This is a genomic window from Streptomyces sp. T39, from assembly GCF_008042045.1.
Taxonomy (GTDB): domain Bacteria; phylum Actinomycetota; class Actinomycetes; order Streptomycetales; family Streptomycetaceae; genus Streptomyces.
On the sequence record NZ_RDBP01000012.1, the window covers coordinates 1,235,047 to 1,288,237 of the forward strand.

General features: G+C 73.3%; 37 protein-coding genes, 8 tRNA genes, 1 other RNA gene and 2 pseudogenes. 28 read left to right on the forward strand and 20 right to left on the reverse strand.

The genetic code is table 11. From position 1 onward, the window contains the following. Positions 1–14 precede the first annotated feature (14 nt). From EAO77_RS06480 to EAO77_RS06490, 3 genes are all read left to right on the forward strand, one after another. A tRNA-Glu gene (locus tag EAO77_RS06480) sits at positions 15–87 on the forward strand. A gap of 38 nt (positions 88–125) precedes the next feature. Beyond that, positions 126–200: transfer RNA gene (locus EAO77_RS06485), tRNA-Asp, on the forward strand. Positions 201–222: 22 nt separating this feature from the next. Next, positions 223–296 (forward strand) — tRNA-Phe (locus tag EAO77_RS06490). Between the two features lie 101 nt (positions 297–397). On the opposite strand, the gene EAO77_RS06495 is transcribed toward EAO77_RS06490, so the two are convergent. The 3 genes from EAO77_RS06495 to EAO77_RS06505 form a co-directional block, all read right to left on the reverse strand. Further along, positions 398–1,228, reverse strand: coding sequence for a cytochrome c biogenesis CcdA family protein (locus EAO77_RS06495; protein WP_147987115.1), 831 nt, complete (start codon positions 1,226–1,228; stop codon positions 398–400). Further along, positions 1,225–2,013: a DsbA family protein gene (locus tag EAO77_RS06500; RefSeq protein WP_147987116.1), complete on the reverse strand. Its 789-nt coding sequence runs from the start codon at positions 2,011–2,013 to the stop codon at positions 1,225–1,227. The genes EAO77_RS06495 and EAO77_RS06500 overlap by 4 nt, the downstream gene beginning before the upstream one ends. Positions 2,014–2,105: 92 nt before the next feature. Beyond that, entirely contained in the window at positions 2,106–2,498 is a 393-nt protein-coding gene (locus EAO77_RS06505) for a hypothetical protein (RefSeq protein WP_147987117.1), read from the reverse strand. Positions 2,499–2,661: 163 nt separating this feature from the next. Here EAO77_RS06505 and hrpA point away from each other — a divergent pair, with 163 nt between their 5' ends. From hrpA to EAO77_RS39420, 3 genes are all read left to right on the forward strand, one after another. Continuing rightward, on the forward strand, positions 2,662–6,612 hold the full coding sequence (gene hrpA / locus EAO77_RS06510; protein ID WP_187283135.1) for an ATP-dependent RNA helicase HrpA: 3,951 nt from the start codon (positions 2,662–2,664) through the stop codon (positions 6,610–6,612). Positions 6,613–6,717: 105 nt separating this feature from the next. Then, positions 6,718–6,792 (forward strand) — tRNA-Asp (locus EAO77_RS06515). Positions 6,793–6,976: 184 nt separating this feature from the next. Then, positions 6,977–7,213, forward strand: coding sequence for a DUF6274 family protein (locus tag EAO77_RS39420; RefSeq protein WP_147987119.1), 237 nt, complete (start codon positions 6,977–6,979; stop codon positions 7,211–7,213). Between the two features lie 376 nt (positions 7,214–7,589). Here the strand turns inward: EAO77_RS39420 and bldC are convergent, their stop codons facing one another. Then, positions 7,590–7,796 carry a developmental transcriptional regulator BldC gene (gene bldC / locus EAO77_RS06525; protein ID WP_003949541.1) on the reverse strand — a complete coding sequence of 69 codons (207 nt, stop codon included), beginning with the start codon at positions 7,794–7,796 and terminating at the stop codon, positions 7,590–7,592. A 477-nt stretch (positions 7,797–8,273) separates the two neighbouring features. Next, positions 8,274–9,104: a hypothetical protein gene (locus tag EAO77_RS06530; RefSeq protein WP_147987120.1), complete on the reverse strand. Its 831-nt coding sequence runs from the start codon at positions 9,102–9,104 to the stop codon at positions 8,274–8,276. Positions 9,105–9,259: 155 nt separating this feature from the next. Here EAO77_RS06530 and EAO77_RS06535 point away from each other — a divergent pair, with 155 nt between their 5' ends. Both EAO77_RS06535 and EAO77_RS06540 read left to right on the forward strand, forming a co-directional pair. Continuing rightward, positions 9,260–10,351, forward strand: a complete 1,092-nt coding sequence (locus EAO77_RS06535; protein ID WP_147987121.1) for a Leu/Phe/Val dehydrogenase — start codon at positions 9,260–9,262, stop codon at positions 10,349–10,351. A 278-nt stretch (positions 10,352–10,629) separates the two neighbouring features. Further along, positions 10,630–10,893, forward strand: a complete 264-nt coding sequence (locus EAO77_RS06540) for a DUF3073 domain-containing protein (protein WP_147987122.1) — start codon at positions 10,630–10,632, stop codon at positions 10,891–10,893. Positions 10,894–11,201: 308 nt separating this feature from the next. Here EAO77_RS06540 and purM read toward each other — a convergent pair whose 3' ends face one another. Together purM and purF are read right to left on the reverse strand one after the other, a co-directional pair. Beyond that, positions 11,202–12,287, reverse strand: coding sequence for a phosphoribosylformylglycinamidine cyclo-ligase (purM, locus tag EAO77_RS06545; protein WP_147987123.1), 1,086 nt, complete (start codon positions 12,285–12,287; stop codon positions 11,202–11,204). Positions 12,288–12,321: 34 nt separating this feature from the next. Further along, positions 12,322–13,848, reverse strand: coding sequence for an amidophosphoribosyltransferase (purF, locus tag EAO77_RS06550; protein WP_147987124.1), 1,527 nt, complete (start codon positions 13,846–13,848; stop codon positions 12,322–12,324). A 227-nt stretch (positions 13,849–14,075) separates the two neighbouring features. Between purF and EAO77_RS41255 the strand changes: the two genes are divergently transcribed. Beyond that, positions 14,076–14,171 (forward strand): putative leader peptide, encoded by a 96-nt coding sequence (locus EAO77_RS41255; protein ID WP_355649107.1) that lies wholly within the window; start codon positions 14,076–14,078, stop codon positions 14,169–14,171. A gap of 134 nt (positions 14,172–14,305) precedes the next feature. Beyond that, positions 14,306–15,721 (forward strand): sulfatase-like hydrolase/transferase, encoded by a 1,416-nt coding sequence (locus EAO77_RS06555; RefSeq protein WP_147987125.1) that lies wholly within the window; start codon positions 14,306–14,308, stop codon positions 15,719–15,721. A gap of 52 nt (positions 15,722–15,773) precedes the next feature. Here EAO77_RS06555 and EAO77_RS06560 read toward each other — a convergent pair whose 3' ends face one another. From EAO77_RS06560 to purS, 5 genes are all read right to left on the reverse strand, one after another. After that, positions 15,774–16,580, reverse strand: coding sequence for an META domain-containing protein (locus tag EAO77_RS06560; protein ID WP_147987126.1), 807 nt, complete (start codon positions 16,578–16,580; stop codon positions 15,774–15,776). Positions 16,581–16,628: 48 nt separating this feature from the next. Further along, entirely contained in the window at positions 16,629–17,420 is a 792-nt protein-coding gene (locus EAO77_RS06565; RefSeq protein WP_147987127.1) for a maleylpyruvate isomerase family mycothiol-dependent enzyme, read from the reverse strand. Positions 17,421–17,609: 189 nt separating this feature from the next. Beyond that, entirely contained in the window at positions 17,610–19,883 is a 2,274-nt protein-coding gene (gene purL, locus EAO77_RS06570) for a phosphoribosylformylglycinamidine synthase subunit PurL (protein ID WP_147987128.1), read from the reverse strand. Further along, positions 19,880–20,560, reverse strand: coding sequence for a phosphoribosylformylglycinamidine synthase subunit PurQ (gene purQ, locus EAO77_RS06575; RefSeq protein WP_147987129.1), 681 nt, complete (start codon positions 20,558–20,560; stop codon positions 19,880–19,882). Before purQ ends, purL begins: the two co-directional genes overlap by 4 nt. Further along, positions 20,557–20,802, reverse strand: coding sequence for a phosphoribosylformylglycinamidine synthase subunit PurS (gene purS / locus EAO77_RS06580; RefSeq protein WP_147987130.1), 246 nt, complete (start codon positions 20,800–20,802; stop codon positions 20,557–20,559). The genes purQ and purS overlap by 4 nt, the downstream gene beginning before the upstream one ends. 279 nt (positions 20,803–21,081) lie before the next feature. Between purS and EAO77_RS06585 the strand changes: the two genes are divergently transcribed. The 8 genes from EAO77_RS06585 to EAO77_RS06620 all read left to right on the forward strand — a co-directional run bounded on the left by EAO77_RS06585 (position 21,082) and on the right by EAO77_RS06620 (position 25,652). Further along, a complete protein-coding gene (locus EAO77_RS06585; RefSeq protein ID WP_261993820.1) occupies positions 21,082–21,417 on the forward strand; it encodes a histone-like nucleoid-structuring protein Lsr2 in 336 nt (111 codons plus the stop codon). A 120-nt stretch (positions 21,418–21,537) separates the two neighbouring features. After that, positions 21,538–21,609 (forward strand) — tRNA-Gly (locus EAO77_RS06590). A 79-nt stretch (positions 21,610–21,688) separates the two neighbouring features. After that, positions 21,689–21,761, forward strand: a tRNA-Gly gene (locus tag EAO77_RS06595). Between the two features lie 148 nt (positions 21,762–21,909). Next, on the forward strand, positions 21,910–22,848 hold the full coding sequence (locus EAO77_RS06600) for an ABC transporter ATP-binding protein (protein ID WP_147987131.1): 939 nt from the start codon (positions 21,910–21,912) through the stop codon (positions 22,846–22,848). Continuing rightward, complete coding sequence (locus tag EAO77_RS06605) at positions 22,845–23,618, forward strand: ABC transporter permease (RefSeq protein ID WP_147987132.1); 774 nt, start codon at positions 22,845–22,847, stop codon at positions 23,616–23,618. The genes EAO77_RS06600 and EAO77_RS06605 overlap by 4 nt, the downstream gene beginning before the upstream one ends. A gap of 83 nt (positions 23,619–23,701) precedes the next feature. Further along, entirely contained in the window at positions 23,702–24,952 is a 1,251-nt protein-coding gene (locus EAO77_RS06610; protein WP_147987133.1) for a sensor histidine kinase, read from the forward strand. Beyond that, on the forward strand, positions 24,949–25,557 hold the full coding sequence (locus EAO77_RS06615) for a DNA-binding response regulator (protein WP_147987134.1): 609 nt from the start codon (positions 24,949–24,951) through the stop codon (positions 25,555–25,557). Before EAO77_RS06610 ends, EAO77_RS06615 begins: the two co-directional genes overlap by 4 nt. A 22-nt stretch (positions 25,558–25,579) precedes the next feature. Continuing rightward, positions 25,580–25,652: transfer RNA gene (locus EAO77_RS06620), tRNA-Gly, on the forward strand. A 107-nt stretch (positions 25,653–25,759) separates the two neighbouring features. Here the strand turns inward: EAO77_RS06620 and EAO77_RS06625 are convergent. From EAO77_RS06625 to ffs, 6 genes and pseudogenes are all read right to left on the reverse strand, one after another. Beyond that, entirely contained in the window at positions 25,760–26,665 is a 906-nt protein-coding gene (locus EAO77_RS06625; RefSeq protein WP_147987135.1) for a phosphoribosylaminoimidazolesuccinocarboxamide synthase, read from the reverse strand. A 99-nt stretch (positions 26,666–26,764) separates the two neighbouring features. Further along, positions 26,765–28,225: a N,N-dimethylformamidase beta subunit family domain-containing protein gene (locus EAO77_RS06630; RefSeq protein WP_147987136.1), complete on the reverse strand. Its 1,461-nt coding sequence runs from the start codon at positions 28,223–28,225 to the stop codon at positions 26,765–26,767. Positions 28,226–28,407: 182 nt separating this feature from the next. Beyond that, a complete protein-coding gene (locus EAO77_RS06635) occupies positions 28,408–30,126 on the reverse strand; it encodes a hypothetical protein (RefSeq protein ID WP_147987137.1) in 1,719 nt (572 codons plus the stop codon). A gap of 413 nt (positions 30,127–30,539) precedes the next feature. Continuing rightward, positions 30,540–31,790, reverse strand: coding sequence for a phosphoribosylamine--glycine ligase (gene purD, locus EAO77_RS06640; RefSeq protein ID WP_147987138.1), 1,251 nt, complete (start codon positions 31,788–31,790; stop codon positions 30,540–30,542). A gap of 190 nt (positions 31,791–31,980) precedes the next feature. Beyond that, positions 31,981–33,279: pseudogene (locus EAO77_RS06645) on the reverse strand (DNA polymerase III subunit gamma and tau); the annotation flags it as partial. 49 nt (positions 33,280–33,328) lie between these two features. Continuing rightward, an RNA gene (gene ffs, locus EAO77_RS06650) (signal recognition particle sRNA small type) lies at positions 33,329–33,427 on the reverse strand. Positions 33,428–33,524: 97 nt separating this feature from the next. Here ffs and EAO77_RS06655 point away from each other — a divergent pair. Both EAO77_RS06655 and EAO77_RS06660 read left to right on the forward strand, forming a co-directional pair. Beyond that, positions 33,525–33,612 (forward strand) — tRNA-Ser (locus tag EAO77_RS06655). A gap of 220 nt (positions 33,613–33,832) precedes the next feature. Then, the gene (locus tag EAO77_RS06660; RefSeq protein WP_147987139.1) at positions 33,833–36,055 is read left to right on the forward strand and encodes an FG-GAP-like repeat-containing protein; all 2,223 of its coding nucleotides are present in this window, start codon (positions 33,833–33,835) and stop codon (positions 36,053–36,055) included. Between the two features lie 61 nt (positions 36,056–36,116). Here the strand turns inward: EAO77_RS06660 and EAO77_RS06665 are convergent, their stop codons facing one another. Both EAO77_RS06665 and EAO77_RS06670 read right to left on the reverse strand, forming a co-directional pair. Further along, positions 36,117–37,526: a hypothetical protein gene (locus EAO77_RS06665; RefSeq protein ID WP_261993821.1), complete on the reverse strand. Its 1,410-nt coding sequence runs from the start codon at positions 37,524–37,526 to the stop codon at positions 36,117–36,119. Between the two features lie 118 nt (positions 37,527–37,644). Continuing rightward, positions 37,645–38,211 carry a hypothetical protein gene (locus tag EAO77_RS06670; protein WP_187283136.1) on the reverse strand — a complete coding sequence of 189 codons (567 nt, stop codon included), beginning with the start codon at positions 38,209–38,211 and terminating at the stop codon, positions 37,645–37,647. Between the two features lie 447 nt (positions 38,212–38,658). On the opposite strand from EAO77_RS06670, the gene EAO77_RS06675 reads away from it, so the two are divergent. The 8 genes and pseudogenes from EAO77_RS06675 to EAO77_RS38465 all read left to right on the forward strand — a co-directional run. Further along, positions 38,659–39,396 carry a Crp/Fnr family transcriptional regulator gene (locus EAO77_RS06675; RefSeq protein ID WP_147988993.1) on the forward strand — a complete coding sequence of 246 codons (738 nt, stop codon included), beginning with the start codon at positions 38,659–38,661 and terminating at the stop codon, positions 39,394–39,396. 93 nt (positions 39,397–39,489) lie between these two features. After that, positions 39,490–40,401 (forward strand): hypothetical protein, encoded by a 912-nt coding sequence (locus tag EAO77_RS06680; RefSeq protein WP_147987140.1) that lies wholly within the window; start codon positions 39,490–39,492, stop codon positions 40,399–40,401. A 5-nt stretch (positions 40,402–40,406) separates the two neighbouring features. After that, positions 40,407–42,899 carry a hypothetical protein gene (locus EAO77_RS06685; RefSeq protein WP_147987141.1) on the forward strand — a complete coding sequence of 831 codons (2,493 nt, stop codon included), beginning with the start codon at positions 40,407–40,409 and terminating at the stop codon, positions 42,897–42,899. After that, complete coding sequence (locus tag EAO77_RS06690) at positions 42,892–43,986, forward strand: hypothetical protein (protein WP_147987142.1); 1,095 nt, start codon at positions 42,892–42,894, stop codon at positions 43,984–43,986. The genes EAO77_RS06685 and EAO77_RS06690 overlap by 8 nt, the downstream gene beginning before the upstream one ends. Then, positions 43,986–44,588: a Pycsar system effector family protein gene (locus tag EAO77_RS06695; protein ID WP_147987143.1), complete on the forward strand. Its 603-nt coding sequence runs from the start codon at positions 43,986–43,988 to the stop codon at positions 44,586–44,588. The genes EAO77_RS06690 and EAO77_RS06695 overlap by 1 nt, the downstream gene beginning before the upstream one ends. A gap of 110 nt (positions 44,589–44,698) precedes the next feature. Further along, the gene (locus tag EAO77_RS06700; protein WP_261993822.1) at positions 44,699–47,023 is read left to right on the forward strand and encodes a vWA domain-containing protein; all 2,325 of its coding nucleotides are present in this window, start codon (positions 44,699–44,701) and stop codon (positions 47,021–47,023) included. Between the two features lie 120 nt (positions 47,024–47,143). Beyond that, positions 47,144–51,298 carry a tubulin-like doman-containing protein gene (locus tag EAO77_RS06705; RefSeq protein WP_147987144.1) on the forward strand — a complete coding sequence of 1,385 codons (4,155 nt, stop codon included), beginning with the start codon at positions 47,144–47,146 and terminating at the stop codon, positions 51,296–51,298. Continuing rightward, positions 51,295–53,191, forward strand: a pseudogene (locus tag EAO77_RS38465) (hypothetical protein); the annotation flags it as partial. The gene EAO77_RS06705 and the pseudogene EAO77_RS38465, both read left to right, overlap by 4 nt.

Here is a 53,191-nt window from a genome sequence, read left to right on the forward strand (position 1 = left end):
ACGGCGGGCCTTTAGCCCTCATCGTCTAGTGGCCCAGGACGCCGCCCTTTCAAGGCGGTAGCACGGGTTCGAATCCCGTTGGGGGCACGCACAACCGTGTGCGAGACTTGTCTCGCACCATGCTTGGTCCTGTGGAGCAGTTTGGAGTGCTCGCCACCCTGTCAAGGTGGAGGCCGCGGGTTCAAATCCCGTCAGGACCGCTGAAGCCCGCAAGGGCTTCGTGGCTGGGTAGCTCAGTTGGTACGAGCGATCGCCTGAAAAGCGATAGGTCGCCGGTTCGACCCCGGCCCCAGCCACAACCGAGGGCCCCGATCGTGAGATCGGGGCCTTCTTCGTGTCCGCGTCCCCTCTTCCCCGTGCCCGGGGCGCGGTCCGSCGGACCGCGCCCCACACGGTGTCAGACCTCCTCGCCGGCCGGCCGGCGCCGGCCGCGCACCGCGAGGACCACCGCGACGACGACCACCACCGCGGCCAGCAACGCCCAGTCCGGGACCGCCCGCCCGATCCCCGAGGCCCACTCCTCCACCGCGAAGGAGTCGTCCACCGACAGCAGCCCCGGCAGCGCGGTGGTGCCGTCGAAGACCAGGAACACCGTGCCCAGGAGCACGAAGAAGAGACCGGACAGCAGCGACGTCGTGTGCAGACGGAAACGCCCCACCCCGAACTCCCTTCCCCGCAGCCACCGGCGGCGCCCGAGTCCGAACCGCTCCCAGAGCAGCGCCAGCACGAAGAGCGGGACCGCCATGCCCAGCGCGTACACGGCGAGCAGCAGCCCGCCGTAGACCGGGCTGCCGGAGATCGCGGCCACCGTGAGCACGCTGCCGAGGATCGGCCCCGCGCAGAAGCCGGCCAGTCCGTAGACGAGACCGAGGGCGTAGACCGAGAGCGCGGTCGTCGGCCGGATGCGGCCCGACACCTCGGCGAGCCGGCGCGGGGCGAAGCCGGTCCCGAGGATCTGGGCCACCCCGAGCGCCACGATCAGCCAGCCGCCGGCCGCGACCAGCAGATCGCGGTTGCCGTGGAAGAGGCGCCCGGCGAAGGACCCGGCCGCCCCCAGGGGGACGAGCGTGGTGGCGAGCCCGGCGAAGAAGACACAGGTCCGGGCGGTCAGCCGCCCGGTGGTGTCGACCGAGTACGCGAAGAACGCCGGCAGCAGCAGGGCGCTGCACGGGCTGAGCAGCGCGAGCAGACCGCCGATGAGGGCGGCGAGATAGCCGATGTCGCTCATCGCGGGCCCCGGCCGCCCTGCTCCGAGGCGCCGGACCCGGCGGCGCGGCCCGCCCCGGCCTCGGCGGCGGCCGCCTCGATGGCCTCGGTGAACGTCTCCATCGGTTGCGCGCCGGCGATCGGCCGCCCGTTCACCAGGAACGACGGCGTGGAGGCGGCGCCCAGACCGTGGCCCTCCTCCTGGTCGCGGGCGACGGCGTCCCGCGCCGCTCCGCTCCGTGTGTCCCGGTCGAACCGGTCGAGGTCGGCGACGCCCGCCTCGCGTGCGAGCTCCCGCAGCCGGGCCGCACCGAACCCCTTCTCCTTCGCGCCGTCCGCGTAGGCCGCCGCGTGGAACTGCCAGAACCGGCCCTGGCGGCCGGCCGCCCAGGAGGCCCGCGCGGCCGCCTCTGACTCGGCGCCGAAGATGGGGAAGTTGCGCCACTCGATGCGCAGCGTGCCGTTCTCGACGTACTTCCTCATGAGCTCCGGCTCGGTGTCGCGGGCGAACTTCCCGCAGTAGCCGCACTGGAAGTCCGCGTACTCGACCATCACGACGGGGGCGTCGGCACGGCCGGCCGCCAGCGGGTCGCCGGCGTCCCGGCGGGCGAGCTTCAACAGCTCCGGGTGGGTGTTCCCGCCGGGAGCGGCGGAGCTCTCGGCGACGGCCGGCGCGCCGCCGGGACCCGCGGCGGAGGGCTTGGTCGCGGAGTAGGAGGCGTAGCCGAGCAGCAGCGCGGCGACGAGCACACCCGCGCCGACGGCGATCGGCCTGCGGGGCGAGGAGGGCGGGGCGGACGAGGGCATGGTGGTGCTCCTGTGCGTGTAGACGTGCGGAAGGGACGGCGGGCCGGCAGGAGGACGCCGGGCGGAGGCCCGGTCGCTGACGGCGGCCGGGCCTATACGCGCAGCACGGACAGGGCGACCGGGGACGGCGGGCAGAGCGGCGGCGGGCCGCGCAGCACCGCCCCGGTGAGGTGTACGCCGTCCCCGGCGGGCAGCGCCCCGGCACAACCGGCGGGGAGCTGCTGTGTCGCGGGCAGCGGCTCGTGCGCCGCCGAACCGCGCGGCGGCATGCCGGGCCGGGCGCCGTCGTCCCCGTCGGGAAGCCCGCAGCCCGGCACCGGCACGGTGCCGGCGTCCGCGGCGACCACCGCCGCGCCGGGGGCGTACCCGGCCTCCGCGGCGGGCGCCGCGGCCGCCCAGCCGCAGCCGGCGAGCACCAGCAGCGTCCCGAGCAGCACGCCCACCGCGGCCGGCAGCCGGTGCCTGCGGTCGCGGCCGGTCGGCATGGCGGGCGGTCCCTTCGGGGTCGGGCGGCGGGGCGGCGGGCCCCGCGGCGTGCGGGTTCCGCACAGGGCGTGAACGATCCGCTCCATACTGCACCACCCGTGTCCGCGAACCGTCGAAATGGGTTCGCCACCGCTTCGGCGGGGGTGCGATCCTGGACTCCGTATGTCTACTTCCTTCGCCGACCTCCAGACCGCGCTGAGCGGGGCGTCGCTGCGCGACGCCCACCGGCTCGGCCGCCGTCTCGAGGGCGCCCGCCGCATCCGCAAGCCCGAGGCCCGGCAGGCCGTGCTGGACGAGATCGCCGCGGAGGCGGAGAAGTCCGCGGCCCGCACGGCGCGCCGCGCCGCACGCGTGCCCGCGATCACGTATCCCGAGCAGCTGCCGGTCAGCCAGAAGAAGGACGAGATCCTGGAGGCGATACGCGACCACCAGGTCGTGATCGTCGCCGGTGAGACGGGGTCGGGCAAGACGACCCAGATCCCCAAGATCTGCATGGAGCTCGGCCGGGGCGTGCGGGGCATGATCGGCCATACGCAGCCGCGCCGCATCGCCGCCCGCACCGTCGCGGAACGCGTGGCGGAGGAACTGCGCACCCCGCTCGGCGAGGCGGTCGGCTGGAAGGTCCGCTTCACCGACCAGGTGGACCAGGACGCCACGTTCGTGAAGCTGATGACGGACGGCATCCTGCTCGCGGAGATCCAGACGGACCGCGAGCTGCGCGCCTACGACACGATCATCATCGACGAGGCCCACGAGCGGTCCCTGAACATCGACTTCCTGCTCGGCTATCTCGCGCAGCTGCTGCCCCGCAGACCCGACCTCAAGGTCGTGATCACCTCCGCGACGATCGACCCCGAGCGTTTCTCCCGCCACTTCGGGGACGCGCCGATCGTCGAGGTCAGCGGGCGCACCTATCCGGTCGAGGTCCGCTACCGTCCGCTGCTGGAGGCGGAGTCCGACGACGCCGACCGCGACCAGATCACCGCGATCACGGACGCCGTCGAGGAGCTGATGGGCGAGGGCAAGGGCGACATCCTCGTCTTCCTCTCCGGCGAGCGCGAGATCCGCGACACCGCCGACGCGCTCGACAAGAAGCGGTACCGCTTCACCGAGGTGCTGCCGCTGTACGCCCGGCTCTCCCACGCCGAGCAGCACCGCGTCTTCCAGCCGCACACCGGCCGGCGGATCGTCCTCGCGACCAACGTGGCCGAGACGTCGCTGACCGTCCCCGGCATCAAGTACGTCATCGACCCGGGCACCGCCCGCATCTCGCGCTACAGCCATCGCACCAAGGTCCAGCGACTGCCCATCGAGGCGGTCAGCCAGGCCAGCGCCAACCAGCGCAAGGGCCGCTGCGGGCGTACGTCCGACGGGATCTGCATCCGGCTGTACTCCGAGGACGACTTCCTCTCGCGACCGGAGTTCACCGACGCCGAGATCCTGCGCACCAACCTGGCCTCGGTCATCCTGCAGATGACCGCCGCCGGGCTCGGCGACATCGAGAAGTTCCCGTTCATCGATCCGCCGGACCACCGCAACATCCGCGACGGTGTGCAGCTCCTCCAGGAACTGGGCGCGATCGACCCCGCCGAGAAGGACCCGAAGAAGCGCCTCACCCAGCTCGGCCGCAAGCTCGCCCAGCTTCCCGTCGACCCGCGCCTCGCACGGATGGTCGTCGAGGCGGACAAGAACAACTGCGTCCGCGAGGTCATGGTGATCGCGGCCGCGCTCTCCATCCAGGACCCGCGCGAGCGGCCGGCCGAGAAGCAGACGCAGGCCGATCAGCAGCACGCCCGGTTCAAGGACGAAACCAGCGACTTCCTCGCCTACCTCAACCTCTGGCGCTACGTCCGGGAGCAGCAGAAGGAGCGCGGCTCCTCCAGCTTCCGCCGCATGTGCAAGCAGGAGTACCTGAACTTCCTGCGCATCCGCGAATGGCAGGACATCTACTCCCAGCTGCGCACGGTCGCGAAGCAGATGGGCTTCCACATCGACGAGGGCGACGCCCCCGAGCAGTCGGTGCACGTCTCGCTGCTGGCCGGCCTGCTGTCGCACGTGGGCATGAAGGACGTGAAGGAGACCGGCGGCGAGAGCGGGCGGGGCTCGGGCAGGAACGAGTACCTGGGCGCCCGCAACGCCAAGTTCGCGATCTTCCCCGGCTCGGCGCTCTTCAAGAAGCCCCCGCGGTTCGTCATGTCGGCGGAACTCGTCGAGACCTCGCGGCTGTGGGCGCGGGTCAACGCGCGGATCGAGCCGGAGTGGATCGAACCGCTCGCCCAGCACCTGCTCAAGCGCACCTACAGCGAGCCGCACTGGGAGAAGGACGCGGCGGCGGTCATGGCCTACGAGAAGGTCACGCTCTACGGCGTGCCGATCGTGGTGCAGCGGAAGGTGAACTACGGGCGCATCGACCCGGAGACCTCCCGGGACCTGTTCATCCGCAACGCGCTCGTCGAGGGCGACTGGCGCACCCACCACAAGTTCTTCTCCGACAACCGCCGGCTGCTGACCGAGGTCGAGGAGCTGGAGCACCGGGCCCGGCGCCGCGACATCCTGGTGGACGACGAGACGCTGTTCGACTTCTACGACCAGCGGGTGCCCGAGCACGTCGTCTCCGGCGCCCACTTCGACTCCTGGTGGAAGCACAAGCGCCAGGAGCAGCCCGACCTGCTCGACTTCGAGCGCGAGATGCTCATCAACGAGAAGGCCGGCGCGGTCACCAAGGACGACTACCCGGACTCCTGGCGCCAGGGCCGGCTGAAGTTCCGGGTGACGTACCAGTTCGAGCCCGGCGCGGACGCCGACGGCGTGACCGTCCACGTCCCGCTCCAGGTGCTCAACCAGGTCACGTCCGAGGGCTTCGACTGGCAGATCCCGGGCCTGCGGGAGGAGGTCGTCACGGAGCTGATCCGTTCCCTCCCCAAGCCGATCCGCCGGCACTACGTGCCGGCGCCCAACTTCGCGGGCCGCTTCCTGGCCACGGCCGTCCCGCTCCAGGAGCCGCTGACGGTCACGCTGGCGCGCGAACTCCGGCGGATGGTCGGTGTCCCCGTCTCCGCGGACGACTTCGACCTGTCCCGGATCCCCGACCATCTCAGGATCACCTTCCGGATCGTCGACGAGCGGCGCAGGAACCTGGCCGAGGACAAGGACCTGGAGACGCTGCGGCTGCGGCTGAAGCCGAAGGCCCGCCAGGCCCTGTCCGCGGCGGCCGCCTCCTCCGGCCCGTCCGGCGGCTCCCTGGAGCGCACCGGCCTCACGGACTGGACGATCGGCTCCCTGACGAAGGTCTTCGAGACCCGCCGCGCCGGCCAGCCGGTGAAGGCCTACCCGGCTCTCGTCGACGAGGGCGCCTCGGTCGGGGTGCGCCTCTTCGACAGCGAGGCGGAACAGGCCCGGGCCATGTGGCAGGGCACCCGCCGTCTGATCATGCTGGGCATCCCGGTCAACCCGGCGAAGTTCGCCTCGGACCGGCTGACGAACCAGCAGAAGCTCGCGCTGTCCCGCAATCCGCACGGTTCGGTGCAGGCCCTCTTCGAGGACTGCGCCACGGCCGCCGCCGACCGGCTGATCGCGGACCACGGCGGGCCCGCGTGGGACGAGGAGTCGTTCCGGAAGCTGTTCGACAAGGTCCGCGCCGACCTGGTGGACCTGACCGTGCGCACCATCGACCGCGTGCAGCAGATCCTCGCCGCCTGGCAGGCCTGTGAGCGCCGTCTGAAGGCCACGAACAGCCCGACGCTGCTCCGTAACGTCCAGGACGTACGGGAGCAGCTGGCGGCGCTGATGCCCGCCGGTTTCGTGACCCGGACGGGGCTGGGCCGGCTGCCCGACCTGATGCGGTATCTGGTCGCCGCGGACCGCAGGCTCCAGCAGATGCCCACCTCCGTCCAGCGCGACACCACGCGCATGGAGAAGGTCCACGAGATGCAGGACGAGTACGCCTGGCTGCTGGAACAGCTGCCGCAGGGCCGCCCGGTGCCGCAGCAGGTGCTGGACGTCCGGTGGATGATCGAGGAGCTGCGGGTGAGCTACTTCGCCCATGCGCTGGGCACCGCCCACCCGGTCTCGGACAAGCGGATCGTGAAGGCGATCGACGCTCTGGCACCGTGACCGGGCGGTGGCCCTGGGTGAGTTCGACCAGACCAGCGGTCTCCTGTACAGTCTCTCTCGCAGCCGGGGAAAGCGACGAAGTCGCCGGACAAGGCCGCAAATCCTGGTCCTGTGGAGCAGTTTGGAGTGCTCGCCACCCTGTCAAGGTGGAGGCCGCGGGTTCAAATCCCGTCAGGACCGCGCCAGTGCACGAAAGGCCCGCATCGTCTCGATGCGGGCCTTCGTCGTGTCCGGGCTCCCTCCGGCCCCTGTGCGGGACGCCTTGACGCGGACCGCCCCCGCGAGTACTCCGGTGTTCCCAGGCTCCTTCCGGGGCCCCCTGGAACTCCCCGGGGGCGGCGCACACGCCACGGAGGTGACGTGCATGACGGCCACGGCAGGACAGCACGAGACACGCGCACTGCTGCGCGCCCATCTGGCGGCCGCGACGGGCTACCGGCACATCACGCGGACCTGTCCCGTCTGCCACCGCCTCCTGCGCCTCGCGATGGAGCGCCCGGACCCGCCTGCGGACCCCTCCGACCCGCCGCAGGCGTCACAGGCGTCACAGGCGTCGGAACGGACACGCTCGGAGGGGGACCAACGTCCCCCCGAGGAGTGACCAATGCCCGGCGCGGCGCGGCGTGTTCAGTGGCAGGCTTGATTTTGGCAAGAGGCGCGTACTGTGACGGGTGTCACCGAACTGGTTCTCGTACAACGGGAACTTAACCCCTCCCTACAATGCCCCCATTTAATATGTGCCATTGCACTGTCCCCCGAGGGCTGCCCGCTCCGACACCGATGTCAGGCCCGGGGGCACCGGAGAGCCGGCCGTCGGGCCGCCCGGCCGGGTCCGGGACAGAAAAAATCGCGCTGGACCCGGCGGAGTCCAGCGCGATCGACGACGGAAGCCTGTTGGGGCAGGCGCACGTCAGGTGAAGCTAGAAGTGGGCGGATCCAGGGTGGGGGCCCCGGACAAGCCCGGTCATACGGGGTGTTCAGGCCTCGCTGCGCTGCTGCGGAATACCCGCAAGCAGTGCGCGGACCTCTGCCTCGCGATAGCGGCGGTGTCCTCCGAGCGTGCGGATGGACGTGAGCTTGCCCGCCTTAGCCCAGCGGGTGACCGTCTTCGGGTCCACGCGGAACATCGTGGCAACCTCAGCCGGGGTCAGCAGCGGCTCGGCATCAGGGGTGCGAGCGGTCATGAGCGGCCTCCTCGGGAGAACCGAACCATCTCGGTTCTTTCCTCTAAATTCTGCACCTTGACCCGCGTTGCCCGAAATGGCGGACGCGGGCCGAGTCGGTTATAGGACGAACGGCTTGTCCTCGGCACTACAACTACACCATCTGTCCAGCCACGTCGGCCAAACCGATGGAATTGCCCTCTGAGGTGTCCATCAGCGGCCGAAGCCCGATGGACCATGCCATAACGGACAGTCACGTCACAGTAACGATCAGTCACAGAGCGATCAGGAGTCACCAGACCCCCCATAGCGTGCAATGCAGAGCAATCCGCCCATAAGCAGGCGGAAGGAACCCTCCCCGGACTCCTTGTCCTATTTTGACACGAGGGGAGGTGATGGGCGCAAGGGCGCGGTTAGTGCCGTCCATCACGCTTGGGGCAATAGCCCGGATCGGGACCTACGTCCCCTCTGCGGCGAAGAGGGTCTCCAGCGCCCCGCTCAGTTGGCGAACTGACGGTCCCTCACGGCCCGCCAACGCTCCGTCAGGCGTCCGTACGCCGCCACCGCCGCGTCGCCGTCCCCGGCCCGCAGCGCCGCGAGCCCCTCCGCCGCGTCCGCGGCCGAGCGGTCACCCGCCAGCTGGTCGCCGGGCAGCGCGTGGACGAGCCCCCCGTAGTCGAGCTCGACCAGCGACCGCGGATGGAACTCCTCCAGCCAGCGGCCCACGTCCACCAGGCTCTCGGTCAGCGGCCCCTCGTCGATCGTCTCCCGCAGCGTGCGCAGCCCGCGCGCGAGCCGGCGGCGGGCCTCGACCATCGGCGTCCGGTAGCGCAGTGCGGGCACCGCCTCCTCGTAGGCGCGCTCCTCGTCCGTGAAGAGGACGAACCAGCCGACCGGGACGCCCCACACCGAGGTCCTGATCCAGGGGCGGGCGTCCGGGTTGCGCTCCCGCCACTGCTCGTAGTCCGCGGCGGCCTGCCCCCGCACCACCGGCGGCAGCACCACGTCGAGCAGCGGCGCGGGCAGCCGGCCCGGCAGCTCCTCCAGCGCCAGCCACCCCCGCAGCCGGGTCCGCCAGGGGCAGACGCACACGACCCCGTCGACCTCGGCGACGAAGGCGTCCGCGCTCTCGTGGACCGGGACGGCGACCGGCGGCGTGGGCAGCAAGTCGGCCAGCGAGCGGCGCAGTTCGTCCTGCGCGGTGGGCGCCCGGCCGGCCCGGGCGTAGCGCGCCCAGTGGGCGCGTTCCGGCTCGGGGAAGGCCGCCAGCGGCTCGTAGATCCGCAGATAGGCCGCGTACGGGACAAGAACCGAGGACAGCGCTGGCATGACGCGAATCCTTCCACGCCCGTACTCCTGTGGAGGGTCATCCCGGGCACCGGACCTGATCTACGCACGCGTAGGCCGTACCCTCTTGCCCAACCGGACCTTCCCCACCCGCAGGAAGGCCCCATTCCGCCGTCTCGTACTTGGGAGTCACCACCGTGACCGATGTGACCGGCGCCCGTGTCGACGTACTGAACACCCTGTTCCGCTCGGAGCAGGGAGGACACGAGCAAGTCGTGCTGTGCCAGGACCGCGCCACCGGCCTCAAGGCCGTCATCGCCATCCACTCCACCGCCCTGGGCCCCGCCCTCGGCGGCACCCGCTTCTACCCGTACGCCTCCGAGGAGGAAGCCGTCGCCGACGCGCTGAACCTCGCCCGGGGCATGTCGTACAAGAACGCCATGGCCGGCCTGGACCACGGCGGCGGCAAGGCCGTGATCATCGGCGACCCCGAGCTGATCAAGACCGACGAGCTGCTGCGCGCCTACGGCCGCTTCGTGGACTCCCTCGGCGGCCGCTACGTCACCGCCTGCGACGTCGGCACCTACGTGGCCGACATGGACGTGGTGGCACGCGAGAGCCGCTGGGTCACCGGCCGCTCCCCCGCCAACGGCGGCGCGGGCGACTCCTCCGTCCTCACCGCGTACGGCGTCTTCCAGGGCATGCGCGCCTCGGCCCAGCACCTGTGGGGCGACCCCACGCTGCGCGGCCGCAAGGTCGGCGTCGTCGGCGTCGGCAAGGTGGGCCACTACCTGGTCGAGCACCTGCTGGAGGACGGCGCCGAGGTCGTGATCACCGATGTGCGCGAGGAGTCGGTCCGCCGGATCACCGACAGGCACCCGCAGGTCACCGCCGTCGCCGACACCGACGCCCTGATCCGCACCGAGGGCCTGGACGTCTACGCGCCCTGCGCGCTCGGCGGCGCGCTCGACGACGACACCGTCCCGGTCCTCACCGCGACCGTGGTCTGCGGCGCGGCCAACAACCAGCTCGCCCACCCCGGCGTGGAGAAGGACCTCGCGGACCGCGGGATCCTCTACGCCCCCGACTACGTCGTCAACGCCGGCGGTGTCATCCAGGTCGCCGACGAGCTCCACGGCTTCGACTTCGACCGGTGCAAGACCAAGGCCGCGAAGATCTTCGACACCACCCTGGCAATATTCGCACGTGCGAAGGAAGACGGTATTCCGCCGGCCGCCGCAGCCGACCGGATCGCCGAGCAGCGCATGGCGGAGGCCCGCCGGAGCTGACCCGTGGACGCGTCCGCACGCCGGTCGGGGAGACAAGACTCACCCCGGTCGGCGGGTCGGGGCCGAAGAAGAGGTTAAAATCGCAGTTGACCAGCGAGGACAACGCGCCTCGAGGGTCCTGTGAAGTGGCACCTCATGCGGGCGGCGTACCGTATGGCCGCGGAAGCAGGTACCGTTGAAACCCACGGACCGAGCTCTTCGAGGAGAGCCCGTTCCGCATCATGAACGCGTGTCAAGACTCTGGGGCCGTCGAGCCCCGTCACCGAGGGGGTCGAGCCATGGGGCGCGGCCGGGCCAAGGCCAAGCAGACAAAGGTCGCCCGCCAGCTGAAGTACAACAGCGGCGGGACTGATCTGTCGCGTCTGGCCAACGAGCTGGGCGCATCTACGTCGAATCCGATCTCGAGCCAGCCGCCGAACGGCGAGCCTTTCGAGGACGACGACGAAGAGGACGACCCGTACGCGCGGTACGCGGACATGTACAACGACGACGAGGACGAGGACGACGAGTCCGGTTCCTCGTCGCAGCGCCGCGGCGCTTGACGCTTGACTCACCGACCCGGTCCGGGCTTGCCCCGGACCGGGTTCTGTGTGCTCAGCGTCAGGCGTCCGGGCGTCGTACGGACCGGTACCGCGAGTCCGCCGGGCGGCTGTCCACGGGCAGCCGCCTCGTCGGTGTGCCCGGATCCGGTCTTGCGACCCGGGCGGGCCTTCGGTAGGGCCGACGGCCGCACCCGCAACCCTCCGGAGCAACGGCCCGCCGTCGTCGGCGGCCGGCCCCCGGGCCACGTGTCGGATCCTGCCGGGTCGCACGGGTGTGCGCACGAGCCCGGCAGGTCCCGGCTCGCGACCTAGCGGGCGTACCCGCCGGTGAGCTCCGCTCCGGTCGTCCGGTCGCCGCGGGCGACGATCCGGCCGGCGACCCAGGCGTCGACACCGCGGTCGGCCAGAGTGGTGAGCGCCACGTCGACCGAGGTCTCCGGGACCACGGCCATCATGCCCACGCCCATGTTCAGCGTCTTCTCCAGCTCCAGCCGCTCGACCTTGCCGGCGGTGCCGACGAGGTCGAACACGGCGCCCGGCGTCCACGTGGCACGGTCGACCGTGGCGTGCAGACCGTCCGGGATCACCCGGGCCAGGTTGGCCGCGAGGCCGCCGCCGGTGATGTGGCTGAAAGCGTGCACCTCGGTCGTCCGGGTGACCGCGAGGCAGTCCAGCGAGTAGATCCTGGTCGGCTCCAGCAGTTCCTCGCCGAGCGTCCTGCCGAGCTCCTCCACGTGCGCGTCCAGCGACATGCCCGCGCGGTCGAAGAGCACGTGCCGGACGAGCGAGTACCCGTTCGAGTGAAGACCGGAGGACGCCATGGCGATGACCACGTCGCCCTCGCGGATGCGGTCGGGGCCCAGCAGCCGGTCCGCCTCGACCACGCCCGTGCCCGCGCCGGCGACGTCGAAGTCGTCGGGGCCGAGCAGGCCGGGGTGCTCGGCGGTCTCGCCGCCGACCAGGGCCGTGCCGGCGAGCACGCAGCCCTCGGCGATGCCCTTGACGATCCCGGCGACCCGCTCGGGGTGCACCTTGCCGACGCAGATGTAGTCGGTCATGAACAGGGGCTCGGCACCGCACACGACGATGTCGTCCATGACCATGGCGACCAGGTCGTGGCCGATCGTGTCGTAGACACCCATCTGGCGGGCGATGTCGACCTTGGTGCCGACGCCGTCGGTGGCCGAGGCGAGCAGCGGACGCTCGTAGCGCTTGAGGGCGGAGGCGTCGAAGAGGCCGGCGAATCCGCCGAGACCGCCGAGGCCGGCGACCTCGGGGCGCTGCGTCTTCTTCACCCACTCCTTCATCAGCTCGACGGCGCGGTCGCCCGCTTCGATGTCGACGCCCGCACCTGCGTAGCTGGCGCCGCCTTCGGCAGGATGTGCCTGGGACATGGCTTTATGAGCTTTCGTGTCGTACTGCGCGGTCTTACGGACGACGGAGGGCGTCGGCGGCCGCGGTCGCGGCGGGGCCGGCGGCCAGCTCGGTCTCCAGCAGCTGCTTGCCGAGCAGCTCGGGATCGGGGAGCTCCATCGGGTACTCGCCGTCGAAGCATGCGCGGCACAGGTTCGGCTTGGCGATGGTGGTCGCCTCGATCATGCCGTCGATGGAGATGTACGCCAGCGAGTCGGCGCCGAGCGAGGTGCCGATCTCGTCGATCGTCATGCCGTTGGCGATGAGCTCGGCGCGGGTGGCGAAGTCGATGCCGAAGAAGCAGGGCCACTTCACCGGCGGGGAGGAGATCCGGATGTGGACCTCGGCGGCACCCGCCTCGCGGAGCATCTTGACCAGCGCGCGCTGGGTGTTCCCGCGGACGATCGAGTCGTCGACGACGACGAGCCGCTTGCCCCGGATGACTTCCTTCAGCGGGTTGAGCTTCAGGCGGATGCCCAGCTGGCGGATGGTCTGCGAGGGCTGGATGAAGGTGCGGCCCACGTAGGCGTTCTTCACCAGGCCGGAGCCGTACGGGATGCCGCTCGCCTCGGCGTAGCCGATGGCGGCGGGCGTGCCGGACTCCGGCGTCGCTATGACCAGATCCGCCTCGACGGGCGCTTCCTTGGCCAGTTTCCGGCCCATTTCGACACGCGAGAGGTACACGTTCCGACCGGCGATGTCCGTGTCCGGACGGGCCAGGTAGACGTACTCGAAGACACAGCCCTTCGGCTTCGCTTCTGCGAATCGAGAGGTGCGGATGCCGTTCTCGTCGATGGCGATCATCTCGCCCGCCTCGACCTCGCGCACGAAGCTCGCGCCGCAGATGTCGAGGGCGGCGGACTCGGAGGCGACGACCCAGCCACGCTCCAGGCGGCCGAGGACCAGCGGGCGGATGCCCTGCGGGTCGCGGGCCGCGTAGAGGGTCCCCTCGTCCATGAAGACGAGCGAGAAGGCTCCCCGGACCTCGGGGAGGATCTTGGCGGCGGCCTCCTCGACGGTCAGCGGCTTGCCGTCGTCGTCGACCTGTCCGGCCAGCAGGGCGGTGACCAGGTCGGTGTCGTTGGTCGCCGCGACCTGGGTGGCCCGGCCGTTCTCCTTGGGGAGCTCGGCGACCATCTCGGCCAGCTGGGCCGTGTTCACCAGGTTCCCGTTGTGGCCGAGCGCGATCGACCCGTGGGCCGTGGCCCGGAAGGTCGGCTGCGCGTTCTCCCACACGGAGGCGCCGGTGGTCGAGTAGCGGGCGTGTCCGACCGCGATATGACCGCTCAGGGAGCCGAGGGAGGTCTCGTCGAAGACCTGGGACACCAGCCCCATGTCCTTGAAGACGAGGATCTGCGAGCCGTTGCTGACCGCGATACCCGCGGATTCCTGGCCTCGATGTTGGAGGGCGTAGAGCCCGAAGTAAGTGAGCTTCGCGACCTCTTCACCCGGAGCCCAGACACCGAAGACGCCGCAAGCGTCCTGGGGGCCCTTCTCACCGGGGAGCAGGTCGTGGTTGAGTCGTCCGTCACCACGTGGCACGGCACCGAGTGTAGGCGAGATCGACCACTGGTCCGAATTGGGGATGCCCGCGGACCCCTCTCCGGGACCTCCACACGCCCTCGCGAGCTCCTCCGGAACCACGTGTTCCGACGCTCCTCCGGGCCTTCCGGCGGGACCCCCGAAGATCATCGAGGTGTCCATTTCCGCGTCCACATGCCGGGACGATCGTTGACACACCTGGTCGGGCTCGGCCAGGCTCCCGGGTCATGCAGCTTCCCGGTGACCGGACGGTCACACTCGTGGAGCGCCGCCACGTCGACCTGGTCCGTGTCGCGAGCGCCATCTGTCGCTGCGTGCGCTAGTTCACACTCCGCCCCGCCGCCGACGCGGGTCGTTCCTCGCATGTCCGGGCCCCGCCCGGTCTCCTCCCCGCCCTCCCGCGCGCCCCCGTGTGCCCCTTCCGGGAGGGTCTGCACCCCTGTGTCTGGAGACACCTGTGAACGCGTACGAGCCCTCCCTGTCCCGGCGTGCCTTCGCCGGAGCCACCGTCGCCGGCGCCGCCGCGGCGGCCGTCGGACTCCCCGCGTCGGAAGCCGCCGCGACCCCGGGACCGGCGGAGCGCCCCTTCCGTGCCTCACGTTCCCTCGGCCGGCACTCCCGGCGGCCCAACATCCTGTTCATCCTCGGCGACGACCTCGGCTGGGCCGACCTGTCCTCGTACGGCTCGACCCACATACGCACCCCGCACCTGGACCGCCTCGCCCGGCAGGGCGTGCGGTTCACCGACGCCTACTCGGGGTCCGCGACCTGCTCCCCCACCCGCTTCAGCCTCTACACCGGCCGCTTCCCGGGCCGGACGAAGGGCGGCCTCGCCGAACCGATCGCGGACCGCTCGGTGGGCCTGGAGCCCACCCACCCCACGCTCGCCTCGCTGCTGCGCGACGCCGGCTACGCCACCGCGCTGATCGGCAAGTGGCACTGCGGCTATCTGCCGGACCACAGCCCCACCCGGTCCGGCTGGGACGAGTTCTTCGGCAACTTCGGCGGCGCCCTCGAGTACTACTCCAAGCTGGGGCTGGGCGGCGAGTACGACCTCTACGAGGGCGACGCCGAGTACCAGGACCTGCGCTACTACACCCGCATCCTGACCGAGCGGGCGAGCGAGTACGTCGGGCGCGACCACGACAGGCCGTGGCTGCTCAACCTCAACTTCACCACCCCGCACTGGCCCTGGATCGCCGACGGCGACACCGAGGAGAGCGCCGCGGTCACCGCGCGGATCAAGGCGGGGGACGGGCGGGCGCTCTTCCACAACGACGGCGGCTCGCTCGACAAGTACCGGGAGATGGTCGAGGACCTCGACCGCTCCGTCGGCAAGGTGCTGGACGCCCTCAGGCGGTCCGGGCAGGAGAAGGACACCCTCGTCGTCTTCGCCAGCGACAACGGCGGCGAGCGCTTCTCCTACAACTGGCCGCTGTCGGGCAACAAGTCCTCGCTCCAGGAGGGCGGCATCCGCGTCCCGACGATCCTGCGCTGGCCGGCCCGGATCGAAGGGCAGCAGGTCAGCGACCTTCCGGTGTACACGCCGGACTGGACGGCGACCCTGCTGGAGATCGGCGGCGCACGCCCCCACCCGGCGTACCCGCTGGACGGCACCTCGCTCGCGGGCCATCTGCTGCGCGGCTCCGACGTGCCCGGGCGGGATCTGTTCTGGCGGGTGCGGGGCGAGCGCGCGCTGCGGCGCGGCGACTGGAAGTACTACCGCGGCAGGACCGGCCGCGACCAGCTCTTCCGGCTCTCCGAGGACGTCCGCGAGCAGGCCGACCGGGCCGCGGCGGAGCCGGCCCGGCTGGCGGAGCTGCGGACCGCCTGGGAGGCCGTGGACGGCACGCTGCTGCCCTACCCGTCCTGACCGGGCCGCCTGCCGTCCGTGCCCCCGCGGGGGTACGGACGGCGGATCCGGGTCAGCGGGCGGCGGCGACCGCGCCGACGCCCTCGCCGTCCGGCGCGGTGAGGGTCAGGGCGCGGTGCCTCACCTCGTAGGCGAGCGTCCCCTTCGCCAGGAGCGCGGTGAGCTTGCGCTCCAGCTCCATCTCGGGGCCCGGGCACAGCTTGCGGGTGGCGGAGACGGCGCCGAAGGTGATCGTGTCGTCCGCGATCCTCGCCGTGGCGGAGAAGCGGTTGCAGCCGAGGCTGCCGCCCACCTTCCCGTCCTCGGTGAACTTCCATTCGGCCTTCTCCTCGGTCCCCGCGGGCAGCGAGGCGGCGGTCTCCCCCGTGACCAGGGAGTCCACCGTCCAGGTGGTGCCCACCAGCGGGGCGGGCTTCTCGGCGCTCAGGGCGACGGTGTCGCCGTCGGCGGTGGTGAGGGTGAGCCGTCCGTCGGACAGCCCCGCCTTCAGCTTGCCGGTGAGTGCGGCCCGCAGGGCGTCCTCGAAGCCCTGGATCCGCTGTTCGCAGCCCATCTCGGTCATCTCGCCGGGACCGACGGTGACGGTGTCGCCCTCGACGCGCACATCGGCGCCGAAGCGGTTGCAGCCGTAGTTGCCCTCGGCCCGGCCCTTCTCGGTGATCTCGACGTACGCGCCGTCCGGGGCGGCGGTCCGCCGGCCGTCGACGGTGACGCTGTCGACGGACCAGCGCGTGCCCGTCAGCGGCACCTCGGGCGCCACGGACGCTCCGCCGTCGGAGGAGGACCCCGTCTGAGTGCCGCACGCGGCAAGGGCGAACAGGGCCATCGCGGTGACAGGAATGCTCAGCTGGTAGCGCATGTCCCTGGGACGGGACGGCACGCGTCCCGGTTCCACCGCGGCGCCGGATCAGCCGAGGATCGGCAGCAGCGGACCCAGGTCGGCCCGCTCCCCGCCGGCCCGTACCGTCGCCTCCGCCAGCTCGTCCGCCCAGGTCGTCCGCCCGGTGGCGAGCCTGATCCAGGTCAGCGGGTCGGTCTCGACGACGTTGGGCGGCGTCCCCCTGGTGTGCCGGGGCCCCTCGACGCACTGCACCACGGCGTACGGCGGGATCCGCACCTCCGTGGAGGCCCCGGGCGCCTTCACCGCGAGCGCGTCCGCCAGCAGCCGGGTGCAGGCGGCGAGCGCCTGCCGGTCGTACGGGATGTCCAGGCCGGTCGCGTCGGCGAGGTCGTCGGTGTGGACGACCATCTCGACCGTGCGGGTGACGAGGAAGTCGCCGAGCCGCATGCCCCCGAAGCGCATCGGCACGATCCGGGTCGGCGGGACGCCCGGCAGCACGGCGTCCAGGTCTCGCCCGGTCCGCGCGAAGAGTTCCGTGATCTCCGCGCCGGCGGCGAACGCGCGGGTGTCCTCGTCGACCTTCGCCTGCGCCGTCACCGTCGCGAACGGCCAGTCCAGCAGGGCGAGATCCACCGCCGCGGGCTCGGGGCGCTCCAGGTACCCGACGACCAGCGAGGCGACCATGGCGATGTGCGCGGACAGCTCGCGCACCGTCCAGTCGCCGAGCCGGGTGGGCCGGTCGAACTGATCGGGTGTCAGCGTGTCCACCACCGCGTGCACATGCCCGAACTGGGCCCGTACGGCGGCCACGACCTTGTCGTGGTCGTAGCTGCGCAGTCGCTTCCTGGCCGGTGGCATGGGTAGACCTTACGGCGCGGACGGACGGCCCCGCACCGGTTCGGGCACGCGGACGCCCCCGCCGTTCCGCCGGCACCGGTGAGCGCACGGGAGCCGTGCCGCCGTCCGGGGGCGGGCGGGCCGGCACGACGTGCCGGTGGAACGGCGGAGCCCCCGCCCGGGACGGACGGGGGCTCCGTGAACCGCGGATCAGACGAGCAGACCGGGAATGGTCTCCTCGTGCGCCGTGCGCAGCTCGCTCAGCGGAATGGCGAACTGCCCCTGCACCTCGACCGTGTCGCCCTCGACGACACCGATCCGGGTGGCGGGAAGCCCGCGCGCGCCGCACATGTCGGTGAAGCGCAGTTCCTCGCTGCGCGGCACCGCCACGACCGCACGGCCGGCCGACTCGCTGAGCAGGAAGGTGAACGCGTCACCGGTCGCCGAACCGCCGTCGGACAGACCCTCCGGCACGACCAGCCGGGCACCCTTGCCGCCCCGCAGGCAGGACTCGGTGACCGCCTGGATCAGACCGCCGTCGGACAGGTCGTGCGCCGCGTCGATCATGCCGTCGCGGGAGGCCGCGATCAGGATCTCCGCCAGCAGCTTCTCCCGGTCGAGGTCGACCTTCGGCGGCAGGCCGCCGAGGTGGTCGTGGACGACCTGGGACCACGCCGAGCCGCCGAACTCCTCGCGGGTGTCGCCGAGCAGGTAGAGCAGCTGCCCCTCCTCGGCGAACGCGATCGGGGTGCGGCGCGTGACGTCGTCGATCACACCGAGCACGGCCACGACCGGCGTCGGATGGATCGCCACGTCACCGGTCTGGTTGTAGAGCGAGACGTTGCCGCCGGTGACCGGGGTGCCCAGCTGCAGACAGCCGTCCGCGAGACCACGGGTGGCCTCGGCGAACTGCCACATCACGTCCGGGTCCTCGGGCGAACCGAAGTTCAGGCAGTCCGAGATCGCCAGCGGCTTCGCGCCGGAGGCGGCCACGTTGCGGTACGCCTCGGCCAGCGCCAGCTGCGCCCCGGTGTACGGGTCGAGCTTGGCGTAGCGGCCGTTCCCGTCCGTCGCCATGGCGACACCGAGATTGGTCTCCTCGTCGATCCGGACCATGCCCGCGTCCTCGGGCTGGGCGAGCACGGTGTTGCCCTGCACGAAGCGGTCGTACTGGTCGGTGATCCACGCCTTGGAGGCCTGGTTCGGGGAGGCGACCAGCCGCAGGACCTGCGCGCGCAGCTCGTCCGCGGTCGCCGGGCGCGGCAGCCGGCCCGCGTCGTCGGCCTGGAGGGCGTCCTGCCAGGACGGCCGGGCGAAGGGACGGTGGTACGTCGGCCCCTCGTGGGCGACGGTGCCGGGCGGCACGTCCACGATCAGCTCGCCGTGCCAGAAGATCTCCAGCCGCTCGCCCTCGGTCACCTCACCGATCACGGTGGCGGTGACGTCCCACTTCTCGCAGATCTCCATGAAGCGGTCGACGTGCTGCGGCTCGACGATCGCGCACATGCGCTCCTGCGACTCGCTCATGAGGATCTCCTCCGGCGAGAGCGTCGCGTCGCGCAGCGGCACGGTGTCCAGCTCGACCCGCATACCGCCCGAACCGGCGCTCGCCAGCTCGGAGGTGGCGCAGGACAGACCGGCGCCGCCGAGGTCCTGGATGCCCGCGACGAGCTTCTCCTTGAAGATCTCGAGCGTGCACTCGATGAGGAGCTTCTCCTGGAACGGGTCGCCGACCTGCACCGCGGGGCGCTTGGTGGGCTTGGTGTCGTCGAAGGTCTCGGACGCGAGGACCGAGACGCCGCCGATGCCGTCGCCGCCGGTGCGGGCGCCGTAGAGGATGACCTTGTTGCCCGGGCCGGAGGCCTGGGCCAGGTGGATGTCCTCGTGCTTCATCACGCCGATGCAGCCGGCGTTGACCAGCGGGTTGCCCTGGTAGCAGGAGTCGAAGACGACCTCGCCGCCGATGTTCGGCAGGCCCAGGCAGTTGCCGTAGCCGCCGATGCCCGCGACGACGCCCGGCAGGACGCGCTTGGTGTCGGGGTGGTCGGCCGCGCCGAAGCGCAGCGGGTCCACCACGGCGACCGGACGGGCGCCCATCGCCAGGATGTCGCGGACGATGCCGCCGACACCCGTGGCCGCGCCCTGGTAGGGCTCGATGTACGAGGGGTGGTTGTGCGACTCGACCTTGAAGGTCACCGCGTAGCCCTGGCCGACGTCGACGACGCCGGCGTTCTCGCCGATGCCGACGAGCAGGGCGTCGTTCTCGGGGGCCTTCTCGCCGAACTGCTTCAGGTGCACCTTGCTGCTCTTGTACGAGCAGTGCTCGGACCACATGACGCTGTACATCGCGAGCTCGGCGCCGGTCGGACGGCGGCCCAGGATCTCGCGGATGCGCGCGTACTCGTCCTCCTTGAGCCCGAGCTCCTTCCAGGGCTGCTCGGAGTCCGGGGTCTCGCCCGCGTGCTTGACGGTGTCCAGGGTCATGCTGCAACCAACTTCTTCAGGATCGAAGTGAAGAATCCCAGCCCGTCGGTGCCCCCGGTACCGATCAGCGGCTCCACCGCGTGCTCGGGGTGCGGCATCAGGCCGACCACGTTGCCCGCGGCGTTGGTGATGCCGGCGATGTCGCGCAGCGAGCCGTTGGGGTTGACGTCCAAGTAGCGGAAGGCGACCCGGCCCTCGGCCTCCAGCTCGTCGAGCGTGCGCTCGTCGGCGACGTAGCGGCCGTCCATGTTCTTGAGCGGGACGGAGATCTCCTGGCCCCGCTCGTAGTCGGCCGTCCAGGCGGTGTCCGCGTTCTCGACGCGCAGCCGCTGCTCGCGGCAGATGAAGTGCAGATGGTTGTTCCGCAGCATCGCGCCCGGCAGCAGGTGCGCCTCGGTGAGGATCTGGAAGCCGTTGCAGATGCCGAGGACCGGCATACCGGCCTTCGCCTGCTCGATGATCGGCTCCGTCACCGGCGAGAAGCGGGAGATGGCCCCGGCACGCAGGTAGTCGCCGTAGCTGAAGCCGCCGGCGAGGACGACCGCGTCGACCTGCTTCAGGTCCTTGTCGCGGTGCCAGAGCGGAACCGGCTCGGCACCCGCGAGGCGGACGGCGCGCAGGGCGTCCCGGTCGTCGAGCGTCCCGGGGAAGGTGACGACTCCGATACGAGTGGTCACGACTCCACCTTTACGACGAAGTCCTCGATGACGGTGTTGGCGAGGAACGTTTCGGCCATCTCGTGGATGCGGGCGAGGGCGGCGTCGTCGACCGGCCCGTCCACTTCCAGCTCGAAACGCTTTCCCTGACGTACGTCCGCGATGCCGTCGAATCCCAGACGGGGCAGTGCACGCTGCACCGCCTGTCCCTGGGGGTCGAGGATCTCGGGCTTGAGCATGACGTCGACTACGACGCGAGCCACGGGCACTCCCGGTGGTGTGTTGCGAGGGCGGTTCCCTCAGCGTACCCGCCCGGAGAATCTACGCGGGTAGATATCCGGGCGGACCACCGGGAAATCACCGATAAGAATCCCCTGCCGCTTTGTGCGGGACACGCGCAGACAATTGGCGGGGCTTCACAATGCACCGCCCACCGCTGTACAAAGGAATGCAGAGGAAAGCAGCATTGCCCCTCGACAGCCGTTAAGCCGGTATCCCCGCACGTCAGAAGCGGTGATACCGCAGGGAAAGGACCGATATCCGTGGCTCAGCGAGTGGTGGTCACGCTCTCCGACGACATCGACGGTGGAGAAGCGGCGGAAACGGTCATGTTCGGCCTCGACGGGAAGTCGTACGAGATCGACCTCAATACGTCCAATGCAAAGAAACTGCGCAAGGCCCTGGCCCCGTACCTGGCGGCCGGACGAAAGCAGGCCAATACGCCGAAGCGGGACAAGTCGCCCGTCGCGTACCGGCACACCTCGCTCGAGCCGGCGCCGGCGGCCGTCCGCGCCTGGGCCCAGTCCCGGAAGATGGACGTGCCCGCGCGCGGCCGCATCCCCAAGCACGTGTACGAGGCGTTCCGCGAAGCCAGTTGAGCCGCCGCGCCGGCCCCGGGGGCGCGGCGCGGCGAACCGAGTTGCACTGCACCCCCATTGATCGGCTAGAGTCTGGAGCACGCCGAGGGGCAAGGCCGAAAGGCCCGAACCGAGGATCGTGCGGGTGTAGTTCAGTAGTAGAACATCCCCCTTCCAGGGGGAAGGCGCAGTGTGCAATTCCTGTCACCCGCTCTCGCCGCTTCACCGACCACCGATGTGGATCAGGTAGAGTGGTGGACGCACCGCCCGGTGAAAGCCGAGCGGGGGCAATGCGGACGTGGCTCAGTTGGTAGAGCATCACCTTGCCAAGGTGAGGGTCGCGAGTTCGAATCTCGTCGTCCGCTCAGGAAGCGAAGGTCCCGGTCATTCGACCGGGACCTTCGTCGTTTCCCGTCCGCCCCCGGGCGCCGTGCGGCCGTCCATGACGTTTGTCATGAACGGTGATGACAGCGCGCACTGCCCGCGGCCACCGCCCGCCGCGAGGCTGGGGTCATGACCGACGACGAGTACGTGATCAGGGCCGACGGCCTGAGGCGGACCTACAGCGGTGGCTACGAAGCCGTCCGCGGGATCCGTCTCGGCGTCACCCGTGGCGAGATCTTCGCCCTGCTCGGGACCAACGGAGCGGGCAAGACCTCCACCGTGGAGATGCTGGAGGGCCTCGCTCCGGCCGACGCCGGCACCGTGCGGGTGCTCGGCCGGGACCCCTACCGCGAGCGGGCCGCCGTGCGCCCCCGTATCGGCATGATGCTCCAGGAGGGCGGCTTCCCCTCCGACCTCACCGCAGCGGAGACCGCCACCCTGTGGGCGGGCTGCACCACCGGGGCCCGCCCCGTGGACGAGGCGCTGGCACTGGTCGGACTGGAACACCGGGCCGGGGTCCGGGTCAAGCAGCTCTCCGGCGGCGAGCGCCGCCGGCTCGACCTGGCACTCGCCCTCATGGGCAGCCCCGAAGTCCTCTTCCTCGACGAACCGACCACCGGCCTCGACGCGGCGAGCCGCCGCGGCACCTGGGACCTGGTCCGCACGCTGCGCGACGGCGGCACCACCGTGCTGCTCACCACCCACTACCTGGAGGAGGCGGAGGCCCTCGCCGACCGCCTCGCCATCATGGACCGCGGCCGGATCGTCAGCGAGGGAACGCCCGCGCAGGTGACCGCGGCCCGCCCGGCACGCATCCGCTTCACCCTGCCCGCCACCGTCCCCGCGGGCCGCCTGCCGCTGTCGCTGAAGGCCGCGTCCGACGGCCGGCGCATCGACATCCGCACCCGCGACCTCCAGCGCGACCTCGCCGAACTCCTGCGCTGGGCCGAGGCGTCGGACGTGACGCTCGAAGGGCTCGACGCCCGCTCCGCCTCCCTGGAGGAGGCGTTCCTCGACATCGCTCAGCAGGACCGGACCGACGACGACAGGGTGGTGGACGTCCGATGACGACCCCGACGGCACGCGTGGGACGGCTCACGGCACTGGGACGGGCGGAGATCACCCTGCTCGTCCGCAACCGGACGGCCCTCTTCGTCGCCCTGCTCATGCCCGCGCTGATGCTCGGCGCGGTGAAGAGCTCGCTCGACCGGGTCGACCTCGACGGCACCGGCCTGAGCGTCGCCTCCACCGTGATCACCAGCGGCATCGGCATGGCGCTGCTGGTGGTCGTCCACATGAACCTGGTCGCCGCCTACGTCGCCCGCCGCGAGGATCTGGCGCTCAAGCGGCTGCGCACCGGCGAGGCGTCGGACCTGGAGATCCTGACGGGCACCGCGCTGCCCGCAACCGCCGTCGCACTCGTCCAGATCGCCGTGCTGGCCGTCGCCGGTGTCGCCTTCTTCGGACTCGGCGCCCCCGCCCGCCCCGACCTCGTGGTCGTCGGCGTCCTGATCGGGCTGGTGCAGATGACGGCGCTGGCCGCGGCCACGGCGGCGGTGACCCGCACCGTGGAGAGCGCTCAGATCACCACCCTGCCGTTCTTCCTGATCTCCTCCATGGGCTCCGGCCTGTTCGTGCCGCTGGAGGTCCTGCCCGACCGGCTGGCGGCCGTGTGCGAACGGCTGCCGCTGACCGGGGTGATGACCCTGGTGCGCTCCGGATGGCTCGGCGACGCCGCCACGGGCGAGATGGTGGGGGCCGCGGCCACCGCGCTGGCCTGGACCGTGCTGGCCGTGTTTGCTGTGCAGCGGTGGTTCCGCTGGGAGCCGCGCCGCTGACGGGGGGCGCGGGCGGTGGGACCACGGCGCAGCCGCGCAGGGGAGGAGACACGGTGACGGGCGGGAAGGGGAGGAGGACCCCGATGAAGCGGTGGACGGGCCGCAGCAGGCTCGGCAGGGTCGACCTCTACACACGCGGCACGGTCTACGCCATCCAGTGGGGCGCGGTCGGCATCGGAACACTGCTGCTCCTCACCCGGCCGGTCCGGCTCGACGCCCCGCCGGCGCTGATGGCCGCGGCCGTCCTCGCCGCCGTCGTCAACGGCGGGCTGTGCCACCGCTTCAGCGGCACCGCGATGACCGCCTACCTCACGGGGGACGACGTCCCGCTGCGCGCCGCGGCCTGGCCCGCGGCGGCGACCGGGGTGCTGATGGCGCTCCTCCTCGCGCTCGCCGCGGTCACCGACCTGACCGGACTGCTGCCCTCGATGCTGGGCTGCGCGCTGGTACCGGTGCTCAGCGGTCACAGCATTCTGGTCCGCCCCCGCGTGATCGCCCTCCACCAGTCGGTCCTGATCGCGGTGTTCGCGGCGGCGATGGCGGTCACCGGCCACGGCGGCGCGGCCACCCTCGTCACCACCGTCACCGTCGGCTTCATCACCGTGTGGCTCGCCGTCTCGGTCCGGGTGTCGATGTGGGTGCTGCGCGTGATGTGGGAGCTGGACGACGCGCGGGACGTGCAGGCCCGGCTCGCCGTCGCCGAGGAGAGGCTCCGCTTCGGACGCGATCTGCACGACGTGCTCGGCCGCAACCTCGCGGTGATCGCGCTCAAGGCCGAGCTGGCGGCCCAACTGGCCGGACGCGGGCGGCCCGAGGCCGCCGACCAGATGACCGAGGTCCAGCGGATCGCCCAGGAGTCGCAGCGCGAGGTGCGCGAGGTGGTGCGCGGCTACCGGGAGGCCGACCTGCGCGCGGAACTGGAGGGCGCCCGCGGCGTGCTCGCCGCCGCGGGCATCGGCTGCACCGTCGGCCGGCCGGCGGCGGACATCGCGGCGCTCCCGCCGCGCGTCCAGTCCGCCCTCGGCTGGGTGGTCCGCGAGGCCACCACCAACATCCTGCGCCACGGCGACGCCCGGCACTGTGCGATCACCGTGGACGCCACGGCGGAGTGGGTGCGGCTGACCGTCGAGAACGACGGCGCCGCCCCGGACCGCCCGCACCGCGGCACACCCGGCTCGGGGCTGGCCGGACTGCGCGAACGGCTCCAGGCGGTGGGCGGCACGCTGGAGGCGGGCCCGGCGCCCCAGGACCGCTTCCGGGTGACGGCCCGGGTGCCGCACGCCGGCGCCGGCTCCGGCATCACCACCGACGAGGACCTGAAGGAGTCCGCGTGACCGTACGCGTCCTGCTCGCCGACGACGAGCACCTGATCCGGGGCGCCCTCGCCGCGCTGCTCGCGCTCGAGGACGACCTGGTCGTCGTCGCCGAGGCGGCCGGGGGGCCGGAGGCCGTCGCCATGGCCCTCGCCCACCGGCCCGACGTCGCCGTGCTCGATCTCCAGATGCCGGGCGCCGACGGAGTGACGGTCGCCACACGCCTGCGGGACGAACTCCCCGGCTGCCGCACCATGATCGTGACCAGCCACGGACTCCCAGGACACCTGAAGCGAGCGCTCGCCGCGGGGGTGCGCGGCTTCGTCCCGAAGACCGTGAGCGCCCGCAGGCTCGCCGAGATCATCCGCACCGTGCACGAGGGAAACCGTTACGTGGACCCGGAGTTGGCCGCCGACGCGATCTCCGCCGGTGACTCCCCGCTGACGGCCCGCGAGGCCGAGGTGCTCTCCTTCGCGGCCGACGGCGCACCCGTGGCGGAGATCGCCGAGCGGGCTTCGCTGTCCCCGGGCACGGTGCGCAACTACCTGTCCTCCGCGGCGGCGAAGCTGGGCGCCGAGAACCGTCACACGGCGGTGCGGCTCGCCCGCCGGAAAGGTTGGGTATAGTGGTCTCCGCGCTACGGCGCATGCGGACGTGGCTCAGTTGGTAGAGCATCACCTTGCCAAGGTGAGGGTCGCGAGTTCGAATCTCGTCGTCCGCTCAGTGCAGGAAGCCCCCGGCGACATCGCCGGGGGCTTCTTCGTGTGCCCACTGCCCCGGCATCACGACCGGGTGCCGTCGACGGCACCCGGTCACGGGGCCGTGGGCCTAGCGCGCCGTCCAGGCGGTGCCGGTGAGCAGTTCGTACGCCTCGGTGTACTTCGCCCGGGTCGCGTCCACGACGTCCTGCGGGAGGGCGGGCGGCGGCTGCTCGCTCCCGCGGTCCCAGCCGGACGCGGGCGAGGTCAGCCAGTCGCGCACGTACTGCTTGTCGTACGACGGCTGGGCCCGGCCGGGCTCCCAGGTCGCGGCGGGCCAGAAGCGGGACGAGTCGGGGGTGAGCACCTCGTCGGCGATGACCAGGTCGTCCCCGTCGAAGCCGAACTCGAACTTGGTGTCGGCGAGGATGATGCCCCGCTCGCGGGCGATGTCACGGGCCCGGGCGTAGACGGCGAGCGTGGTGGTGCGCAGCGCCTCGGCGGTCTCGGCGCCGACCTGGCGGGCGACCTCCTCGTAGCTGACGTTCTCGTCGTGGTCGCCGACGGCCGCCTTGGTGGCCGGGGTGAAGATGGGGGCGGGCAGCTCGGAACCGTCGGACAGGCCCTCGGGCAGCTCGAGGCCGCACACCGTCCGGGACTCCCTGTACTCGACGAGCCCGGAGCCGGTCAGGTAACCGCGGGCCACGCACTCGACGGGCACCATCCGCAGGGACCTGCAGACCAGCGTCCGGCCCTCCCAGTCGGCGGGGGCGCCGGCGGGGAGCTCGGTGGAGATCACATGGTTGGGGACGAGGTCCCGCAGCCGGTCGAACCACCACAGGGACAGCTGCGTGAGCACCCGGCCCTTGTCGGGGATCTCGGTGGGCAGCACCCAGTCGTACGCGGAGATCCGGTCGCTGGCGACCATCACGAGGTCGCCCGCCTCGTTCCGGTAGAGGTCGCGCACCTTGCCGGTGTGCAGATGCACCAGGCCCGACACCTGGAGCGGCTCGGGCTTTTCTACGAATCCGGACACGGTTCCTCCGCGTGGTGATGTACGAGGCTCCGATTGTCCCGTATGCGGTCGCCGCTCTCCTGGGCAGGGGTGCGGGGGCCCTGCTCGCCGGCCGGGAGCTCAGTCGCGCTTGCAGATGCGGTCCAGCAGGTTGGCCGTCGCCCGCTGGATGCGGGTGTCGACGTGTCCGGGCCGGTCGAGGGCCGGTGACCACGCGAAGGTGCCCGACGCGAAGACGAGCGCGCCCGAGGGCGCCCGGTACAGCGAGGTCTCCTGGTGCCGCAGGGCGCCGTCCCCGTCGCGGTACGGCGAGTGGGCGAGCAGGATGCGTCCCTGGTGCTCGGGCAGGGCGGTGCGCGGGAAGTAGCGGTCGGCCTCGCCCGCGACCAGACCCGGCAGTTCGTCACCCTCGCCCGCGCCGGTGGCCTCCCACAGCCAGTGCTCCGCGTTCCGCACCACGAGCGGCGACGGCTCCGGCACCCGCCCCGCGTACTGGATGCCGAGCAGTTGCTGCTCGGATCGGTCCATCTCCCGCCACAGCGCCGCCTTTCCGGGGCCGCGGCGCTTGCGGCAGGTCAGCAGCCGGTCGGGCACCCCGGAGGGCGAGGGGCTCAGCTCGACCTGCCAGTACAGGGTGTTGGCCGAGAGGAAGACGAGGGAGGTGCCGCCGTCGCGCGCGGCCTCGACCGTCCGGCGCATGGGGACCGACCAGTACTCGTCGTGGCCGGGGAAGACGAGCCCGCGGTAGCGGCTGGGGTCGATGCGGCCGGCGTGCAGATCACGGGCGTCGGCGTAGGCGAGGTCGTAGCCGTACCGCTCGGCCCAGCGGATGAAGTCGTAGGCGTGACCGACGTGCAGGGGCAGGCCCGCGCCCGCGTACGGGCGGTCGAAGGAGACGGTGGTCGCCGCGTCCCGCTCCCCGAGCAGCCGGCCCTCGTCGTCCCACGCGTGGTAGAGGCTGGCGCCGGTGCGGCCGTCCTCCGGATAGAGGTTGTACGCCTGCCAGGTGACGTCCGGCAGCAGCAGGAGGAGATCCGCCGGCTGGTCGTCGCGGACGGTGAACGGGATGTGCGACCGGTACCCGTCGAGCGTGGTCAGCACCGCGACGTACGCGCCGATCGACCAGTACGAGGGGATCTGGAGCCGCCAGGAGAGCCACCAGTGGTGGCACGAGACCGTGCGGTCGGCGGTGAGCGGCGGCGGCTGCACGATGCCGGAGAGCCGCGGACTCGTGGTGATCTTGGACGCGCCGTCGCCGCCGTAGTGACCGATGCGATAGATGTCGACCGAGAACTGCTGCGGCGGGTCCACGGTGATGTGGAAGTCGATCGCCCCACCGGGCAGCGCCGCCCCCGGCGAGACGAAGCCCTTGATCTGGCGGTGCACGTCGTCCGCGGTGCGGGGGCCGCCGGAGCCGCCGCGTGCCAGGTGCGGATCGGCGTACCAGGGGACGACCTGGCCCGCGTCGTCGAAGTAGTTCTCGCTGTTGCGCAGCCAGGGCAGCGGCCCCTGGCCGAACGGGTCGCTGACGGCATGGGCGAGGGCACCGGATTCCCATCGCCGGATGTGGTCCGCCCCCATGGTGTGCCCTCCCTCGCCGTCCTGGCATCGCCGGTGCGCCGACCTGAGCAGCGCCGGTCTCCAGCACATCACATAACGCACTCACTCCGTCACCGTTCGTCGCGAATCGACGTGAAACGGAAGGCAGTTCTCCGGATCGGGGCCGCTGGAGACTCGCCGGGCGCCTCGGCGGACCGGGCCTCTCAGGCGAGCCGGACCGGGCTCTCCGGGCGGACGCCGAGCGAACCGAGCCAGACCCGCAGCGGCTTGGCGTCGCCCTCCTCCACGAGGCTGAGCACCGGAGCGAGCAGGTCGGCCCTGCGCTCGCCGTCCATCAGCAGGGCCGGGCCGTCGAGCCAGTCCAGTCCGGGGGCGGCCCCGGCGGTGTCGATCGCCGTGCAGCACACCATCGCCACGACATGGTCGGCCAGCAGATCGCGCCCGGTGCGGGGCGGCTGGAGGGGCAGCGGCGCCAGGTCACCGCCCCACAGGGCCGCCAGCATCTCGTCCCCGCCGTCCCGGGGCGCCGCGCCCGCGGGACCGCTGCCGGGACCGGGCTGCGCTGCCGGGCCCTCGGAGGCGGGGCCCTCCGGTGCGCCGGCGGGCCGCGGGGCGGCCGCCTCGTCCCTGGCCATCCGGGCGGTGAGAGCGGCCGCCAGACCGTCGCTCGCCTCGCCGCCCGGCCGCTGCGACAGATGCTCCATCACCCGGGCCAGCGTCGGCCCTCCCGGACCGCTCACCGCGGGCACGTCCAGTTCGTCCAGCACCTGATGGATACGGGCCGCCTCGGTGCGCCACTTGTGGTCGACGACCTCGGCCGGATACCCGTCCCAGTCCACCGGCGACCAGTGCGCCCCCGGCGAGGCCGGACCGCCGTGGAACAGCCGTGCCGCGAGCAGGGAGACCGCTTCGTCGACAGCCCCCGGCTCCTCCAGCAGATCGCAGGCCGGGCGCTCGTTCAGCCGGGAGGTGAAGCCGTCCGCGAGGCGGTCGCGGCGGGAGAGCTCGGTCAGCGCCGAGACGACGCCCGCGTCCAGCTGCGAGGGCCACCGGCCCATCCGCCAGGCGGGCAGGGCCACCCTCGTCAGCAGCCTGTCCCACCCCGCGTACGCCAGGCCGACCTGCTCCTGGGCGACGATCCGCAGGCCGTAGTCCACACCCTGGGCCCGCTCCGAGGCCGCAGCGGCCACCCAGCGTTCCATCTCCGCGGCATCCGTCTGACAGGTGCGCAGCAGGAGCCGGGCGATCCGGCCGGCCAGCAGCGTCACCGGGAGCCGTATGGAGCGCGGCGGCCGGGCGGCGTCGGCGACGGCCGCGTCCAGCCCGCGGACGAAACGGCGGGCCGCGGCTATGTCCGGGTCGGCGGCCAGGCCGGCGCCCGCGACGACCGGGGCGAGCACGGCGCGCAGCTCGGCCACCCGCATCCACCACAGGAAGGGGGAACCGATCACCAGCACCGGGGCCTCGCCCGCCCGCCGCCGGCCGTGCGTCCCGGACCTGCGGTGCGCGGGATGGGAACGGTCCTCCAGCCAGCTGTCGCAGTCGGGGGTCAGCGCCAGCGCCGAGGGCACGGGCACCTCCAGCCGGCCGGCGAGATCCTCCACCAGCCGGTGCAGATCGGGGGCCGCCCGCACGGAGAGGTCGACGGTGGGCGTCAGCGCGGGCGCCGCCCGGGCGATCGTCGCCGCGACCGACGCCGCGACGAGCAGCACCACGACGGCGCAGGCCGCCGCGACGCCTCGCGCGGTGTCCCAGCCCGCCCCGCTCAGCCGGCCCATGGCGCCGCCGGCGAACAGCACGACCGCGACGGCCGCGGGCACGAGGGCGACGGCGGTCGCCCCGCTGCGCAGGCGCAGCAGGGCAAGAGCCTTGGCACGAGCGCCGTGAGCGCCCATCGAATCCCCGAAACCGGTACCGGACACGGCCGGACGTCACCCCCTCTGCGCTGCGACGGTGTTGGTCACTCCCCCACTGTGGCACCGCCCACCGACATCGCAATGCCGGTGAGCCATGTGCCGGAATGCCTGCGCCGCACCATAGTTGGGGCTTCGGCACCCGTCATCCGGATGGCGTACTCATCACTCGATGGAATGGCTTTGGGCAAAGGATCGGACGCGAAGGGGAACGCCGGTTCGGGCCCGCGGGGGCGGTATCCGGTCATGCCGGGAGGCCGGTGACCGGAGCTCCCGCCGGCACCACCGCCAGGCGCGGGACCGGCCCCACGACCAGGGCCCGGAGCAGGCGCACGCCGAGGAGCCCGGTGCGGCACGCACCGGGCTCCTCGTCTCTCAGCGGTCCCGCCGCCCGGGCTCCCGGGCGGCGGGACCTTCGGGCCTCACGCCTCGGCCGCGCTCCGCGCGATGTCCGTGCGGTGCTGCGAACCGGCCAGCCGCACCCGGGCGACGGCGCGGTACGCGCGCTCCCGGGCCTCGGACAGGTCCTTGCCGGTGGCCGTCACCGACAGCACGCGCCCGCCGGCGCTCACCACCGTGTCGCCGTCCTGCCGGGTGCCGGCGTGCAGGACGTACGCGTGCGGCGCGTCCTCGGCCGCGACCTCGTCCAGGCCCTCGATCGCATCGCCCGTGCGCGGCGTGCCCGGGTAGTTGTGGGAGGCGACGACCACCGTGACGGCCGCGTCGTCCCGCCAGTGCAGCGGCGGAAGGGTGTCGAGGGTGCCGTTGGCGGAGGCCAGCAGGACGCCCGCCAGCGGCGTCTTCAGCCGGGCGAGGACGACCTGGGTCTCCGGGTCGCCGAAGCGCGCGTTGAACTCGATGACCCGCACACCGCGCGAGGTGATCGCCAGCCCCGCGTACAGCAGCCCGGAGAAGGGGGTGCCGCGCCGGCGGAGCTCGTCCACCGTCGGCTGGAGAACCGTCTGGAGGACCTCGTCGACCAGCTTCGGGTCCGCCCAGGGGAGCGGCGAGTAGGCACCCATGCCGCCGGTGTTCGGGCCCTCGTCGCCGTCGAGCGCGCGCTTGAAGTCCTGCGCCGGACGCAGCGGGACGACCGTGGTGCCGTCGGTCACGGCGAAGAGCGAGACCTCGGGGCCGTCCAGGAACTCCTCGATGACGACCCGGCCGCACGCCAGCGCGTGCTCACGGGCCGCCGCCAGGTCTTCGGTGACCACGACGCCCTTGCCCGCGGCGAGCCCGTCGTCCTTGACGACGTAGGGCGCACCGAAGGCGTCGAGCGCCTCGTCGATCTCCTCCGGGGTGGTGCACACGTAGGCGCGGGCGGTCGGCACCCCGGCCCCCGCCATCACGTCCTTGGCGAACGCCTTGGAGCCTTCGAGCTGCGCCGCCTCCTTGGAGGGGCCGAAGCAGGGGATCCCCGCGGCACGGACCGCGTCGGCGACCCCGGCGACCAGGGGCGCCTCGGGGCCGACGACGACGAGCCCGGCCTCCAGACGCGTCGCGAGCTCCGCGACGGCCGCACCGTCGAGCTGGTCGACGGGGTGCAGCTCCGCGACCTCGGCGATTCCGGCGTTTCCGGGCGCGCAGTGCAGAGCGGTGACGTCGGGATCGAGGGACAGAGAGCGGCACAGGGCGTGTTCGCGGGCGCCGCCGCCGATGACGAGGACCTTCACGGGCGTCAGCCTAACCGCCGGGCGCCGGAAGTCGTCGTACGGGCCTCCGAGGGGAGATCCGCTACTCGTTCGTATATTCCTCCACCACCGTGGCGCCGAGCTCGCGCACGATCAGGTCGTGCCCGGACAGGGCGGAGTCCACCAGGTCCGGGTCGTCCTCCTCGGGCACGTCGTCCTCGAGGGACACCGGCGGGGGCGGCGGCGGGGTGTACGCCTCGGCCGGTGTCCCTCGAGGACGAGCCGGGCCGGGGCCGGGGGCCTGGTAGGCGGCCGCGGCACCGCGCTCAAGACGGTCGGCCGGGCCGGGGCCGGGGGCCTGGTAGGCGGCCGCGGCACCGCGCTCAAGACGGTCGAGCCGCGCCTGGAACGCGCGCTCGTCGGTGAAGGCGGCGGGCAGCAGCACCCGCGCGCAGATGAGCTCCAGCTGGAGTCGCGGGGACGTCGCGCCGCGCATCTCGGTCAGCCCCTGGTTGACCAGGTCGGCGGCCCGGCTCAGCTCGGCCGCCCCGAACACGGACGCCTGCGCCTGCATCCGCTCCACCACGTCGGCGGGCGCGTCGATCAGGCCCTTGGACCCGGCGTCCGGCACGGCGGCCAGGATCACCAGGTCGCGCAGGCGCTCCAGCAGGTCGGCGACGAAGCGACGGGGATCGTTGCCGCCTTCGACGACCCGGTCGACGATCTCGAAGGCCGCGGCGCCGTCGCCGGAGGCGAAGGCGTCCACGACCGAGTCGAGGAGCGAGCCGTCGGTGTAGCCGAGCAGGGCCGTCGCCATGGCGTATGTCACACCGTCGTCGGCCGCTCCGGCGAGCAGCTGGTCCATCACGGACATCGAGTCACGCACCGAACCGGCTCCGGCGCGCACGACCAGTGGCATCACCCCGTCCTCGACGGGGATGCCCTCGCGGCCGCACACCTCGGCGAGGTACTCGCGGAGCGTGCCGGGGGGAACGAGCCGGAACGGGTAGTGGTGGGTCCGGGACCGGATCGTCCCGATGACCTTCTCGGGCTCGGTCGTCGCGAAGATGAACTTGAGGTGCTCCGGGGGCTCCTCGACCACCTTCAGCAGGGCGTTGAAGCCCTGCGGGGTGACCATGTGCGCCTCGTCGATGATGTAGATCTTGTACCGGCTGCCGGCGGGGCCGAAGAAGGCCTTCTCCCGCAGGTCGCGCGCGTCGTCCACACCGCCGTGCGACGCGGCGTCGATCTCGATGACGTCGATCGAGCCCGGTCCGTTGCGCGCGAGGTCGCGGCAGGACTGGCACTCCCCGCACGGCGTGGGCGTCGGCCCCTGCTCGCAGTTCAGGCAGCGGGCGAGGATACGGGCGCTGGTCGTCTTGCCGCAGCCGCGCGGCCCGCTGAACAGGTACGCGTGGTTGACCCGGTTGTTCCGCAGGGCCTGCTGGAGGGGATCGGTGACATGCTCCTGCCCGATGACCTCGGCGAACGACTCGGGGCGGTAGCGGCGGTACAGCGCAAGGGACGACACACCTACGAGGTTATCGGGGCCCACCGACAACCGATGCCGCCGCACTCCCACGCAAAGCGCCCCCCACGCACCCGCCAGAGCCGACCTACCCTTGCTGCCTTCCGGCCCTGGGGGAGTTCAGTCAGATAGCGCCACGTGAGGGGCTGGCCCCAGGTTACCCGATCCCACGGGGTGCTCGGACCCCCCTCGCCCCACTCCCGGAACGGGTTCGCGAGCACTCCTCAACGTCTTGTATTGTTTGCCGCGGAGGATTCGCCTAGTGGCCTAGGGCGCACGCTTGGAAAGCGTGTTGGGGGCAACCCCTCACGAGTTCGAATCTCGTATCCTCCGCCAGTGCCTCACCGGGCACGATGTCGAAGGGCCCCACCGTTCGCGGTGGGGCCCTTCGTCGTCTCCGGGTCGCCGTGCGCGGGCGGACGGGCCGGCAAAGGCCCTCCGGCGTCCGCCCGAGGAGGCCGGGGCAAGGCCCGGATCCCCGTACAACCGATCGACCCGATCATGAGTCCTACCGGGCACGACACGTCCGTGTCCGGTCATCTCGTGGGGGTTCATCTTGCAGTTCCGCTCCACCGGCTCCCGTCTCGCCTCGGCCGTGACGGCCGTCCTCGCCGTCACGGCCCTCGGCGCCGGCACCCTTGCCACCGCGCCGGCCGCCTTCGCCGCGCCCTCGGGCGCCGTCCTGGCGCCGGCCGCCGACGATCAGCCCGCGGCCCTTCCCGTGTTCGCCGAGGGCTCCGAACTCGGGGGGACGGGCAGCACCGGCTTCCTCACCTATTCCTTCACCGAGGACGGGACCAGGGAGCTGCACTGGACGCCGTACGGGGGCGGGTCCCCGGTGCGGATCGACTACCCCGAGGGCGGCGGATGGGCCACGTCGGGCACGGACGTGATCGCCCTCGGCGACGACAACTGGGTCTCCCAGATGCGCTCCCTCACCCTGCGGAACATGGCCGACCCGGCCGCCCCGGGCGTGGACATCGACCTCGGCGCGCTCGGTGGCAACTACGTGGCCGTCGTGGGCCCGACGAGCGTGCTCGCGCAGGTCACCGACGAGGACGGCACGGCGGAGCTCCACGTCGTGAGCAAGGACGGCGCCACGACGACCAGCCGCAAGGTCACGGGGCTGCCCGCGGACGCCACCGAGTTCTTCAGCAGCGCACCGGTCAGGGACGGCGTCGCCTTCGTCGGGTACGCGACCGGCCCCGCCGACGCGCGGACCGGCGGCCGGGCCCTGATCGAGCTGACGGACAGGACGGTGACCAGCTCGTTCCAGGCCACCGAGTCCGGGTACGGCTTCAGTCACACGATGTTCTCCGCCTCCCATGTGGCATGGCTCGACTGGAAGTCGGGCACGGGGCTGTACGTCACGTCCGTCGACCGCGCGACGGGCGAGACGAAGCAGACCGTCATCGGCTCCCGCGGCGACGAGTGGTCCGTCGAACTCGTGGGCGGCTGGCTGGTGTACGGCAACGCGGACACCCCCGTCCGGGCCGTGTCCCTGACCGACGGCGAGAGCCGCGTCCTCATGGACCGCTCGACCGGGTCGGTGCCCGCGGCGGACGGAAGCGCCCTGGTCGGCGGCGAACGGGCCGCCGACGGTGAGGGGCTGTTCCGGATCGCGGCCGGGCAGGACGGCGCGCCGGAGGTCACCAAGGTCGCGGACTCGGGCGCCCCGGCGGCGCTGCAGTTCTCGCAGGAGTACGTGCCCGAGGAGGCCCGCCTCGACGAGAACGGCGGCGAGGTGTCGATGCACTGGACGCTGTCACGGCGCGCCGCCCATCTGGACCTCACGCTCACGCACATCGCGACGGGCAAGGAGTTCCACCGGCGGGTGCCCGGCCCCGGCACGGACTTCGGCCACACCTGGGACGGACTCGTCGACGGTGTGGACGCGCCGAACGGGAAGTACGCCGTGGAGGCCGAGGCGGTGCCGGCCGACGGGGTCGGCGAGCCCGCCTACCAGGGCTACTTCATGACGGTCTCCCGGGCGGCCAATCCGCACGACTACACCGACAACGGCTCCACCGACGTCCTCGCGCGGGACGCGTCCGGTGTGCTGTGGCGCGACGATCTGCGCAACAGGCCGGTGGACGGCGTGTTCGCGACGTCCCAGCGGGCCCGGATCGGCGGGGGCTGGCAGACGTACAAGCACATCGAGGCCGTCGGCGACATCGTGGGCAACCGGGTCGGCGACCTCGTCGCCGCCGACGGCTCCGGCGTGCTCTGGCACTACGCGGGCAAGGGCGACGGCAACTTCGCCGCCCGCACACGCGTCGGCGGCGGCTGGGGCGGCTACGACCGGATCACCGGCGGCTCGGACCTCGACGGCGACGGCCGTGCCGACCTCGTCGCCGCGGACACGTCCGGGGTGCTGTGGTTCCACAAGGGCACGGGCTCCGACACCACCCCCTTCGCCACCCGGGTGCGGGTCGGCGGCGGCTGGGGCGTCTACAACCAGCTGACCGCCGTCGGCGACGTCGCCGGGACGACCGCCGGGGACCTGGTCGCCCGGGACAAGGCCGGCGTCCTGTGGCTGTACCAGGGCAACGGCCGCGGCAACTTCTCGGCACCGGTGCGGATCGGCGGCGGCTGGCAGGTCTTCAGCCGGCTCGTGGGCGCCGGGGACCTCGACGACGACGGGCGTGCGGACCTGATCGCCTACGGGACGGGCGGCACGTACGTCTACCGGTCGACGGGCTCCGTCACCGCGCCGTTCAGCCGTCGTACGACATCGCTGTACGCGGGCGAGGGCACCGCGTTCGACCACATCGCCTGACGTCCGCCGGACACGGAACGGGCCCCGACCGCGTGCGGTCGGGGCCCGTTCCGTGTGCGGGTCAGCCCGTGACGACGAGGGCTGCCGAGTTGTTGGTGAGGTCGGGGTCGAAAGTGCGGACGGGCGGCTCGAACTGGTCGTTGTCGATGCCGCTCACGGCCCGGGCGGTGCCCGCCGCGTCGATCCTCAGGTCGAAGGAGAAGGCGTGGGTCGCGCGCTCGTTCAGGTACACGGGGGTGGTGCAGCGGTAACGGGGCGCGCCGAGCTGCTCCTCCTGCCACTCGCCGTCGGCGGTCAGCGCGTAGCACTCGTCGGGCCGGGCGGTGACGGTCGCGTTCGCGGGGATGCGGACGTCGACGGTGGCGGCGGGCTCGCCCGCGCCGAGGGAGGCGATCCAGGCCGGACCGCGGTTCTTCACCGTGACGCCCGCCCGGACGGTGTCGCCGACGGTGCCCGTGACGCGGCTGCCGATCAGCCGGAGGTCGGCCGTGTTCGCCGCGTGGACGATCACCGAGCGGGAGTTGTCCTGGGGGTCGATGTCCGGGACGAGGGCGGCACCGGCCGCGCGGGCGGCCGCAGCCGGCCGCAGGGTCAGCTCGGCGTCGGTGCCCGGCGTGTAGGTGCGGCCCGCGCGGGCCGCTTCGAGGGCCTCGGCGGAGTAGGGCTCGACCGCGTAGTCGTAACGGTCGAAGAGGGCGTTCCCGCGGGCCTTCAGCGGGTTGTCCAGGGCGTACACCTCACCCGGGGCGACCGTCCCCCCGAGGACGCACAGCGCCTCGGTGCCGACCTCCGAGTCGCGGTACTCGCAGTTCACGGGCCGCTGGGTGAAGGAGAGCCCCCGGGAGGCGAACAGCTTCAGCAGAACGCCGTCGGCGGGACGGTTGCCGTTGTTGGTGAGGGTGGCCGGGACGGTGATCCTGCTGCCGGGGACGACGCCGTCCTGCCGGGGGGACTGGCTGAGGGCGAGGTCGGGGCCGTTGCCCACGGTCACCCTGGTCTCCCCCGGGTGGGAGGTCATGTCCCCGTGGACGGCCGTGTAGCGCAGGGTGCCGGCCGCGTCCTGCGAGGCTCCGGGCAGGGCGGAGAGCGTGAGCTCGGCGGCGGTGACCTGGTCGGTGCCGGTGAGCGAGGGGACGTCGCAGACGGCCGTCACGGCGTCCTGGGCCGTGCAGTTGGCGGGCCACCGGACCGTGGCGAACGCGGCCAGTCCGGCCGCGTCCACGCTGATCCGCCCGTCGCCGACCGGGTTGCCGATGTTGTCGTGCGAGACCTTGAGAGCGACGGTCCGCTCGGGGGCCGACCCGTCCTCGTACGCGCCGGGCAGGATCAGCTCGTACGGGTCGGAGTAGACCCAGAGCTGGTCGCTCGCTGCGGACGCGGGAGCGGTGGCCCCCAGCGTCAGCAGAGCCGATGCGGCGAGCACGGGCACGAGTGCGCGTCGCGCGCGAAGAGAGGTGTGGAGGCGTGTCATACCCAGGCTGACTCCCCCGGCCGTCGCATGGTTGTACGACGCCGGGAGAGGTTCGGCTCGGGCCAACAGGGTTCCCCGGCCGTTCACCTGACGTTCCGTCGGGCACGGCCGCGGCAGGTCAGCCGACGGGGCAGGGGCGGTAGGCGAGGGAGAGCTCGCGGTCCACGGCGTAGCTGGTGCGCATCGAGGCGTCGGTGACCTGCTGCCAGGAGCCGTACTTCGCGAAGAGCTGGTCCGCGGTGGGGCCGAGCGGATTGCCGTACTTGGCGATGTTGCGCTCCTCCAGGAGGCGCACCTCCTCGGGGGTCATGCCCGCGCGGGTGATCTCCTTGGCCTGGTTGCGCATGTCGACCAGTTCGCGGGCGATCTCCTCGTCGGTGGCGCCCGCGTCACGCATGTCGGCCGCGGTGCGGTGCATCTCCTCCAGGAGCGCGTGGTAGCGCATCCGGGTCCGCTGGGCCTCCACCTTCTGGTCCATCGGCAGCACCCGGATGCGGCAGACGACCGGGTCGGTGCTGGGGCAGGGCTCGTCGGCGGAGACGGGCGGCGCGAGGGGCGCGGTGATGACCGAACCGCACGCCTCGGCCACGTCGGCAGAGGCGGCGGCGGTCGTGCCCAGCAGCGCGGCGGCGGCCGCCGCGAGCGGGACGAGGACACGGCGTGGCAGGGAGGAGGGAAGGCGCATGCGCGCCACCCTGATGATCTTCGGCCGCCTGGTCACGCAGCCACACCGGTGATCACTCCTTCGGGAGGGGCCGGCAGGGGGATGAGCGAGCCTCGCGCGCAAGGGACCGTCCGGGTCCCGCCCCGGGAAACCCGAGTTCTCGCCAACTCCGGACATGGGACGAATCCGGCACGCGGCGTCCGTGACCCCAGCTGCCGCATGCGCCCTGACCTGGCGGCCGGCCCGGTGAGGCGTGGTCGGCCGATGCCCGGGGCGGAGCAGGGCGCGTGGTACGGGTGGGGAGTATGCGACGACTCTTCCGGAGGCTCGGTCCGCTTACCTGGGCGGACATCCCCTACCCGGCGGTAGAGGCAACCTGGCGTGATCTGAACCACACCAAAGGATCACCCTGCCACCATCATGACCAATCGAAACCAGCCTTCCGGACAGCCGTGGGGGGAGTGGCCGATGGGGCTGCTCGGCGATGAGGTGGCGTTCGCGCGTGCCCTCACGGCGCAGGAGAACGAGAGCGTCATGGCCCTCGGGAGCCGGCGGCTGTACGCGGCCGACGACCACCTCCTGACGGAGGGGGACCGCTCCAGTCACGTCGTGATCATTCTTCGGGGGTGGGTGACCGTTTCGGTGTCGACGGACCGCGGGAACACCCGCCTGATACTCGGGCTGCGGGGTCCCGGTGAACTGCTGGGCGAGATGGCCGCCCTGGACAGCCACCCCCGCAGCGCCACGGTCAGGGCCCTGGGCCCCATAGAGGCCCAGGTCATCGGGGCGGACGCGTTCCGCCGCTTCCTCGCCATGCATCCACGGGTCGGCTCCCTGGTGATGCGCCAGCTCGCCTCCCGTCTGCGCAGCGCCGACCAGGAGCGCTCCGCGCTCGCCTCGCTGACCGTCCTCCAGCGCCTGGCCAGCAGGCTCGACGAACTCTCCCGGGCCGAGCCGTCGGGCCCCTACGGACCCGCCGCCCCCGGCGCGCCCCGGACGGGCACCGTGGTCCACCTCGCCCAGGACGAACTGGCCGCGACGGTCGGCGCCACCCGCGAGGCCGTCGCCAAGGCCCTGCGGCTGCTGCGCACCCAGCGCGTCGTGCGCACCGGCAACCGGCTGGTGGAGGTCCTCGACCCCGCCCTCCTCGCCCTGCTCGCGCACGGCCACGCGGAGGCCGGCCATCCGGGCGCGCAACGCGAGTAGAGCGCCCGCCCGCCGTGTGTAAACGGCTACAGACGGCCCCGGTCCCGGGCCGGAAGCTGGAGGGACGCGAGGACGAGGACTGGGGGGAGCACCGTGGACGACGACGCGAGGGAAGTCGCCGAAGCGCACTACGAGGTGGTCATCAGCGTCGACGCCCGGCGTTCCGGCGGGTACGACGACGTCGACAAGCCGCGGATGCGTGCCCGCGTCTACCGGATCCTGGAGGGGGCGTTCGCGCACGCCCGGGTGCCGCGGGACGCGCTCCACATGGAGGACCGCGGCGACGGCGTGCTGGTGGCGGTGACCGGGCGGGTCCCCGTGACCCGGCTGCTGGGGCTGTGGACCGTCGAGGTCCACGAGGCCCTGCGCGACGAGAACCGGTCGCTGCGGGTGCCGCTCGGCCTGCGGGTGGCCCTGCACGTCGGGCCGGTCCGCCACGACGACCGGGGCATCAGCGGGCGCGCCGTCGACCTGGCCTGCCGGCTCGCCGACTCCCCCGTGGCGCGCGACCTGCTGGACGCCGAGCGGGCCGATCTGGTGCTGGTGGTCTCCGACTCCCTGCACGCGGACGTCGTCGTCCCCGGCGGCAAGTTCATCGAGCCCGACCGCTGGGCTCCCGCCCGGCTGGGCCTCAAGGAGGGTGAGGTGACGGGCTGGTTCCACCTGCCCGGGCGGCCGGCCCCAGCGATACCGGAGGCGGGCGGTGCCGCGGACGGCGTGCGGGAGCCGGCCGCGCCCGGCCGCGCCCGGCCGGGCGCGGCCGGCAACCGGAGCGGCGCGGCCGGCGAAGGCGACGGGCGCCGCCGCCCCGACGACGGCGGTCACCACGCGCCGCACGACGCGGACGAGTGCGACGGGACGGACGAGTCCGAGGAGACCGGCGACGGCCGTGGCGGCGCTCGGTACACCGTCCGGGGCGACATGTCCCAGCACCGCGGCAACGTCTACCGGGCGCCCGTCCACATCGGGCGCGTCACCGGCGACGCCGGCCGCCGGGAGGGGTGAGCCGGATGGCGGACGACCAGCAGCCGGCCCCCGAGGGCGAGCGGCCCACCGCGGACGACGCGCCCCCGAAGGCCCCGGACCGCGACAAGGACCGCGACGGGGCGAGGGACAAGGACCGCGACAAGGACCGGCCGGGCGACGGCGGCGAGACCCCCGGGGCCGACGACGAGGCCGCCGAACGCGAGCGGGAACGGGAGCGCGCCGCCGGGCGCTTCAGGGAGCACACCCGCGACCCCCTCGCGGACGAGCAGGGCGAGGACGGACCCACCGACCTCGCGGCCGCCTCGCGCGCCCGCCGCTCCACCCGCATGCTCTTCGACACCGGCCGGGACCTGATCAGCTTCGACCGCTCGTCCGTCAGCAGCGCCCACATCGGTGACATCCACCTCCGGATGGACGGCCTGCGTCCGGGGCCCGCGGTGCGCAGCGGCCCGGTGCCCGAGGAGGAGCTGCGACGCCTGCGCCGGGCCCATGTCGAGCCCGACGGCTACCCCGGCCTGCGCGCCGCGCTGCGGGCCCGGCGGCTGCTGGTGCTCGGCGCCGCCCCCGGCACCGGGCGCACCAGCACCGCCCTGGCGCTTCTCGACGAACTCACCGCCGACGGCGCGCCCGGCGCAGGCGGCGCCCGGGTGAGCCGGGTGGAGCCGGACGTCCGGCTGCTCACCGGCACGCTGCCCGTGCGGGCCGGGGAGGACGCCGGGGCGCACGGCGGCGGCCATCTGATGGAGCTCGCCCTCGCTGCGCCCGGTGAACTGCCGCCCGAGGAGATGGACCTCGACGCGCTGGCCGCCGCGCTGGACCGGGCGGGGGCGTACGCGGTGGTCGTGGTGCCGCTCGGGGCCGCGGCCGACGCCCTGGTGACCGGGCGCTACGGGATGCGCTGCCCGCCCGTGGCCACCGACGCGCTCCTCGCCGCCCGGCTGGGCGAGCTGCTGGAGGACCGCGCGCCCGCCGGTGAGGGGGACGGCGCGCCCCACGGCCGGGGCGGCCTGCTGGGCAGGGCGTCGGAGCTGGCGGGCCGGCCGGAGGTGAAGGAGGCCGTCGGTCTCAAGGACCTGCGGCCGGCCGAGGCCGAGCTGGTGGCGTCGCTGCTGGCCGGCCACCTGCTGGGCGATCTCTCGTACGAGAAGCTGCTGGCGGGCTGCCGCAGCATCGCCGCGGCCCAGGCCCAGGAGTGGTTCGCCGGGGTGGACCGGGCCCTCGCCGCGCCGGTGGCGGCGGCGGACGGCGGCAGGGCGGGCCGGCACAACGCGGCGTCCCTCTTCCACCCGGTCGCCTTCCGGATCGCGCTCGCCGTCCTGGGCGGGGCGTCGCACAGCGCCGTGGCCTCCGCGGCACATCTGCTGACCTGGGAACTCTCCGTGCAGAGCGACCCGGACACCACACCCGCGCGCCCGCTGTTCTGCGACGACCCCGAGACCGATCTGGCGCTGTCGCGGGCGGAGGCCAAGCCGGGACGCGTCGAGGTGGCCGGCTCCGAGGTGGACGCCCGGCTGATCTGGTACCGGGGCTCGGCCCTGCCCGCCGCGGTGCTCTCGGAGGTGTGGGACCGGCACTTCCCGGTCCGGGCGCCCGTCGTGCGCTGGCTGCGGCTGCTGGCCGACGACCCCCGTCCACAGGTGTGGATGCGCGCCGCGGTGGCCGCCGGCGAGCTGTGCGTCCGCGACTTCGAGTACGGCTGGGCGGAGCTGATCCGGCCGCTGGCCGAGGCGTCCGCTCCGCGCCGCCGGGTCTTCGCGGCCACCACGCTGGACCAGGCGGCCGGGCACGCGTCCCACCGCCGGGCGGTGCACAAGGTGGTCGACGACTGGAGCAGGTACGGCACGAAGGCGCTGCGCTGGACCGCGGCCATGGCCCTCGGCTACGGGAACGCCGCGGCGACCGCCGACGACACCCTCGACGCCCTGGCCAGGATCGGGACCCGGGACGACGGGGACCAGCTGGCGGTCGCCTCCTTCAACGCCGTGCGGCTGCTGGCCGGCCCCGCCGGTCCCGCCGCGCTGCGGCGGCTGGACAGGTGGACGCACCACAGACGCCAGGAGTACCAGGACCTCGGCCTGGTGACCACCGTGCGCCTCGCCGTCACCCGCGTCGACGAGGTGCTCGACGACGAGGACGGCTCCCCGCTGGGGGACCGGGGCGACTGGCCGCTGCCGCTCGCGCTCGCCGTCGTCCGGCCGGAACTCGTCCGGCCGATGGCGGACCTGCTGTGGACGGCGCTCAACACCCCGCGGTCCATGGAGGTGGCGCTCGACGCCCTCGAGTCGCTGCTGCGCACCGCGGTCCGCCGCGACGGCGCCGAGTGGACCCGGCCGGGGCTCGCGGCGCTGCTGCCCGCGATGTTCGCCGAGGAGCGCGACCTGCGGCAGCTGGACTGGCTGCTGCGCCGAATGATGAGGGATCAGGACGATCCGCTCCCCGACGCGCAGGCGCGCGCCCTGTGGTGGCTCGCCGACGCGCCGCAGGACCGGAGGGGCGAGGAGGAGAGAGATGGCTGAGGACCACGACGCGGACGGCGGCCGGACGGACGGCACGGCGGGTCCGTTCCTGGGCGAGTACACGCCGACCGGCCCGTTCCGGCACTCGGGAGCGCGCAAGGCGTCCGTGCTCTTCTACCGGAACGGCGGGCACAGCGTGGCCACCGTCTCCGGCGTGGAACACCACAACCGGCGGGCGCTGGCCCGGCCCCACACCGTGTGCGAGATCGCGCTCGGCACCTTCCAGTCCCAGCTCCAGATGGAGCTGCCCGCCGCGGGCGGGACCTCGTTCTTCAAGGCGGAGGTGGACATCCACTGGTCCGTGCAGGACCCGTTCCTCGCCGCCACCGAGGTCGTCACGGACGTCGCCGCACGGCTCACCGCACCGGTGCTGGAGCGGCTGCGCGAGGTCTCCTCCCAGTACCGGGTGTCCGACGCCGAACGCGCGGACCGGGCGATCACCGGCCAGTGCGCGGGCGGCCGCTGGGACGACCTGGGCGCGGAACTCGGGCTGCGGGTACGCCTGTACGTGCGGCTGCGGGTGGACGACCGGACGATCAGCCACTCGGAGGACATCCGGGACGCACACGCGTCGGCCGCGGTGACCCAGGTCCACCAGACCGCCTTCCGGGCCATGCTCCAGGGCGGCCGGCTGGAGCAGCTCAGCTACATGCTGGCCAAGGAGCCGGAGGAGGCCAAGGAGTTCCTGGAGAAGATCCGCCAGGAGGGCCGCCAGGACGAGAAGGAGCGGGTCGACCGGCTCTTCGATCTGGTGGCGGGCGGCCAGATCCAGTCCAGCGACGTGGAACGGCAGGCGCTGGACCTGCTCGACCAGGGGCGCCACCAGGTCCGGGGCCCCCTCGGTTCGCTGCCCGCGCGGCGGCGTGCGCCGGAGCTCCCGCCCGGACCGGAGCCGCACGCGCCGGAGACGTTCACCCCGGACTGGGTCGCGGACGAACCGCCCACCCGGGGCGGCCGCCGCACCACCCGAACAACTGCACGGAGCTCGAACTCCCTTACAGAACAAGGGAGTTCGGAACCGGAGCCGCCGCGCCGACGTCGTCTCAGCGACGAGGACGACGGATGGCCGTGGGCGGAGGAGGACTGATGACGGCCGACGGGGGAGTCACGGACGACGCGGCGCCGGGGGGCGCCGCGCCGGGCGGTGGGACAACGGGGGTCCGCACCGCCCCGGACCCGGTCGTGCCCGTGCCGGACGGGGGTCGGCACGCGCACGACCGGGCCGGAGAACGCATCGCCGAACGCCTGCTCACCACGGTGCGGGAGGACCTGGGCCGGGCCGACTCCAAGGCGGCCGTGCTGCTCTCCGGCGCGCTCGCCCTGCCCGCCTTCCTCATCGGACGGCACGGGGCACCGGACTGGCGATGGCCCGGCGACCTGGCCCTGGTCGTCGCGGGCGTGCTCTGGGTGGTCGCGGTGACCGCCCTGGTGCGGGCGCTCATGCCGCGCACCGGCACGCTCCGCCACGGGGACGGGGTGACGTACTTCGGCGACCTGCTGGAGCCCCGCAACACCGGCCGGCTCGCCGCGGCGGTCGCCGAGGCGGGGCGCGATCCCGCCGGGTGGCTGCTGATCCAGGCAGTGGACGTCAGCTCGATCCTGTCCGCCAAGTACCGGGCCATCCGCTGGGGCGTGGGCGCCCTCGCACCGGCCGCGGCCCTGGCGCTGGGCTGGAGCCTGGCGCGCTGACCGCCGCCCGGGACCCGCCGGGCCGCAGGCGAGGGCCGACCCTGCGGGCCGCGCGCGAGAGCCGCGCACACGACCCGCGTACGCACCGGAGACGACATGAGGGGAACCCTGTGAAGACAGTCAGGGGATTACGGCGTCCGCCGAAGGACCGCGGGGCCCGCCACGCCTGGGCGCGCCGCGGTGCGGCCGCCGTGCTCGCCGCCGCGGTGCTCGCCCCGCCGGCCGCGCACGCCGGTCCCGGTCCGGCGCCGGCGGCGGCGGCGAAGCCCGCGTTCACCGCCGTCAACTACGCGGTGGCCGTGGACGAGTCCGCCAGCCTCGCGGACGAGGACATGGCGGCGGAGAAGGCCGCCGCCCAGCGGATCGCGCTGGGCGACGTCTCGGCGACGTCCCGCGTCACCGTCTTCGGCTTCGCCGCCGCCGAGGCCGAGGGCCAGAGCGCGGTGGACCCGGTGTGCCCGCGCACCACGCTGGACGCGGCGGGCCGCAGGACCATCGGCGCCTGCGTCGGGAAACTGCGCAAGCGCACCGAGAAGGAGGGCACCGGAACCGACTTCCCCAGCGCGATCCGCCAGGGCGTGCACGAGCTGAGCACGGGCACCGACCCGTCGGTGCCCCGGGTCCTCTTCCTCCTCACCGACGGCGTGCTGGACGTCACCGGCAGCCCCAAGTACGGCGACCCCGCGCACCGCGAGGCCGAGGGCGAACGCCAGCTGACGGCGGAGCTGGAGAACGCCGCCGCCCACAACGTGCAGATCTGGCCGCTCGGCTTCGGCCCCCGCCCCGACAGGGAGCAGCTCGACCGGATCGCCGCCGGCGGCTACCAGAAGGGCTGCGTCGACCTCCCCTCCGCCCGCCCGACGGCCGACGTGGTCAAGAGCGGGGCGAAGGACCTCGGCCCGAAGCTGGAGAAGGTCTTCGCCGCCGCCCACTGCCTGCGCTACGAGCCGGGCCCGGAGGGCGAACGGCCGCCGGCCACGCTGGAGATCGCCATCTCACCCCTCGCGACCGTCGGCAGCATCGTGGTCGACAAGGGCGACGCCGAGGTGGACATCACCTACATCGACCCCTCCGGCGAGCCCGTTCCGACCACGGGGAAGTCCCGGGGTTCGGAGTTCGAACTGGCCGGTGCCGAGGACACCGTGGAGGCCCTGCGGATCACCGACCCGCTGCCCGGCACCTGGAAGGTGCGGGCCGAGGCGCCCGAGGGACACCGTTCGCTGCCCGTCGGCGTCAGTGTGCTGTGGCAGGGCGAACTGCGCGGGGCGATCACCATGGACCCGCCGTCGCCGCAGGCAGGCCAGAAGGCCACGGTGACGATGCGCCTCCAGACCCGCGACAACTACGCGGTCAAGGACCCGCGGGACTACGCCGGACTGAAGGTGACCAGCAGCCTCACCGGGGACGGCTTCGCCCCCGTGCCCCTGACACTCACCGACGACGGCGAGGGGCCCGACCCGGAAGCGAGCGACGCCTCGTTCACCGGCACCGTGCAGATCCCGAAGAGCGCGGCCGGGGCGCTGGAGGTCACCGGCACGCTCACCGCGTCCGGCCTGAGCGCCGACACCCGCAGTGAGCCCGGCCGGGTCGCCCCGCCCGAGATGCCCGTCACCGCGGCGCTCGCCCTCGACGACGCCGACGTCCACCCGGGCGCCCGGATCACCGGCGACCTGGCCGTCACCAGCACCGACGACCGGCCGCACACCCTGCGGCTCTCGATGGCCGACGTGCGCGCCGGGCACCTCACCGTCTCCCCCGCCGAGATCGTGGTGGCGCCGGGCGACTCCGGCACCAGGAAGGTGACCGTCGAGGTCGCCCCGGCGGAGGTCTTCGGCGACCGCCTCGGCGACGACGGGCTGCGCCTCGGCGCCACCGTGACCGTCGTCGACGCGGGCACCGGGGGCGGCGACCTGACCCTGGTGCGGGACCCCCTCTCGGTACGGGTGACCCCGGAACCGGGCCTCTGGGAGAAGTACTGGTGGGCGGCGGTGACCGCGGCCGCGCTGGTGGCCGCCGCGGCCGTGGCGGCGTTCCTGCTGCTGGGGCAGCGCCGCAGGCGCCGCGACCCGGCCGGGCTGGTGCTGCAGCTGGTCTCCGAGACCGGCGACGTGGTCGCCGAGCACCGGGCCGGGCACGGCCACAAGCAGTGGTACGAGTTCGCCGTCGTCGAGCCGCACCGCAACCCGCGCATCGAGCGGCGGAGCAACGGCCCGTACGCGGTGCAGCGCAGCCCCGAGGGCGGCGCGGTGCTCCGCAAACGGGGCGGGGGCAGGACCCGGCTGCCCGAGCACGGACAGATCCGGCTGACCGACGACCTGAGCCTCGGCCTCGCCGGCCCCGGACCCCGCCCCCAGGGCGGCGGCCGGACCACCACCGCGTCCACCGCCCCCGACGGCGGTGCGCACACAGGCGGCTCGTACGACGCGTACCTGTGAGGCCGTCGTGGCACCGGCGCCGGCCGCACCCGGCGCCGGTGCCGGGCCCCAGGGGACGCACCAAGGACGCACCAAGGACGGGACCGGCCTCCGACACGGCCGCCAGCGGGGAGGAAACCCATGAAGATCTTCCAGCCGATGCTCTTCGTCGGCCTGGGCGGCACCGGAGGACTGGTCGGCGCCGAACTCGAACGCAAACTCCGCGCCGAGCTCTGCGGCCCCGACGGCACCGCCCTCGGACACCTGAGCGGCCACGCGCCCTACCAGCTGCCCGAGTGCCTCCAGTTCGTCTACGCCGACTACAGCGAGTCCGACCTCCAGCGGCTGCCGCAGTTCAACGTCGACCCCTCGCTGCGCGCCGCCTACTCCCGCACCTCGCGGGCCACCCACAACCTGCTGCCGAACTTCGACAGTTCGCCCGAGGTCACCAAGATGCTCCGGGCGAGCCTGCGCGACGAGGTCGCCGACTGGCTGCCGCCGCGCACCGACGAACCGAAGGTCACTCCGCTCCACAACGGCGCGGGCCAGCTCCCCACGGTCGGCCGGGCCGCCCTGTTCGCCACCCTGCGGCACTCGCTCGCGCCCGTCCTCGAACCGCTGCTCCAGGCCATCGACGCCATCGCCAGGTCGGCGGGCGAACTGAGCGAGTTCGGCGGCGGGAAGGTCAGCGGCTGCGACGTGTTCGTGGCCTTCTCCGTCGCCGGCGGCACCGGGGCCGGGATCTTCCTGGACTACCTCCACCTCATCAACCACGCCTTCCAGATGCGCCGTTTCAACGGTGTGAAGATCTATCCGCTCGTGGTCATGCCGTCGTCGTTCTCCTCGTCCGCCGGCGGAGGGCGCGAGGCCGACCTCAACGCCGCCCGCGCACTGGTCGACCTGTTCCGCCTGGTGGACGGGCAGAACGCGCCCACCGAGGGCGCCGAGATCGGCGACCTGGACCACGACGGCGGACTCGGCATCCGCTACCCGGGCACCACCCCCATCCGGCTGCGGACGGGCATCCTGCCGACGGCGTTCCTCTTCAGTCCGACCGCGGGCATCCGACAGGACGACCTGCGGCGCTCCATCGTGTCGCTGGTGATGTCGCTGATCGGCACCGAACTCGGCGACGGGCGCTCGCGCGGCCGGACGATGGCCGCGGACGACGACTACCAGACCTTCGCCGCCAGCTTCATCAACCGCGGGGTGCACCGCAGCGCCGTCTCCCCCACCGGCATCGGCCGGCAGGGCGTCTCCACCAGCCTGGTGGCCTCCATGACCGCCCCGATGGACCAGCTGGCGGACCTGGTGGCCGGCCGGCTGCTGCGCCGGGCCGTCACCGACCTGCTGGAACGGCCGCGCGCCGTACTGCGGGACGACGCGGTGCCCATGATCCGGCGGCTGTTCGCCGACGCCAACCTCGAAGAGCTCTGGGAACGCAAGCAGCTGGACGTCCCCGATCCCGATCCGCTGCCGCGCGGCGGCCGGGCGATCGAGGTGGCCCTCGGCGAACGCGTCGCGGACATGCAGCGGCTGCTCTCGGACCTCCAGACCATCGCCGCCCGCGAGGCCGCGTCCATGGCCGACCGCTTCGCCCCGCGGCCCGCCATCGACAAACTGCTCCAGAACGTGGACCCGTTCGTCGCCGAACGCCTGGTCAAGGGTGTGCCGGACAGCGACGAGGCCATCGCGCGGGCCGGCTTCCTCGGCATGCTGAACAGCCGCTCGCGCGCGCCCCAGCGTCCGCCGGGCGTCACCGACCAGCCGCCCAAGGTCCCCCGGATCAAGGGCCGGCTGGCCGGGATGTCCCCGGCCCGCTGGGGCGACGACGACGTCCGGGCCGCCCTCCACGAACAGGACACCTGGTACCGCTGGCGCTGCCACACCGTGTGGCACGAGGCGTGGCGGGAACAGCAGCAGCGCTGGCAGGCGCAGGCCGACACCGCGGGAGCCGACCTCGGCCGCCTGGTCAACGCCTTCGTCAAGCACGCCGAACGCGAGCGCAAGGTCTCCGCGCAGAAGGGCCTCGAACTCTACGAGGACCGCACCGGCATCTCGTACCTGCTGCCGCCGCAGCGCACCCTCAACCACTTCTACGAGGACGTGGTCACCCGGCTGGTCCGCCGGGAGGGACTGCGCGAGACGGAGGCGGAGGACGCCCTGCTGCTCAGGATGATCGACGGCGACACCTGGCGCGCCGTGCACACCCTCAGCCGGCGCAACCCCGACGGGGCGGTCGCCACCGTCAAGGCCCAGCTGGAGGGGCGGATCACCCGGCTGTTCGCGGAGAGCGGCGAACACCTGGAGGAGCGGCCCCTGCTGCCCGCCATGAGCACCCTGCTGGCCGCGGCCGCGGGCGACGGCGACGCGGCGGAGCACGTCAGCAAGGAGGCCCTGGAGCTCTTCGGGCGGAAGCTGACCGGTCTGCTGCCCGTGGGCTTCACCCCGGAGGGCACGGGGCCGCTGCGGGTGCTGGTCACCTATCCGCGGGTGCAGGCCGTGGACGAGGTGCAGGAGTACCTCGGCAAGGCGCTGCAACTGCCCACGGACGCCAAGAACTCCGTGGAGTACCGGGGCGTCGAGAGCGACTCCGTCACCGTGGTCCTCTTCCGCAGCGAGATGAGCCTCACCCAGGTGCCCGAGGCCCGCAAGGTGCTGCGGCAGTGGGCCAGGGCGAAGGACTCCGAGCAGGCGCAGGACGTGCTGCGCTGGCGGCAGCGGCTGGGCTACCGCGACAGCTGGATGGTCAGCAGCGAGGAGGACCGGCGCGTCATCCTGCACCGGCTGCTGTGCTGCATGTGGAACGGCCAGGTGGACGTGCTGGACGGGGAGACCTCGTCGCCCGGCCGGGTCCGGCTGCGGCTCTTCCCCGAACAGGGCGCCCAGGTCCCCGGCGTACGGCTGCGGCTCGGCGACTACCCCGGCGGGGTCTCCAGCTGGGCGGAGCTGCTGCGCAGCTACGAGCGCTGGACCGTCCTCGACGACGAGCGCACGGTGGAGGACTACTGCCGGGAGCTGATGAGCGCCCAGCCGACCGGGCTCGCCCGCAACGGCAGCGAGCCCCACCCGCTCTTCGTCGAACTCGTCGAGAAGATCGCGCCGCGCCAGCTGGAGCTGCTGGACGACCGCAGGGAACGCGGCGGCGAACGCGTCGAGGGGTGGGTGCGGCCGCTGAGGGAGTTCTGGGCGGTGACGCTGCCGGCCGCGCTGGACACCGAGTTCGGCGACCAGCGGGCGCTCCAGCCGACGCTGCGCACCCTGCTGGAGCACGTACGCGGCGGCAGCACGGCGCCGCGCCGGAGCACCGGGCCGGCGGTGCCCGGACGCCGTCGCTCGGACGAGGACGACGACTGGGGCACCGCACCGCGCACACCCGCCGGCGCGACGGCCGGCGGCCGTGACGAGGCCCGGCGCACGGCGGCGGGCGACGGCCACGGCGCCGGAGGCGGCCCGTCGCCCGCGGCCCCGGACCACTACGCCGACCACGACGACCCCGCGGACCACGACGGCTACGGGTCGCGTCGCGGCCCCGCCCGGGCCGCCCGCGGCGGGGGCCACGACGAGGACCACGACGCCTGGGGGGCCGGAGGCGGCCGCGGCGGCCCGGACACCCGGGACGACGGGGCCCGCGGCGCGCGGGACGACGGCGGCCGGGGGACCCGGGGCGACGACGCCTGGGGAACCCGCGGTGCCGGCACCCGCGACGACGGCCGGGGGACCCGGGCCGCAGACCGCGACGACGACGCCTGGGGGGCCCGCGGCGCGCGGGACGACGGCCGGGGGACCCGGACCGGAGACCGCGACGACGACGCGTGGGGGGCCCGCGACGCGCGGGACGACGGCGGCCGGGGGACCCGGGCCGCAGACCGCGACGACGACGCCTGGGGCACCCACGGCGCGCGCCCCGCCCACGGCGACGGCGGCCGGGACTCCCAGCGCGACGACGCCTGGGACGCACGCCCCACCCGCGACGACGACGCCTGGGGCACCAGGGGCCGGGCCGGAGACGGGGAGGGACGGGGCACCGGAGGCGCTCACCGGGCGCATGAGACGGAGGAGGCGCACGGGGTGGACGGGCCGGACGAGGGCGTGAACGGCGGCCGGGGCGCCGGGAGCCGGCGGCGCGACGACGACGACACCTGGGGCACCTGGGGCGAGGGGCGCGACGACCCCGGCCCCGCCGGCGGCGGCTCCCGCCCGGCCCCCTGGGACGAGACGGACGACCACCGGGACGGCGCCGGCCGCGGCCGCGCGCGCGACCCTCGCGCCCCCTGGGACGGTGACGCGGAATGATCCCGCCCGATGACACGATCGCGGTCGTCCACCTCGACCTGCGCGCCGGGGCGGCGGAGATCGACTCCGCCGCCGCCCTGCGGAACAAGGTCGCCCGGCAGCTCGGCCGCGCCGGGCTGCCCGAGCCCGACCACCCCCTGTTCCTGGTGGTCGACACCCCCGCCGGACTGACCGACCACCAGCGGCAGTACGAACTGCTGACCACCTACCGCGCCCTCGGCGAGGTCCGGATCCTGGTCCTGCTGGTGGGCAGCGCCCCCGGCTCCTACGCCCGGGAGGGCGAGGCGTTCCTGCCCGACCGGCGGCTGGTGCGGCCGTCCGTGCTGCGGGCGTCGAACATCGCACTGCTGTGGGCGGGCGACCTGCGGTCCGCCCGCACGGCTCTGGAGCAGCTGCCGCCCGACGACCCGGACGCGCTGGCGGTCCTGGTCGACGTCCTCTCGGTCCCGGACGTCTTCCTGCGGATGCTGGACGACGTCTCCGCGCTGCCGGACGCGGTGGCCGCGCCCGGTGTCCGGCTGCTGGAGCAGGATCTGCCGCCGGAGGTCCGGGACCGGGCCTGGCGGGACGCGCTCGCCCGGTTCGCGGGCGAGGACCACGAACCGGCGGCGGTCCCGGCGACCGCCCTGTCGGGCGCCGAACTGCCGGAGTCGCTGCGGGGGCTGATCGCCGGCCGCGGCGGCCGCGAGCTGCGCCACCGCGCGCCGGGCGGCGCCGCCGACCAGGCGTACCACGCCTGCGCCCAGGCCCTGGAGCGCGCCGAGGACGACGTCACCGCCCTGCGGTCGCTGCCGGGGCTGCTGACCCGCACCCGGCGGGCAGCCCTGGAGGAGGACCTGGAGCAGGCGCACCAGGCGCTCGGTGCCTACCGGGACCTCGTCGCCACGGCCCTCCACAGCGACGGCGGCTCCGGCGCGGCGCCCTCCGCCGCCGAGGCGGCCTCCCGGCTCGCCGCCCTCGGCCTGCAGGTGCCGTCGGCGGAGGGCGTGGGGGACCGGATCGGCGAGGGCCTGCGGGAGTTCGCCGGAAAGCTGCTGCACCGCGGGCTGGCCCTGCGGGCGGTGGCGCAGCGCTTCACCGCCCTGGCGGGACAGGTCGAACCGGTGCCGGGGGCCTCGCTGCTGCCGCGGCTCGACGCACACTCGGCCGAACGGGTGGCCCGGCGGGCCGGGGCGGAGGGCGTACCGGTGCCCGCCCCGGCGGTCGGCGCCTCGGCGGCGGCCGCCGCGGCCGGGCTGCTGGGGGCGCTCTGGCAGGGCCCGCTCGCCGCCCTGGCCGCGCTGGTTCCCCTGGCCTTCGTCGTCACCGCGCTGTGCGGGGCGGCCCGGCTGCGGGACGCCTCCCGGCCCACGGGCACGGGCCGCCCGCCCCTCGGGCCGCAGATCGCCGCGGTCTGCGGGGCGGTGGCCGGCGTCGCGCTCGCGCACGCGGCCGGCACCCCGCTCTGGGCCGGCGCCGCCGGTCTGCTCGTGGCCGCCGGCGCGACCGCGGAGACCGTGCGCCGCCTGTGGCGCGCCGCCGCCGACGGCTGGGCCACCGGCCGCGGGACCGCCGCCCTGCGCGAGGCACTCGCCGGTCTCGACGGCCTGCTGGCCCGTCTGGTGCGCGAGCACTGGGCGGCCGAGGAGCGCCTGTACTGCGCCGACGCGGCCCGCTCCGTCGCGGGCATGCTGCGGGCCACCGCGGACGCCGCCGACGCCGAGGCGCCGACCGCCGGGGCGGGCACCGGTACGCCCTCCGCCCCGGCCCGCCGGGCCACCCGTTCGGCCGAGTGTGCGTCGAGCCGCGGCAGCAGCGAGGCCCCCGGCACCGGTTCGACCTGTCCCGCCAGGGCGGTGAAGCGCTGCGCCACCGCCCGCAGGGCCAGCCCGCGGTGCAGCAGCTTTCCGGCGA

What these genes read in the sequence shown, in the direction of transcription:
- EAO77_RS06495 (WP_147987115.1), bottom strand. Translation starts at nt 1,228, where the DNA reads ATGAGCGACATCGGCTATCTCGCCGCCCTCATCGGCGGTCTGCTCGCG.
- EAO77_RS39420 (WP_147987119.1), top strand. Translation starts at nt 6,977, where the DNA reads ATGACGGCCACGGCAGGACAGCACGAGACACGCGCACTGCTGCGCGCC.
- bldC (WP_003949541.1), bottom strand. Translation starts at nt 7,796, where the DNA reads ATGACCGCTCGCACCCCTGATGCCGAGCCGCTGCTGACCCCGGCTGAG.
- EAO77_RS06695 (WP_147987143.1), top strand. Translation starts at nt 43,986, where the DNA reads ATGACGGCCGACGGGGGAGTCACGGACGACGCGGCGCCGGGGGGCGCC.
- EAO77_RS06605 (WP_147987132.1), top strand. Translation starts at nt 22,845, where the DNA reads ATGACGACCCCGACGGCACGCGTGGGACGGCTCACGGCACTGGGACGG.
- EAO77_RS06540 (WP_147987122.1), top strand. Translation starts at nt 10,630, where the DNA reads ATGGGGCGCGGCCGGGCCAAGGCCAAGCAGACAAAGGTCGCCCGCCAG.
- EAO77_RS06565 (WP_147987127.1), bottom strand. Translation starts at nt 17,420, where the DNA reads ATGCCACCGGCCAGGAAGCGACTGCGCAGCTACGACCACGACAAGGTC.
- EAO77_RS06705 (WP_147987144.1), top strand. Translation starts at nt 47,144, where the DNA reads ATGAAGATCTTCCAGCCGATGCTCTTCGTCGGCCTGGGCGGCACCGGA.
- EAO77_RS06505 (WP_147987117.1), bottom strand. Translation starts at nt 2,498, where the DNA reads ATGCCGACCGGCCGCGACCGCAGGCACCGGCTGCCGGCCGCGGTGGGC.
- EAO77_RS41255 (WP_355649107.1), top strand. Translation starts at nt 14,076, where the DNA reads ATGCAGCTTCCCGGTGACCGGACGGTCACACTCGTGGAGCGCCGCCAC.
- EAO77_RS06685 (WP_147987141.1), top strand. Translation starts at nt 40,407, where the DNA reads ATGGCGGACGACCAGCAGCCGGCCCCCGAGGGCGAGCGGCCCACCGCG.
- EAO77_RS06675 (WP_147988993.1), top strand. Translation starts at nt 38,659, where the DNA reads ATGGGGCTGCTCGGCGATGAGGTGGCGTTCGCGCGTGCCCTCACGGCG.
- EAO77_RS06530 (WP_147987120.1), bottom strand. Translation starts at nt 9,104, where the DNA reads ATGCCAGCGCTGTCCTCGGTTCTTGTCCCGTACGCGGCCTATCTGCGG.
- EAO77_RS06690 (WP_147987142.1), top strand. Translation starts at nt 42,892, where the DNA reads ATGGCTGAGGACCACGACGCGGACGGCGGCCGGACGGACGGCACGGCG.
- EAO77_RS06500 (WP_147987116.1), bottom strand. Translation starts at nt 2,013, where the DNA reads ATGCCCTCGTCCGCCCCGCCCTCCTCGCCCCGCAGGCCGATCGCCGTC.
- EAO77_RS06560 (WP_147987126.1), bottom strand. Translation starts at nt 16,580, where the DNA reads ATGCGCTACCAGCTGAGCATTCCTGTCACCGCGATGGCCCTGTTCGCC.
- purM (WP_147987123.1), bottom strand. Translation starts at nt 12,287, where the DNA reads ATGTCCCAGGCACATCCTGCCGAAGGCGGCGCCAGCTACGCAGGTGCG.
- EAO77_RS06665 (WP_261993821.1), bottom strand. Translation starts at nt 37,526, where the DNA reads ATGACACGCCTCCACACCTCTCTTCGCGCGCGACGCGCACTCGTGCCC.
- EAO77_RS06600 (WP_147987131.1), top strand. Translation starts at nt 21,910, where the DNA reads ATGACCGACGACGAGTACGTGATCAGGGCCGACGGCCTGAGGCGGACC.
- EAO77_RS06670 (WP_187283136.1), bottom strand. Translation starts at nt 38,211, where the DNA reads ATGCGCCTTCCCTCCTCCCTGCCACGCCGTGTCCTCGTCCCGCTCGCG.
- hrpA (WP_187283135.1), top strand. Translation starts at nt 2,662, where the DNA reads ATGTCTACTTCCTTCGCCGACCTCCAGACCGCGCTGAGCGGGGCGTCG.
- purL (WP_147987128.1), bottom strand. Translation starts at nt 19,883, where the DNA reads ATGACCCTGGACACCGTCAAGCACGCGGGCGAGACCCCGGACTCCGAG.
- EAO77_RS06610 (WP_147987133.1), top strand. Translation starts at nt 23,702, where the DNA reads ATGAAGCGGTGGACGGGCCGCAGCAGGCTCGGCAGGGTCGACCTCTAC.
- EAO77_RS06630 (WP_147987136.1), bottom strand. Translation starts at nt 28,225, where the DNA reads ATGGGGGCGGACCACATCCGGCGATGGGAATCCGGTGCCCTCGCCCAT.